50 protein-coding genes (2 of these 50 only partly in view) are annotated in these 57,000 nt (G+C 70.7%); 22 read left to right on the top strand and 28 right to left on the bottom strand.

Features of this window, described 5'->3' with window-relative positions:
- Both AB0M02_RS28555 and AB0M02_RS28550 read left to right on the top strand, forming a co-directional pair.
- A protein-coding gene (locus AB0M02_RS28555; RefSeq protein WP_364232126.1) for a GH92 family glycosyl hydrolase crosses the window boundary here: on the top strand, positions 1 to 498 show its end. Its footprint begins 1,818 nt before the window's first position; the window shows 498 of its 2,316 coding nt (coding positions 1,819-2,316); its start codon lies beyond the left edge, outside the window; its stop codon occupies positions 496 to 498.
- Positions 499 to 534: 36 nt separating this feature from the next.
- Complete coding sequence (locus AB0M02_RS28550) at positions 535 to 1,461, top strand: tachylectin-related carbohydrate-binding protein (protein WP_364232124.1); 927 nt, start codon at positions 535 to 537, stop codon at positions 1,459 to 1,461.
- Between the two features lie 29 nt (positions 1,462 to 1,490).
- Here the strand turns inward: AB0M02_RS28550 and AB0M02_RS28545 are convergent, their stop codons facing one another.
- Together AB0M02_RS28545 and AB0M02_RS28540 are read right to left on the bottom strand one after the other, a co-directional pair.
- Positions 1,491 to 2,054: a TetR family transcriptional regulator gene (locus tag AB0M02_RS28545; RefSeq protein ID WP_364232121.1), complete on the bottom strand. Its 564-nt coding sequence runs from the start codon at positions 2,052 to 2,054 to the stop codon at positions 1,491 to 1,493.
- A 13-nt stretch (positions 2,055 to 2,067) separates the two neighbouring features.
- A complete protein-coding gene (locus tag AB0M02_RS28540) occupies positions 2,068 to 4,455 on the bottom strand; it encodes a PEP/pyruvate-binding domain-containing protein (protein ID WP_364232119.1) in 2,388 nt (795 codons plus the stop codon).
- A 258-nt stretch (positions 4,456 to 4,713) separates the two neighbouring features.
- Here AB0M02_RS28540 and AB0M02_RS28535 point away from each other — a divergent pair, with 258 nt between their 5' ends.
- Positions 4,714 to 4,986 carry a hypothetical protein gene (locus AB0M02_RS28535; RefSeq protein WP_364232117.1) on the top strand — a complete coding sequence of 91 codons (273 nt, stop codon included), beginning with the start codon at positions 4,714 to 4,716 and terminating at the stop codon, positions 4,984 to 4,986.
- 126 nt (positions 4,987 to 5,112) lie between these two features.
- Positions 5,113 to 9,084: a fibronectin type III domain-containing protein gene (locus AB0M02_RS28530; protein ID WP_364232116.1), complete on the top strand. Its 3,972-nt coding sequence runs from the start codon at positions 5,113 to 5,115 to the stop codon at positions 9,082 to 9,084.
- Between the two features lie 6 nt (positions 9,085 to 9,090).
- Here the strand turns inward: AB0M02_RS28530 and AB0M02_RS28525 are convergent, their stop codons facing one another.
- Positions 9,091 to 9,369 (bottom strand): hypothetical protein, encoded by a 279-nt coding sequence (locus AB0M02_RS28525; RefSeq protein ID WP_364232115.1) that lies wholly within the window; start codon positions 9,367 to 9,369, stop codon positions 9,091 to 9,093.
- 187 nt (positions 9,370 to 9,556) lie between these two features.
- Here AB0M02_RS28525 and AB0M02_RS28520 point away from each other — a divergent pair, with 187 nt between their 5' ends.
- A complete protein-coding gene (locus tag AB0M02_RS28520) occupies positions 9,557 to 11,617 on the top strand; it encodes a PAS domain S-box protein (RefSeq protein WP_364232114.1) in 2,061 nt (686 codons plus the stop codon).
- Position 11,618: 1 nt separating this feature from the next.
- On the opposite strand, the gene AB0M02_RS28515 is transcribed toward AB0M02_RS28520, so the two are convergent.
- On the bottom strand, positions 11,619 to 17,078 hold the full coding sequence (locus AB0M02_RS28515) for a carboxyl transferase domain-containing protein (RefSeq protein WP_364232112.1): 5,460 nt from the start codon (positions 17,076 to 17,078) through the stop codon (positions 11,619 to 11,621).
- Positions 17,079 to 17,237: 159 nt separating this feature from the next.
- Positions 17,238 to 17,915, bottom strand: coding sequence for an FHA domain-containing protein (locus AB0M02_RS28510; protein ID WP_364232109.1), 678 nt, complete (start codon positions 17,913 to 17,915; stop codon positions 17,238 to 17,240).
- Positions 17,916 to 18,209: 294 nt separating this feature from the next.
- Here AB0M02_RS28510 and AB0M02_RS28505 point away from each other — a divergent pair, with 294 nt between their 5' ends.
- Positions 18,210 to 21,434: an NACHT domain-containing protein gene (locus AB0M02_RS28505; protein ID WP_364232108.1), complete on the top strand. Its 3,225-nt coding sequence runs from the start codon at positions 18,210 to 18,212 to the stop codon at positions 21,432 to 21,434.
- Positions 21,435 to 21,490: 56 nt separating this feature from the next.
- Here AB0M02_RS28505 and AB0M02_RS28500 read toward each other — a convergent pair whose 3' ends face one another.
- From AB0M02_RS28500 to AB0M02_RS28490, 3 genes are all read right to left on the bottom strand, one after another.
- Complete coding sequence (locus AB0M02_RS28500) at positions 21,491 to 22,369, bottom strand: GNAT family N-acetyltransferase (RefSeq protein WP_364232105.1); 879 nt, start codon at positions 22,367 to 22,369, stop codon at positions 21,491 to 21,493.
- Between the two features lie 100 nt (positions 22,370 to 22,469).
- Positions 22,470 to 23,003, bottom strand: coding sequence for an AAA family ATPase (locus AB0M02_RS28495; RefSeq protein WP_364232103.1), 534 nt, complete (start codon positions 23,001 to 23,003; stop codon positions 22,470 to 22,472).
- Between the two features lies 1 nt (position 23,004).
- Positions 23,005 to 23,490 carry a hypothetical protein gene (locus tag AB0M02_RS28490; protein ID WP_364232101.1) on the bottom strand — a complete coding sequence of 162 codons (486 nt, stop codon included), beginning with the start codon at positions 23,488 to 23,490 and terminating at the stop codon, positions 23,005 to 23,007.
- 99 nt (positions 23,491 to 23,589) lie between these two features.
- Here AB0M02_RS28490 and AB0M02_RS28485 point away from each other — a divergent pair, with 99 nt between their 5' ends.
- On the top strand, positions 23,590 to 24,087 hold the full coding sequence (locus AB0M02_RS28485) for a GtrA family protein (protein WP_364232099.1): 498 nt from the start codon (positions 23,590 to 23,592) through the stop codon (positions 24,085 to 24,087).
- Here AB0M02_RS28485 and AB0M02_RS28480 read toward each other — a convergent pair.
- The 5 genes from AB0M02_RS28480 to AB0M02_RS28460 are packed head-to-tail and all read right to left on the bottom strand — an operon-like array spanning position 24,084 to position 26,790.
- Positions 24,084 to 24,530: an SRPBCC domain-containing protein gene (locus AB0M02_RS28480; protein ID WP_364232098.1), complete on the bottom strand. Its 447-nt coding sequence runs from the start codon at positions 24,528 to 24,530 to the stop codon at positions 24,084 to 24,086. The genes AB0M02_RS28485 and AB0M02_RS28480 overlap by 4 nt on opposite strands.
- A gap of 2 nt (positions 24,531 to 24,532) precedes the next feature.
- Positions 24,533 to 24,874 (bottom strand): winged helix-turn-helix domain-containing protein, encoded by a 342-nt coding sequence (locus AB0M02_RS28475; protein WP_364232096.1) that lies wholly within the window; start codon positions 24,872 to 24,874, stop codon positions 24,533 to 24,535.
- Positions 24,871 to 25,317 carry an SRPBCC family protein gene (locus tag AB0M02_RS28470; RefSeq protein ID WP_364232094.1) on the bottom strand — a complete coding sequence of 149 codons (447 nt, stop codon included), beginning with the start codon at positions 25,315 to 25,317 and terminating at the stop codon, positions 24,871 to 24,873. The genes AB0M02_RS28475 and AB0M02_RS28470 overlap by 4 nt, the downstream gene beginning before the upstream one ends.
- A gap of 34 nt (positions 25,318 to 25,351) precedes the next feature.
- The gene (locus AB0M02_RS28465) at positions 25,352 to 26,245 is read right to left on the bottom strand and encodes a CPBP family intramembrane glutamic endopeptidase (RefSeq protein WP_364232091.1); all 894 of its coding nucleotides are present in this window, start codon (positions 26,243 to 26,245) and stop codon (positions 25,352 to 25,354) included.
- Entirely contained in the window at positions 26,242 to 26,790 is a 549-nt protein-coding gene (locus AB0M02_RS28460) for a PadR family transcriptional regulator (protein WP_364232089.1), read from the bottom strand. The genes AB0M02_RS28465 and AB0M02_RS28460 overlap by 4 nt, the downstream gene beginning before the upstream one ends.
- A gap of 136 nt (positions 26,791 to 26,926) precedes the next feature.
- Between AB0M02_RS28460 and AB0M02_RS28455 the strand changes: the two genes are divergently transcribed.
- Both AB0M02_RS28455 and AB0M02_RS28450 read left to right on the top strand, forming a co-directional pair.
- A complete protein-coding gene (locus AB0M02_RS28455) occupies positions 26,927 to 27,499 on the top strand; it encodes a sigma-70 family RNA polymerase sigma factor (protein ID WP_364232086.1) in 573 nt (190 codons plus the stop codon).
- A complete protein-coding gene (locus tag AB0M02_RS28450; RefSeq protein WP_364232084.1) occupies positions 27,496 to 28,164 on the top strand; it encodes a hypothetical protein in 669 nt (222 codons plus the stop codon). The genes AB0M02_RS28455 and AB0M02_RS28450 overlap by 4 nt, the downstream gene beginning before the upstream one ends.
- A 167-nt stretch (positions 28,165 to 28,331) precedes the next feature.
- Here AB0M02_RS28450 and AB0M02_RS28445 read toward each other — a convergent pair whose 3' ends face one another.
- Both AB0M02_RS28445 and AB0M02_RS28440 read right to left on the bottom strand, forming a co-directional pair.
- Positions 28,332 to 31,262 carry an Ig-like domain-containing protein gene (locus AB0M02_RS28445; RefSeq protein WP_364232082.1) on the bottom strand — a complete coding sequence of 977 codons (2,931 nt, stop codon included), beginning with the start codon at positions 31,260 to 31,262 and terminating at the stop codon, positions 28,332 to 28,334.
- Positions 31,263 to 31,306: 44 nt separating this feature from the next.
- Positions 31,307 to 32,416 carry an NACHT domain-containing protein gene (locus AB0M02_RS28440; RefSeq protein WP_364232080.1) on the bottom strand — a complete coding sequence of 370 codons (1,110 nt, stop codon included), beginning with the start codon at positions 32,414 to 32,416 and terminating at the stop codon, positions 31,307 to 31,309.
- A 103-nt stretch (positions 32,417 to 32,519) separates the two neighbouring features.
- On the opposite strand from AB0M02_RS28440, the gene AB0M02_RS28435 reads away from it, so the two are divergent.
- Entirely contained in the window at positions 32,520 to 33,347 is an 828-nt protein-coding gene (locus tag AB0M02_RS28435; RefSeq protein WP_364232077.1) for a YndJ family protein, read from the top strand.
- Positions 33,348 to 33,662: 315 nt separating this feature from the next.
- Here the strand turns inward: AB0M02_RS28435 and AB0M02_RS28430 are convergent, their stop codons facing one another.
- Positions 33,663 to 35,009 carry an FAD-dependent oxidoreductase gene (locus AB0M02_RS28430; RefSeq protein ID WP_364232075.1) on the bottom strand — a complete coding sequence of 449 codons (1,347 nt, stop codon included), beginning with the start codon at positions 35,007 to 35,009 and terminating at the stop codon, positions 33,663 to 33,665.
- A gap of 246 nt (positions 35,010 to 35,255) precedes the next feature.
- On the opposite strand from AB0M02_RS28430, the gene AB0M02_RS28425 reads away from it, so the two are divergent.
- Together AB0M02_RS28425 and AB0M02_RS28420 are read left to right on the top strand one after the other, a co-directional pair.
- The gene (locus tag AB0M02_RS28425; protein ID WP_364232072.1) at positions 35,256 to 36,167 is read left to right on the top strand and encodes an AEC family transporter; all 912 of its coding nucleotides are present in this window, start codon (positions 35,256 to 35,258) and stop codon (positions 36,165 to 36,167) included.
- A gap of 22 nt (positions 36,168 to 36,189) precedes the next feature.
- The gene (locus AB0M02_RS28420; protein WP_364232070.1) at positions 36,190 to 36,900 is read left to right on the top strand and encodes a helix-turn-helix domain-containing protein; all 711 of its coding nucleotides are present in this window, start codon (positions 36,190 to 36,192) and stop codon (positions 36,898 to 36,900) included.
- On the opposite strand, the gene AB0M02_RS28415 is transcribed toward AB0M02_RS28420, so the two are convergent.
- Entirely contained in the window at positions 36,882 to 37,457 is a 576-nt protein-coding gene (locus AB0M02_RS28415) for a dihydrofolate reductase family protein (protein WP_364232067.1), read from the bottom strand. The genes AB0M02_RS28420 and AB0M02_RS28415 overlap by 19 nt on opposite strands.
- Positions 37,458 to 37,968: 511 nt before the next feature.
- On the opposite strand from AB0M02_RS28415, the gene AB0M02_RS28410 reads away from it, so the two are divergent.
- Positions 37,969 to 38,877, top strand: a complete 909-nt coding sequence (locus AB0M02_RS28410) for a hypothetical protein (RefSeq protein WP_364232064.1) — start codon at positions 37,969 to 37,971, stop codon at positions 38,875 to 38,877.
- 11 nt (positions 38,878 to 38,888) lie between these two features.
- Here the strand turns inward: AB0M02_RS28410 and AB0M02_RS28405 are convergent, their stop codons facing one another.
- From AB0M02_RS28405 to AB0M02_RS28385, 5 genes are read right to left on the bottom strand one after another with little or no spacing between them, the layout of a single operon-like run.
- The gene (locus AB0M02_RS28405; protein ID WP_364232061.1) at positions 38,889 to 39,629 is read right to left on the bottom strand and encodes an alpha/beta hydrolase-fold protein; all 741 of its coding nucleotides are present in this window, start codon (positions 39,627 to 39,629) and stop codon (positions 38,889 to 38,891) included.
- A 4-nt stretch (positions 39,630 to 39,633) separates the two neighbouring features.
- Positions 39,634 to 40,242 carry a M23 family metallopeptidase gene (locus AB0M02_RS28400; protein WP_364232059.1) on the bottom strand — a complete coding sequence of 203 codons (609 nt, stop codon included), beginning with the start codon at positions 40,240 to 40,242 and terminating at the stop codon, positions 39,634 to 39,636.
- Positions 40,243 to 40,276: 34 nt separating this feature from the next.
- Complete coding sequence (locus AB0M02_RS28395) at positions 40,277 to 40,939, bottom strand: maleylpyruvate isomerase family mycothiol-dependent enzyme (RefSeq protein ID WP_364232056.1); 663 nt, start codon at positions 40,937 to 40,939, stop codon at positions 40,277 to 40,279.
- Positions 40,940 to 40,948: 9 nt separating this feature from the next.
- Positions 40,949 to 41,482 carry a cupin domain-containing protein gene (locus AB0M02_RS28390; RefSeq protein ID WP_364232053.1) on the bottom strand — a complete coding sequence of 178 codons (534 nt, stop codon included), beginning with the start codon at positions 41,480 to 41,482 and terminating at the stop codon, positions 40,949 to 40,951.
- On the bottom strand, positions 41,479 to 42,441 hold the full coding sequence (locus AB0M02_RS28385) for an MBL fold metallo-hydrolase (protein ID WP_364232050.1): 963 nt from the start codon (positions 42,439 to 42,441) through the stop codon (positions 41,479 to 41,481). Before AB0M02_RS28385 ends, AB0M02_RS28390 begins: the two co-directional genes overlap by 4 nt.
- A 100-nt stretch (positions 42,442 to 42,541) precedes the next feature.
- Here AB0M02_RS28385 and AB0M02_RS28380 point away from each other — a divergent pair, with 100 nt between their 5' ends.
- Complete coding sequence (locus tag AB0M02_RS28380; RefSeq protein ID WP_364232047.1) at positions 42,542 to 43,753, top strand: multidrug effflux MFS transporter; 1,212 nt, start codon at positions 42,542 to 42,544, stop codon at positions 43,751 to 43,753.
- Here the strand turns inward: AB0M02_RS28380 and AB0M02_RS28375 are convergent.
- Positions 43,717 to 44,649 carry a LysR family transcriptional regulator gene (locus AB0M02_RS28375; protein ID WP_364232045.1) on the bottom strand — a complete coding sequence of 311 codons (933 nt, stop codon included), beginning with the start codon at positions 44,647 to 44,649 and terminating at the stop codon, positions 43,717 to 43,719. The two genes, AB0M02_RS28380 and AB0M02_RS28375, sit on opposite strands and share 37 nt — an antisense overlap.
- A 32-nt stretch (positions 44,650 to 44,681) precedes the next feature.
- Here AB0M02_RS28375 and AB0M02_RS28370 point away from each other — a divergent pair, with 32 nt between their 5' ends.
- Positions 44,682 to 45,626, top strand: a complete 945-nt coding sequence (locus tag AB0M02_RS28370; RefSeq protein WP_364232042.1) for a LysR family transcriptional regulator — start codon at positions 44,682 to 44,684, stop codon at positions 45,624 to 45,626.
- Here the strand turns inward: AB0M02_RS28370 and AB0M02_RS28365 are convergent.
- Genes AB0M02_RS28365 through AB0M02_RS28350 form a run of 4 tightly spaced genes read right to left on the bottom strand, consistent with a single transcriptional unit; the run spans position 45,586 to position 49,527 of the window.
- Positions 45,586 to 46,701, bottom strand: coding sequence for an FAD-dependent monooxygenase (locus AB0M02_RS28365; RefSeq protein ID WP_364232039.1), 1,116 nt, complete (start codon positions 46,699 to 46,701; stop codon positions 45,586 to 45,588). The two genes, AB0M02_RS28370 and AB0M02_RS28365, sit on opposite strands and share 41 nt — an antisense overlap.
- Positions 46,702 to 46,704: 3 nt before the next feature.
- Positions 46,705 to 47,490 (bottom strand): ATP-binding cassette domain-containing protein, encoded by a 786-nt coding sequence (locus tag AB0M02_RS28360; RefSeq protein ID WP_364232036.1) that lies wholly within the window; start codon positions 47,488 to 47,490, stop codon positions 46,705 to 46,707.
- Between the two features lies 1 nt (position 47,491).
- Positions 47,492 to 48,538 carry an ABC transporter permease gene (locus AB0M02_RS28355; protein ID WP_364232034.1) on the bottom strand — a complete coding sequence of 349 codons (1,047 nt, stop codon included), beginning with the start codon at positions 48,536 to 48,538 and terminating at the stop codon, positions 47,492 to 47,494.
- Between the two features lie 2 nt (positions 48,539 to 48,540).
- Positions 48,541 to 49,527 carry a sugar ABC transporter substrate-binding protein gene (locus tag AB0M02_RS28350; RefSeq protein ID WP_364232031.1) on the bottom strand — a complete coding sequence of 329 codons (987 nt, stop codon included), beginning with the start codon at positions 49,525 to 49,527 and terminating at the stop codon, positions 48,541 to 48,543.
- Between the two features lie 180 nt (positions 49,528 to 49,707).
- On the opposite strand from AB0M02_RS28350, the gene AB0M02_RS28345 reads away from it, so the two are divergent.
- From AB0M02_RS28345 to AB0M02_RS28320, 6 genes are read left to right on the top strand one after another with little or no spacing between them, the layout of a single operon-like run.
- Complete coding sequence (locus tag AB0M02_RS28345; RefSeq protein ID WP_364232029.1) at positions 49,708 to 49,998, top strand: putative quinol monooxygenase; 291 nt, start codon at positions 49,708 to 49,710, stop codon at positions 49,996 to 49,998.
- Between the two features lie 5 nt (positions 49,999 to 50,003).
- Positions 50,004 to 50,984 (top strand): fumarylacetoacetate hydrolase family protein, encoded by a 981-nt coding sequence (locus tag AB0M02_RS28340; RefSeq protein ID WP_364232027.1) that lies wholly within the window; start codon positions 50,004 to 50,006, stop codon positions 50,982 to 50,984.
- Entirely contained in the window at positions 50,984 to 52,318 is a 1,335-nt protein-coding gene (locus AB0M02_RS28335; protein ID WP_364232024.1) for an aldehyde dehydrogenase family protein, read from the top strand. The genes AB0M02_RS28340 and AB0M02_RS28335 overlap by 1 nt, the downstream gene beginning before the upstream one ends.
- Positions 52,319 to 52,339: 21 nt before the next feature.
- The gene (locus AB0M02_RS28330; RefSeq protein WP_364232021.1) at positions 52,340 to 53,287 is read left to right on the top strand and encodes a VOC family protein; all 948 of its coding nucleotides are present in this window, start codon (positions 52,340 to 52,342) and stop codon (positions 53,285 to 53,287) included.
- 9 nt (positions 53,288 to 53,296) lie between these two features.
- Positions 53,297 to 54,451 carry an alpha/beta fold hydrolase gene (locus tag AB0M02_RS28325; RefSeq protein ID WP_364232018.1) on the top strand — a complete coding sequence of 385 codons (1,155 nt, stop codon included), beginning with the start codon at positions 53,297 to 53,299 and terminating at the stop codon, positions 54,449 to 54,451.
- Positions 54,438 to 55,688 carry a family 1 glycosylhydrolase gene (locus AB0M02_RS28320; RefSeq protein ID WP_364232015.1) on the top strand — a complete coding sequence of 417 codons (1,251 nt, stop codon included), beginning with the start codon at positions 54,438 to 54,440 and terminating at the stop codon, positions 55,686 to 55,688. The genes AB0M02_RS28325 and AB0M02_RS28320 overlap by 14 nt, the downstream gene beginning before the upstream one ends.
- Here AB0M02_RS28320 and AB0M02_RS28315 read toward each other — a convergent pair.
- On the bottom strand, positions 55,625 to 56,155 hold the full coding sequence (locus tag AB0M02_RS28315; protein WP_364232012.1) for a hypothetical protein: 531 nt from the start codon (positions 56,153 to 56,155) through the stop codon (positions 55,625 to 55,627). The genes AB0M02_RS28320 and AB0M02_RS28315 overlap by 64 nt on opposite strands.
- Positions 56,156 to 56,240: 85 nt before the next feature.
- On the opposite strand from AB0M02_RS28315, the gene AB0M02_RS28310 reads away from it, so the two are divergent.
- Positions 56,241 to 57,000: the 5' portion of a 5-methyltetrahydropteroyltriglutamate--homocysteine S-methyltransferase gene (locus AB0M02_RS28310; protein WP_364232009.1), read on the top strand. It continues 362 nt past the right edge of the window; 760 of the gene's 1,122 nt are visible here — the first part of the coding sequence; the start codon lies at positions 56,241 to 56,243; its stop codon lies off the right edge, out of view.

The following is a 57,000-nucleotide window of genomic DNA, read 5'->3' as shown; positions in this document are numbered from 1 at the left end:
GGCCGGGACGCCGCGGCCACCCGCCTGGACGGCTTCTTCACCAGCGGTTACGACCCGACCAACGAGCCGGGCATCCACGCGCCGTGGCTCTACAACGGACTCGGCAAGCCGTGGAAGACGCAGGAGACCGTGCGCCGGCTCGCCGACACCGTTTACGGCACCGGGCCGGGCGGCCTGCCCGGCAACGACGATCTGGGCACCATGAGCTCCTGGTACGTCTTCGCCGCGATGGGCATGTTCCCGCAGGTGCCGGGACGGGCCGAGATGCTGCTGGGAAGCCCGCTGTTCACCCGCGTCGAGCTGCGGCGCAGCAACGGCGTGACGCTCACGGTCACTTCGAACACCACTGAGACGTACGTCCAGAGCGCGCGTCTCGACGGTTCCGCGCTCTCCCGGTCGTGGCTGCCGGAGTCCTTCGTCCAGCGCGGCGGCACGGTGTCGTTCACACTGGGCGGCACACCGAACCAGTCGTGGGGGACCGCGCCCCGAGACCATTAATCACTGTCGATCATATTTCGGTCCTACTCTGAGGTCATGACTACCATGACGCGAAGATCGCTGCTCATGGCAGGAGCAGCGGGGGGCGTCGCACTGGCCGGCCTGGCACCATCGGGGCCGGCCCATGCGGCGCAGACGAAGAATCTGCTTCTGGCGGGGCAGCACGGCAATCTGACCCTGGTGACACCGACCGGTGCACTCAACATGTACTACCACCCTCGCTGGGCGGAGGGCCTGGCCACGGTGACCGGGCCGTTCCATCGCGGTGACGGGTTCGACGCGTTCGGCTGGATGGCGTCGGTGGGCGTGGGCAGCGACAACCTCTACATCGCTGTCAACGGCTCCGGCGTCTACGGCTACTACTGGAAGAACGACGTCGGGCGGTGGGCGAACGGCGGCTCGCGGGTGAACGTCGCCGACCCGAACGGCGCCGGCTGGGCGAACCTCGCCAACCTGATCAGCGGTGGCTGGACGTGGAACTCCAGCGGCACGCCCGGGAGCCTGTTCTACACCATCGACGGTGCCGGCCTGCTGTACTGGCATCTCTACATCGGTGTGCCCGGCGAGGGTGGCTACTGGGCTCCCAACAGCGGCGGCTGGATCGGCTCCGGCTGGAACAGCTTCCGCCGGGTGACCGCCTCGCCCAACGGCGTGCTGTACGGCATCGACAGCTCCGGTGTCATTCGCTGGTACCGCTACAACTGGCCGACCTTCGGCGGGTACCAGGACTGGCATCCGGGCTCCAGCGCGATCGTCGGCTCGGGCTGGTTCGGCGGGACGTACGGCTATCAGACCGTGCAGTCCACCGGAGCGAGCTCGATCGCGGGCTGGACCGGCGGGCTGTACATGGTCGACAAGAACGGGAACCTGCGCTGGAACCGGCACATCGGCTGGTACGACGGCTCGCCGTCCTGGGCGTACCCAACCGGCGGCGGCGCCGTCATCGGCACCGGCTGGATGTGACGACCGGCCGGCACTGACGCAGGTTCGACCTAGCTGAACAGCAGGTCGAGGTGGGCGTCGAGAGCGGAGAGTGCCTGCTCGGCGGTGTACTGGCCGCCGAGCAGGTACAACCCCAGGCCCTCCATCAGCGCCAGCAGGCCGGCCGCGCGTGCCGGGTCGGGTGCCGGGAGCAGGGCGGTGATGAAGCCGGCCATCTGGGCGGTGCCCTCGTTGAGTGACGGGTCGCCGGAGGGGCGGACCGCGGTGTAGGCGAGGAACGCGAGCGCCACCCGGCCGATCGCCCGGGACTCGTCGTCGAGGGGGAGCAGGGCGGTGAGCAGGGTGCGCAGGAGCGGGCGCGGGGCGGGGTCGGGGCCGAGGGCGGCGATCGCGGCGTTCACGCGGGCCTCGCTGCGGACGTGGACGGCCTCCAGCGCGAAGCGCATCATCTCATCTTTTGTCCGGAAATAGTGTTGCACCATCCCGGCCGAGACGCCGGCCTCGGCTGCCACGTGCCGGAGGCTGACCGCTTCCAGGCCCTGTTCCGCGGCGACCCGCATGAGCGCGTCGGCGATCTGGGTGCGCCGTTCCTGATGATCGACCTTCCTGGGCATGACGCCGATGCTTTCACGCCGCCGTCACGGTTCCGGAAGCACCGTCCACGGTGATCAGTTGTCCGGGTTCGATCACCGTTGTGGCGCCCGGGACGCTGATCACGGCCGGGATGCCGTACTCGCGGGCCACCGTCGGGCCGTGTGCCATGATCGCGCCGGTCTCGCTGACCAGGGCCGACGCGGTGAGGAACAGCGGCGTCCAGGCCGGGTCGGTGGTGGCGACCACGAGGACGTCGCCGGGTTCGATGTGGGCGGTCGCCGGGTCGTGGATGATCCGCGCGGGCCCGGTCGCCCGCCCGGCCGAGGCACCGACACCGCGCAGCCCGCCGTGCGGGCCGTCACCGCGCAGCCCGCCGTCGTGCAGGCCGTCACCGCGCGGGCCGGCGCCGGGGCTCGCGAGCAGCAGCGTCTCGACGTCGGTGCCGTCGGACAGCAGCGCGACCGGCACGTGCCGCCTGCGGAGCTCCCGCGCATGGACCGCCCGGCGCTGGGCAACGAGTTCCCGCTGGTCAGTGGGCTTCTCCAGGACGGCCGCGACCTCGTCGAGATCCAGGAACATGATGTCGTCAGCCCTGCCGAGGATGTCCTTGCCGGTCAGCTCGGCGCCGATCAGCAGGAGTTGCTCGCGCACGGCACGCAGGTGATACAGCCCGGCGAACTTGCCGGACTCGCGCAGCCCGAGCAGGGCGCGGGCGCGGCGCAGGAGGAAGACGGCCAGGGTGCCGCGGACCGGCCTGCGCCGGCGGACCCTTCGGGCGAGATCCAGGAGCATGGCTTCCGCTTTTTCTTGCGTACGGCGAAAGCGCTCCTCCGGTGACTGATCCGGATCGTCGACGCGCAGATAGTTCGCGATCGCGGCGAAGACCGGAGCCGGGTCCTCGTACCAGCGTGGCACGCCGAGATCGGCCTCGGCGGCGCCGCGGTGGCCGTACACGTCGAGAAACGCGGCCAGCCCGATGTCGGGGAGGTCGCCGTTCGCGAAACGGGCGGCCAGTTCGGACGGCGGCGTGCCGAGCAGCAGGTCACGATGCTGATCGGCGGAACGCGCCAGCCGCCACAGCGCCAGGTCCATCTCGATGGTGACGTTGTGCGGGAGGCCGCTGAGGACGGTGTGGATCTCGGAGGGCTCGGCGATGCCCTTGAGCAGCGGGCCAGGTGCGGCGGCGGCGAGGAGTCCCGCGACGATCGGCCAGGTGATGTCCTCGGAGGAGTCGCCGGTGTCGTTACTCCGTACCCATGCAAGTTTTTGCGAAAGATCCGCGGGAGCGGCGGCAGTGAGCTCGAGCCGGTCGACGGCCGCCTGAAGCCGCCGGCGGGCGGCGCCGGGACGCGCCAGAGCGCGAGTGATCCCGGAAAGCGCGCGCCCGGCGGTCCGGAGATCGGGCTTGACGCCCTCTGCGGTATCCGCCGGTGCGAAACGCGGATCGGTCAGCACGTGTTCCATCGCGGCCTGCGCGCGCGGCCCGAAGTCGACGGCCAGCAGCTTGACCAGGCGCTTGCGGGTGGTGCGGTGGCGGGCCGGACCGGTCAGATCGCCGTAGAGCCGCCCGCCGATGTCGACGATCTCGGCGCGCATGCCGAGCGAGGCGGTCATCGCGGCGATCACGCGCTTGAGGTTGGCCATGCCCATCGGTGTGGCCGGCTGGAGCATGCCCTGGACGTGCCCGAACTCCAGGTAGACCCGGGTGCCGGGCGCGGCCGGGGGCAGCGGGAAGAGCGTGGTGATCGGCCTCGCCTGCAGGATCCAGAGGGTGCCGTCGCCGTCCAGGGCCCACTCGATGTCCATCGGCTCCCGGTCGGCGATCCGCGTGCCCGCTCTTTTCAGCTCTTCCAGCCAGCCCTCCACGCCGCCCGCCTCGGTCAGGACGTGATGATCGGCGTCGGCCGTGCCGTCGACGACGCTGGTGCCCGAGCCGGCCTCGACCAGCATCTCGGTGCGATTGCCGGTGAGCGGGTTCGCGGTGAAGAGAACGCCCGTTCTTTCTGCCGCGACCATCCGCTGGACGATCACCGCCATCCCGACGTCGCCGGTGACGTCGTGGGCCGCCCGGTAGCTCACCGCACGCTCGCTGTGCAGCGACTCCCAGCACTTGACGATCGCTTCGTGGAGCGCCGGAACGCCGTCCACGTGCAGAAACGACGAGTGCTGGCCGGCGAAGCTCGCGTCCGGGAGGTCCTCGGCGGTGGCGCTGGAGCGCACCGCGACCGGCCCGCCCAGCTCCTCGTAGGCCGCGATGATCTCGGCCTCGGGCAGCGCGCCGGTGCGGTGCGCCTCGGTGGTGACCACGAAACCGGGCGGCACGCGCTCGCCGCGGCGGATCAGCTCGGCCAGGCCGGCCGCCTTGCCACCGGCCACTTCGACATCGGTTGCCTCGGACAGCGGGATGACGATGCTCTTCACAATGCAACTGTATTGCAAAAAGCTGTCGGGCACCAGGCAGCCCCGGGATCGGCGGAGCCCTATCTTCGGGGTGTGGACGTCTCGCCTCTGTCGCCGACGACGTCGTCGCATGACCGATCCGAAGGCACCGCCCGCGACGAATGCCTTGTGCCCGCTCTCGAAAAAGTGTCATACCCCGGGGCTAGCGTCAGCGATGAGAAAGCATCAGCCGGCTGGTCCTAACCATCGAGAGAGCGCCGCACGGAGGAGGAGATCACGATGACCACCATGCTTGCCGCGGCCCGCGCCGAGGCCCTGTTCACCAGCCACCTGTCCACCGGCAGCCACCCGTCCGGTGACATCGTCGCCGAGGCGATCCGCGACGCGGTGCGCGCCCACGGCGGCGTCCGCGGTTGCGCCGCGGATGTCGCCTTCGAGTACGGCGACCACCCCGAGATGGCCGCGCCGCGCATGCGGTGGGCCCTCGACCTCGTCCACACCCTCTACGGCGACCGCGGCCCGCGGTGCGTCGGCTGGGCCCTCGTGGCCTGACGTCGCCCTCGACCTCCGGGTTTTCGCCCGAAGCGGCGGATTTGCGTCGATAGTGAGACAAGGGCGCGCTTTCACGTTTCTGCCGCAAGGCGCTCTCGTCGAGCGGCCGCGGGGGAATGGAAGCGAATGTCGGGGGAACGGGTGCGCCGGGCCATGGCCCGGGTGCTGGTGGTCGGTCTCGCCGGTCTGTCGACGCTGATGGGGGTGAGCACTCCCGCCCGCGCGGCGACGGGCTCGCTCCCCGGGATCGCGACCTGGCTGGTCAACACGAACAGCGGGGTGGTCTGGCGGATTGCTCCCGACGGCACGGCGACCTACCAGGATCCGTCCTCGGGTTTCGCGGCCGGCGTCGCGGTCGGCGACGACGGCTACGTCTACGCCAGCCTCGTGGTGGACAACAAGGTGATCCGGTTCGCTCCCGACGGCACCTGGACCGACGTCCCCTTCAGCCCGCTGAACACTCCCGTCGGCCTCGCGATCGACAGCGCCGGCGCGCTCTACGTCGCCGACTCCGGTAACGGCCGGGTCCTGAAACGCACGGCCGGCGGTGTCGAGTCCGTCGTCGGCTTCTCCGGCATCGTGAACCCGCAGGCGGTGGCGATCGGGGCGGACGGCGCGATCTACACCGTGGACTTCCTCCAGAACGGCTCCGGCAAGCTGGTCAAGCTCCTCAACAACGTCCAGACCGTGATCACCACGACCGGCATCGACTACCCCGCCGACCTGGTCGTCGACGCGGCCGGCAACGCCTATGTTGCCGCACCCGGCCTGGGCGACTTCGTGAAGGTGGCGCCGAACGGCACCAGGACGGTCCTGGCCACCGCGGTCGGCTACCCGGGCGGAATCGAGGAGCACGACGGCACGGTCTACGGATCGAAGAACTCGTTCTTCGAGATCTTCGAGCTCGACGGCGCGACCAACCCCACGCGGATGACCGGGATCCAGTTCCCCGGGCCGCTGCGGATGCGCACCGTGCCGGAGCCGCCGAGCTCGGTGACCGCCGTCGCGGGCAACACCACGGCCACCGTGTCCTGGTCCGGTGCGACCGACAACGGCGGGGCCGCCATCGACTGGTACACGGTCACGTCCAGTCCGGGCGGCTTCACCTGCACCTCGCCGGGCGGGGCGTCGTGCACGGTCAACGGGCTGACGAACAGCACCCCGTACTCCTTCACGGTGAGCGCGTCGAACACCGGCAACAGGGTGGGGCGGTCGGTCGAGAGCGCACCCTCGAACACGGTGACCCCGTCGCTGGCCACCGCACCCGCCGCGCCCGTGATCACCCAGGTCATGGCCGGCAACGCGCAGGCCACGGTGCAGTTCCAGCCGGCAAGCGACGGCGGCAGCGCGGTCATCGGATGGCAGTACTCGCTCAACGGCGGCCTCAACTGGACGCCGCTCGCCGTCACCGACATCGGCGGCGGCACTCTGCAGGGTGTCCTCACCGGCCTGACCAACGACACGGTCAACACCTTCCTGCTGCACGCGTTCAACGGCGTGGGGACCGGCGCCGACGCGACCGACACGGCGTATCCCGTTCCGGACTTCCCGGGCGCGCCGAGCCAGCTCGTGATCGAACCCGGTGACCAGCAGGCCACCCTGGTGTTCGAGCCGGCGTCCACCGGGGGCGGGACGCTCACCTACCAGATGTCGGTCGACGGTGGCGGGTGGAACAACGTCGCGGTCACCCCGACCGGTGGCGGGGCCACGACCGTCGAGGCGGTGGCCGGGTCGCTGACCAACGGGACCACGTACACGATCGCGGTCCGGGCGACCAACAGCCGCGGCCCCGGGCCGGACGTCTCGGACACGGTCGTCCCGGCCGCGGTGCCGGACGCGCCCACCGCGCTGGCGGCGACCCGCGGGGACGGGTCCGCGCACCTGGTGTTCGAGCCGCCGGTCAACACCGGCGGAGTGGCGATCAGCGGGTACGAGTACTCGCTCGACGGCTCCAACTGGAACACCCTGAACACGACAGCGACCGGGGGCGGCGCGACCAGCCGCGAGTCAGACGTCGGGTCGCTGACCAACGGGACCGCGTACACGATCCACGTCCGCGCCCGGAACAGTGCGGGCCCCGGCGCTGACGTGACGGACACGGTGACACCGGCGCGCGCGCCGGACGCGCCGACCGCGCTGGCCGCCACCCGTGGAAACGCGCAGGCCACGCTGCGGTTCGAGCCGCCGGCCGGCGACGGAGGGGACACGATCAGCGGGTACGAGTACTCGCTCGACGGCACCAACTGGGCCATCCTGAACACCACGCCGACCGGTGGGGGCGCGACCACTCTCGACGCGACGGTGAGTTCGCTGACGAACGGTCAGGCGTACACGATCCGGGTCCGGGCGCGGAACTCCGCCGGGCCGGGCGCCGCGGACAGCGACACCGTCACGCCGGCCACCGTTCCGGGTGCGCCGACCGGACTGGACGCGACCGCGGGCAGCCAGTCCGCCGATCTGGTCTTCGTGCCGCCGGCCGGCGACGGCGGGGACGCGATTCTCTCGTACGAGGTGTCGATCGACGACGGAGCCAACTGGAGTCCGCTGGCCGTGACGCCGGTCGCCGGCTCGCTCAGCGCGCACGTCGGCTCGCTGGTGAACGGGCAGTCGTACCCGATCCGGGTCCGTGCCGTGAACAGCGTCGGCGGCGGAGCGCAGAGTGCCGCCGACACGGTCGTGCCCGCCACCGTGCCGGTCGCGCCGACCGGCCTCACCGCCGCGCCCGCCCCGAACAGCGCCGTGCTGGTGTTCGAGCCGCCGGCCGACCCCGCCGGTGCGCCGATCACCTCCTACCAGGTGTCCACCGACGACGGCGTGAACTGGAGCGCTCTGCCGACCACGGCGACCGGGGGCGGGGCGACGACCCGTACCGGCACGGCCACCTGGCTCACGAACGGCACCGCGTACACGGTCCGGGTGCGCGCCGTGAACAGCGCCGGCCCCGGGCCCGCCAGCGCTTCCGCATCCGTCACCCCGGCCACGCCGCCGGGCCCGCCGAGCTTCTTCTCGGCCGCGCCGGGCGACGGGTTCGCGTCGCTGACGTTCCGGGCCCCGGTCAGCACCGGGGGATCGCCGGTCACCTCCTACGAGGTGTCGGCCGACGGCGCCACCTGGACTGCCGTCGCTCCGACGGTCAGCGGAAACGTGCTGATCGGCACGTTTTCCGGCCTGACCAACGGGGTCGCGGTGACGCTGCAGCTGAGGGCGCGCAACGCCGTCGGCGCGGGTCCTGTCAGGTTGACGTCGGTCACCCCGATGGGCGTTCCCGGCGCGTCACCGAGTCCGTCCGTCGGTCCGTCCGTCAGCCCGTCGCCGACAGCCAGTCCCACCGCCAGTCCCACCGCCAGTCCTACGGCCAGTCCAACGGCCAGTCCTACGGCCAGTCCCACGCCGAGTCCGACTGCCGGGAGGCCGGCCGCGCCGCGGGGCGTCGTCGCGGAGGCGGGCACCTCGTCGATCACCGTTCGGTGGAACCCGCCGGCCGACGCCACGGGTGTCACCGGATACCGCGCGGTGGCGGACCCCGGCCCGGCCACCTGCGTCACCACCGGCACCAGCTGTGTGCTCGGCGCGCTCGCCGGCACCGCGTACACCGTCACGGTCGTCGCGGAGTCCGACCGGGGTGAGTCGGTGCCGTCCGGCTCGTCCGGTTCGGTCACGCCCGTCGCGCCGCCGGTCACCGGCACCCAGCCGGAGACGAGCGGCTCGCTCACCACCGACGAGGGTGACGTGGACGGCCTCGAACCGGGCCGGGAGCTGACGATCGTGGGTGAGGGCTTCGCGGCGTACTCGACGGTCACGGCCACTTTCTACTCGACGCCGGTCGCCCTGGGCACCGGGGTGGCGGACGCCGACGGGGCGGTCCGCATCACGGTCTCCGTCCCGGAGAACGCCGCGCCGGGCGACCACGCCATCATCGCCACCGGCGTGGACCCGTTCGGGCAGCCCCTGGCGCTGAAGCTCGACGTGACCATGAGCGAGCCCGGCACCGGCGAGCCCGATCTGCCGACCACCGGCGCGTCGATCCTCTGGCTCCTGGTCGCCGGTGCCGCCGTCACGCTGACCGGCGCGGCCCTGAGAACGACCATCCGGAAGTGAGGAGAGTCAGAGAACCGCGCGGAACTCCGGCCACGTACCCCAGAACCGCTCGACCTCTTCGATGATCGGCTGCATCGTGGTGACGATGTCGTGCGGCACCGGAGTGCCGTCGTCCCAGCGCGGTGTGTTCGGCAGGTAGTAGAGCCCGCCGCGAACGCCTGGTTCGACACCCAGCGTGAGCACGTGCCCGTCGACCTCGAACTGCCGGGCGAAGCGTCCGTGACTGCGCAGGATGGCGCCTGAGTGATGCTGTGCGACCTGGCGCTGCAGCTCCTGGACGGTCATGGTGTCCTCCTCTGTCGCGGGGGTGTGACCCCGGTAACAAGGGATACGCTGGGACACCGAGGCTGGTTCACTCCATTTCCCGCCTGAATGGGTCACGCAGAGTTGCGGGATGCGGATTCCGGCAACCCGGTCGATGCCCGACTTGCCATAGTATGGTGTGCGACTTTCGCGGCTCAGACGGACGACGGTGTGGCGCTTCGCGGCCGCCCCGATCGCGGTCTGGCTCGTGCTTACGCTCGCCGGGGTTACCGGCCTGATGCTGCTGGAGCGAAGCGGCCGCGACACCCTCGCCCAGCGCTTCGACCTGCGGGTGCAGCTGGTGTCCGACTTCGTGACGAGCTACGTCGCCGACCTCATCGACCGCGAGCGGGTGCAGGCCGAGGCGTTCCTGACCGAGCCGGTCGTCGACGAGCGGGACTTCTTCCGGTCGGTGAACGCGTTCGGGTACCCGGCCGCCGTGCTGCTCGACGATCAGGGCCGGGTGCTGCACATCGCGCCGCGCAACAAGTCCATGATCGGGCGGCGCCTGGCCGAGAACTACCCGCACCTGCGCGTGGCCAGCGTCGAGGGGCGGGCGGCGGTGTCGCCGGTCGTGCCGTCGGCCGCGAAGGGGCTGCCCGTGGTCGGGTTCGCCGTGCCGTTCGAGACCCCGTACGGCCGGCGGGTCTTCTCCGGCGCCGTGGAGATCCGGGCCAGCCCGCTCGGGTCCTACCTGGCGTCGGCGATCTCGATCACCGGCGTCAAGGTGCAACTGGTCGACGCGACCGGGGCAATCGTGGCGGCCAACCACGAGCTCACCGGCTCCATGCCGATGCTGTCGGCGCTGGAGCCGGACCTGGACCGCGCGCTGCAGCGGAGGAATCTGGGCCGGTTCCTGGTGGATGGCGACTACTGGCACTTCGCCTCGCAGACCATCGCGGGCACGCCGTGGCGGCTCTCCGCGACCGTCGCCGAGGACGTCCTGTACGCGCCCCTGGTCGGCAGCAAGTTCGGTGGCCGCGCCGCGCTCGTCGCGGCGGCCGTCGTGGGGCTGTTCGTGGTCGCCGCGGCCGGCCGGGCCCGGGGCAACCGCCGGCAACTGGAGTCGAGCGAGGAGCGGTTCCGCCGGGTGTTCGACAACTCCGGCAACGGCATGATGCTGGCCGACCCGGACGGCCGTCTGCTGCGAGTCAACCGGGCCCTGTGCCAGATGCTCGGCTGCGCCGAGGACCGGCTGCTGGGCCGTCCGTACACCGCGTTCACGCACCCGGACGACGTGGGCCCGTGCGCCGCCGAGATCCGCTCGTGTCTCGCCGGTCGCATCGACGGCTTCACGATCGAGAAGCGTTACGTGCACGCCGACGGCCACACCGTCGCGGTGTCGGTGAGCGCCACCCTGCTGCGCGACGAGCAGCAGCGCCCGCAGTACTTCACGGTCCAGGCCATCGACATCACCGCACGGCGGGCCCTGGAGCGGGCCCGGCGGCAGCACGAGGCCGAGCTCGCCGAGCGCGCCGACCAGCTCCAGCAGGCCAACAACCAGATGGGCGACTTCATCGCGATGCTCACCCACGACGTGCGGCAGCCGCTGAGCGGCGTGGTGAGCCGCGGCGAGATGCTGCTGGAGAGCTGGGCGGACATCGACGACGAGGTCAAGCAGCGCTACGTCAACCGGATGACCGCGGCCGGGCACCGGGCGGACCACATCGTCACCGAGATACTCACCCTGGCGCAGCTGGACGCGGGGGCGATCACCGCCCGGCCGGTGCGGGTCGACCTGCACGAGGCGGTACGCCAGGCCGTGAACGCCGCGGACGCCACGTTCACGGTGACCGCCCCCGACGAGGTCCCCGGGTTCGCCGACCCGATCCACCTGCAGCTCATGCTCGGCAACCTGCTGAGCAACGCGGTGAAGTACGGCAAACCGCCGTTCGAGGTGACGGTGACCCGCGCGCAGGAGGTCGTCGAGATCCGGGTCAGCGACCGCGGCGAGGGCGTGCCGGAGGAGTTCGTACCGCATCTGTTCGACCGGTTCGCCCGCGCCGGCACCGGCATCGCCACCGTGAAACCGGGCACCGGGCTGGGCCTGCATTTCGTCCGGCAGCTCGCCGAGACGAGCGGGGTGACCGTCGGATACCGCCCGCGGGTTCCGCACGGCGCGACCTTCGTGCTCACGCTGCCGGCCACACCGCCCGCGAACGGCGGGCGCCGTCCGGTCGCGATTCCCCGGAACACGGCGCCCGCCGCGGGCGGTCACTCCCGAACGTAGGTCACTGCCTGCCGAGGTACGCCTCGAGCGTCTCGATGATCCGGGGGCGCAGCTCGGCCGCCCTGATCACGGCGTCCACCGAACCGACCTGCACGGCTCGCTGGATGCTGTGCACCCGGTCGAACTCGGCCGCCACCGCACCGAGCTTCTCGGTACGCACCGACGCCCGCAGCTCGTCCAGCTCGGCCGCCAGGGCACCGCGGTCCGCGCCGGTCGCGGCGGCCACCCGGGCCTGCAGCTCCTTGACCCGCGGGTCGGCAGCGGTCCGCCCGTTGACCTCGCCGGCGAAGACCGCCGCCGCGGCCGGGGCGCCGCCGAGCACCGAGGCGAACGAGCCCTCGATGGCCAGGACGGTCATGTCCGGGTTCAGCGCCTTCGAGAAGACCACGAACGCGCCGCCGTGGTACCGGGAGATCACGCAGAACACGATCGGGCCCCGGAAGTTGACGATCGCGCGGCCGATCTCGGCGCCGTACTCCAGCTGCAGCTTGCGCATCGACTCCGGTGAACCGTCGAAGCCGGACAGGTTGGCCAGCACCACGAGGGGCCGGTTGCCGCTGGCCGAGTTGATCGCGCGGGCCGCCTTCTTCGACGACTGCGGGAACAGCGTGCCGGCCGTGTACGTGTCCGGGCCGTCGGTGGGCGGGAAGCCACGGCGCGGCACCGACTTCGACTCGATGCCGAGCAGGCAGACCGGGATGCCGTTGAGGTGGACGTCCTGCACCACAGCGGTGTCGGCGTCGGCCATGCCGGCCCACCGCTCCAGGACCGGGTGGTCCTGGTCGGCCACGGCGCGCATCACCGTACGGATGTCGAACGGCTTCTTGCGGTCCGGGTTCGCCGTCGGTGAGAAGATCTCGCCGACCGTGGTGAAGTCGCTGCCCTCGGCCTGGTGCGGGAACGCGGAGATGTCGCGGTTCGCCGGGTCGCCGGTCGTGGTCCGCCGCGGCGTCTTCTCACCCGGCACGACGTACGTGTGGTCGTAGTGCGACATCAGCACGTCCCGAGCCGCCGTCAGGTTCGGCGCCCAGTACTGCGCCTGCCCGTTCGGCCCCATCACCCGGTCGTAGCCGCCGATGCCGAAGTTGTCCTCGGCCGACACGCCGCCGGAGAAGTCGAGTGCCTGCTTGCCGGTCAGCACCATCGCCGAGTCCGGCGTCATCACGAGGATGCCCCGGGTGTGCATGAGCATCGTGGCTTCGGCGTTCCAGTACGGCTGGGCGCCCACGTTGATGCCCGCGACCACGATGTTGATCTCACCGCCGGCCTGGGTGAACTCGACGATCCGCTTGAGCGCCGCGGCCACCCAGTCCATGTTCTCGGTGCCCGACTCCATGGAGATCCGGGCGCCGGCCGACAGCGCGTACCACTCCAGCGGCACCCGCAGCGTCTCGGCCAGGTCCAGGGCGGCGATCACCCGGCGGCACTCCGGCTCGGAGAGCGCGCCCAGCGACTTGGTCGGGTCGCCGAGCAGCACCACCCGGACGATGCCCTCCGGGTTGCGCGCGGTCGGCGTGGTGATCAGGCCGGCGATCAGGGCGGCCGAGTTGCGGCCCTTCGGCCGGTCAACCGGCACCAGCACGTGGTTCTCGTCCATGTCGTACTCGGCGAACTCGCCGAGCAGACCGGTCAGTTCGTACGGGTAAACCGTGTTGCGCGCGGCCGCCCGCAGCACCTTCTGCCGGTAGCCGTCGATCGGCTCGATCGGCTCGGCGGACGGCTCGCCGATGTTCAGCGTCGTGCCGCCGGTGACGTCGAACGTGATCCGCACCGCGATCTTGACGAGCTCACCGGTCCGCGAGTCGGGCCGGCGCGCGATGAACTCGATCTCCTCGAGTCCCGCGCCGACCGTCGTGGGCGCGACCCGGCGGGCGATCATCTCCATCTCGGCGCGGGTCAGCTCGACCGGCGGCCACACGTAGAGCACGATCCGGTTGGTGCTGAACCGCTTGTCCGACGGCCGCTGCATCTGCGCCCGGCGGATCGAGTCGAGACACGTCGCGATGGTGTCCTCGGTGGTCGGCAGCGCGACGAGGCGCCCGTCGTGCTCGCGCAGCTCGGTCAGGTCTCGTACCTGGGCGAACGCGACGAGCCGGTCGTCGGCCGGGTTCTCCCGCGCCACGCACTGGAACAGGTAGATCTCCTCGTCCGCCGACGGCAGCCGGGTGAGGTCGAACTTGCGCAGCCGCTCCAGCTGCATGCGCTGAGCGATGTACGGGTGCAGCCCACGGATCAGCCGCTCCTCGGTCAGCCCGGTGCTGGCCGGCCGGAACGTGAAGTGGTGGTGCATGACCGCGCCGCTGCGCCCGGCCACCGTGGTGGTGACCCGGCGGACCTGCGGCGGCAGCGGGCGGGCGGTGACCACCTCGAGCAGCGCGGCGGCCATCTCGTCCGGGTCGGACGGCTGGCCCTCCCAGGCGAGGTAGACGTCCGCGTCGATCGCGCCGTCACCGGTGGCCAGCTCGGCCAGCCCGTCGAGCGCGCCGCGCAGGCCCTCGAAGCTCACCGCCGCCGACACCAGCTCGGAGCCGGGCCGCGCGGCGATCACGAAGGAGCAGCCGGCAGCCTCGGCCGAGCGCAGACCGGTCAGGTCCTTGTTGCCGTAGTAGCGCCGGGTCAGCACCTCCAGCAGTACCGAGTTGTCCCGGCTGTCACGGACCAGGCGCTGGCCGAGCAGGCGGACCAGCGGCTCGGTGCTGCGGACCATCTCGGCGATCCGCTCGTCGCGGTCCGCCGAGGCCGGGTTCTCGTCGAGGTGGCGGAGGTGCCGGCGGATGCCCGCGTACACCCGGGCCCGGTTGCGGCGCAGCAGCGGCTGGCCGAACCAGGTGAACACCACACCGCGGGCCAGGTCGGCGACCGCCGGGAAGCGGACCTGCGTGGCGGCGATCAGGCGCTCCAGCGCGAGACCGGCCGGCTCGTGCAGAGCCTCGTCCGGCGGTGGCTCGCGCAGCCACGTGCGCAGCAGCGTGGCGATCACCGAGGCGTCGCCGGAGGCCCGCTCCAGGGCCAGGAAGATCCGGAACACCGCGGCCTCCAGGGCCGGGGTCCGCTCCAGTTCGGTGACGCCGTAGTGGCCGAGCGCCTTGCCGAGCCGGGACTGGAACGTCGGCGGCAGGCCGGCCCGCTCGACGTCGAGGCTCTGCAGGTAGGTGTGGAAGTACTCGCGGGCGCTGTAGGCGTGCGCGCGCTCGCCGTCCTCGTTCGCCGGGCGGTTGCGGCTCAGCTCGGCCAGGTCGGCGAAGACCTCGACCAGCGTCACCTCACCGGCGAGCGGCCGCTGGCCCTCGTCGGCGGCGGTGGCGCGGGCGGACAGGTATTCCTGGAGGACCCGCTTCTCGTCGTGCGGATCGGCGTCGAAGCCGAGCAGCAGGCCACGCAGGTCCTCCTGGCCACGGACGGCGCGCTGCCGTGCCGAACCGGCGGGCGGCGCCGCGGGCAGGTCCAGCTGGGCGGTGCCGGCGTCGGCCTCCTGCGCCTCCTCCTCGCCGCCGAGCGGGTCGAGCCGCATCAGCGGGGCGCCGGCATCGACCTTCGCGCCGACCGAGACCAGGCATTCCTTCAGCCGGGCGCGGAAGGGCGCGCGCAGCACGGCCTCCATCTTCATCGCTTCGAGTACGAGAACCGGCGCACCGGCCTCGACCTCGGCACCCACCTCCAGGGGCGTGGCCACGACCAGCGCCGGCATCGGGGAGCGCAGCACGCCACCCTCGTCGCGGCTCACCCGGTGCGTGACACCGTCCACCTCGACCAGGTGGATCGCCCCGTGCGCGCCGGTGAGCAGCCGGTGCCGGGCGCCGTTCACCACGATCCGGCCGCTGTGCTCGTCGAAGCGCTCAAGCTCGACATCGGCCGTACGGACCTCGCCGCCGGCCTCGATGCCGACCCGGAACCGGTGCGCGCCGACCCGGGCCACCCGTACCCGGTAGCTCGCGCCACGCAGCTTCAGGTCGAGCGGGACACCGCTCTCGTGCCGCACCTGCGGGCGTCCGCCGAACGCGGTGGACATGAGCCGCTGCTGCTCGACGCGTTCCTCCTCCTCGTACGCCTCGATGGCGGCGGCGGCCAGCGCGACCGAGGAGTGCCGGTGCGACACCAGGCGGCCGGCGCCGCGGACCCGGTCGATCCAGCCGGTGTCGGCGCTGCCGTCGATCACCTCGGGCTGGTCGAGCAGGTCGAGGATGAAGCTCTTGTTGGTGGCACCACCCTCGATGACGACGGTCGTCTCGGAGACGGCCCGGCGGAGGCGGCTCAGGGCTTCGTCGCGGTCCTTCCCGTACGCAATGATCTTGGCAATCATCGAGTCGAAGTCGCCCGGAATGCTGTCGCCCTCGCTGACGCCGGTGTCCACCCGGATGCCGGGGCCGGCCGAGAAGTCGAGGCGCGCGATGCGGCCGGGGGAGGGGGCGAAGTCGCGGTCCGGGTCCTCGGCGTTGAGCCTGGCCTCGATGGCGTGCCCGCGCTCCACCGGCGGCTCACCCTGCAGCAGTCCGCCTGACGCCACGTGCAGCTGAGCCTTGACCAGGTCGAACCCGTTGGTCGACTCGGTGATCGGGTGCTCCACCTGCAGCCGGGTGTTGACCTCCAGGAAGGCCAGCAGGTCCTCGCCGGGGTGGTAGAGGAACTCGACGGTGGCCGCGCCCCGGTAGCCGACCTTGACGGCCAGCCGCTCCGCCGACGCCTTCAGTTCGAGGGCCCGCGCGGGCGGCAGCACCGGCGACGCCGACTCCTCGATCACCTTCTGGTTGCGGCGCTGCACCGAGCAGTCACGGACGCCGATCGCCCACGCGGTGCTGCCGTCCGAGATCACCTGGACCTCGACGTGCCGGGCACCGGTGACCAGGCGCTCCAGGAAGACCACGCCGCTGCCGAACGCCCGCGCCGCCTCCTGGCTGGTCCGCTCGTACGCGTCGGTCAGCTGGTCGCGGTCACGCACCAGGCGGATGCCGCGCCCGCCGCCGCCGGCCGTCGCCTTGAGCATCAGCGGGTAGCCGATCCGGTCGGCCGCTTCGAGGGCGGCCTCCAGGTTCTCCACCGGGCCGCGGCTCCACGGCGCGACCGGCACGCCGACCTCCTCGGCGATCAGCTTCGCGCCGATCTTGTCACCGAGCTTGCGCATCGCGTCCGCGCTGGGCCCGACGAACGTGACGCCGACCCGCTCGCACAGCTCGGCGAACGCCGGGTCCTCGGCCACGAAACCCCAGCCCACCCAGGCGGCGTCGGCACCGGTCTCGACCAGCGCGCGCTCCAGGACCTTCAGATCCAGGTACGGCCGGGCGGCGGCGGGGCCGAGCTCGTACGCGCTGTCCGCCTCGCGGACGAACGTCGCCGTGCGGTCCACGTCGGTGTAGAGAGCAACGGTCTCGATCCGCGCACCGGTCTCGGCGGCCAGCTCACGGACGGCGTGGATGAGCCGCATGGCGGCTTCACCACGGTTGACGATGGCGATACGACTGAACACCCGATCAAGCCCTTACCTCGGCAGAACCTACGTCCCTACGTCACGGAGACTACAGCCGCCGCCGCCCGCCGAACCGCCACGAAGGTACTCCCGAGTAACCTCCCACCTGCGGATACCTCTTTCGGTGCTCTCCTTCCCGCGCTGCTGGCCGGGTACGGGTCAGTCGAGATGCTCCAGGAATCTGACGAGTGACGTGCCGGCCGACATCTCGTCGCCGTGGGTGAGGACGACGTCCTCGTCCGGCACGAGGCGCCGGCCGTTGACGAATGTGCCGTTCGTACTGTGCAGATCGCGGATCAGATACGAGGTCCCCTGGCGCCGGATCCCGGCGTGCCGGCGGGACACCTCGGCTTCCGCCAGGCGAATGTCGCAGGCCTGGTCCCTGCCGATCAGCGTGAAATCGCTCCTCAGCAGCACACGGTTCCCGAGCTGGTCGCCGGAGATGAACTCGAGCCAGGCCTGGGTCGGTTTCGGGACCTGGTGCGCCCTGATCGCCCTCAGGACCTCGTCCCTGTCGATCTCGAGCGTGTTCAACATCTTCGCGAGGAACCAGAGTTTCTCGATCTCGTCGACGGCCTCTTCCGAATCGCTCCTGCGCGACCATTCCAGCAGGATACGCACCACGTATTCCAGACGCTTTTCCCAAGGGAGGAGGTCGGCTCCACGCAGCGCCGCGATGACGAATGGGGCATCCACGTCGGTCGCCGCACCCCATTTATCCACCACGGCCTGGCTGATGAACTCGGCGCTAGGGGTCCCGACGTCCTGGTGCAGATTCTGTAGAGCGTTGGTCAGGTTGCGAAGCGGGCCCCGAGGAAGATCATCCAGCCCCAGCATGTGGATCTCCGCCAACGAGTTCCTCCCGTCTCCCTCGTATTGATCAAGACCCTTGACCTCGGATTGGGCTGATCTGTGCGTGTTCGAGGCCTGGACGGCAGAGCGCGCCAGGCGTGTAGCGTACAGCGGGGCGGCTCGATGACGCTGCCGGGTGTCGCGACTGGAGGATCTTTGTCTTTGGAAACGGCATTGGCGGCGATCGGTAAGGTTGTCGTCAACAAAGCCGCGACTGAGTGGCTCCGACAGCGAGCGGCCGGGAAAGATCATGGCCAGGAGCTGTCCGATCTTGTGCAAATGCACTATCAGGACAGATTTCGGCGCCGCGAATTCGAGCGCCAGATGTCAGCGGTCGCCGACGAGATCGAGATGCGCCTCGCCACCACCATCGATCACGAATTCAGGTACATCGACGAGGGTGAGCGTCGCGCCGGCCTGGACGCGGTTGCCGGGTTGTTCGCCACCGCAAACCTGTCCGACCAGGCCATATTCGAAGTCGACGTGGACCCGATCGCGCTCGCCCAGATGCTCCGGGAGTCCGATGACCGACATCAGGCCATCGGTCTCAGCGAGGAGGGCGAGGCCTACTACAACCGCATCCTGTTCGAGTCGTGCGCCTGCCTGCTGGGGTTCGTGCGGCAATTGCCGGAGTTCGAACCGAGGGCGCACGTCGAGACACTTCGGCGGTTGTCGACGTTGTCGGAACAGGTCCGGCTGGGATTTCAACAGTTGCCCCGGCCGGCGCGCTCCGACGCGAGTTTCGATGAGGACAACTATTTTCTCCAGCGTTATCTGGCGTACGTAAGTCGCGCTTTCGACGAGATCGAACTCTTCGGGATCGACCCGAGGGACACGTCGAACTGGATTTCGCTCAGCATCGCTTATCTGAGCCTGACCGTGTCGCGGGGGACCAATCTCGCCATGGCCTCGCGTGCGGCTATACGTCGCGGTGACCAGGCCCCGCTCGGCGAGCCGAAATCGCGGCTGCGCGTCGAATCCGCGCTCGCCGACGGGCGGCTGACCATCGTGCGCGGCGAAGCCGGATCAGGAAAGACCACGCTTCTCAAATGGCTTGCCATTCAAGCCTCGCGAGCCTCTTTCAATTCGCCGCTGAAAAGCTGGAACAACCTCGTTCCCATCTTCCTTCCCTTGCGGAAGCTGCTGTCCTCCGAGCTTCCGCCCCCGTCGGAATGGCTGCGGTTCAGTGCGCCGTTGATGTTCGACGTCGAACCCGACAAGTGGACGCTGCGGCAGTTGCGGCTCGGGCGCGTCCTGCTGCTGGTCGACGGCGTCGACGAGCTCAGCCCCGCACAGCGACGTAACGTCGCGCACTGGCTCCGGCAGTTGCTGAGCCTGCACGAGCTGAGGATCGTGGTGACCAGCAGGCCGACCGCCGTGCCGGTCGACTGGCTCTCCGATGTCGGCTTCCGCGACGTCATGATCGAGCCGATGAACGCCGACGACATCGGCGCCTTCGTCCGTCACTGGCACGAGGCCATCTGGCAGGTGCTGAAACGCGACGAACCGTTGCGGATCAGCCGCGACCAGATCGACGAGCACGAGCGCGCGCTGTCCCGCCAGCTCGACGCGCAGCCGCACCTGCGCAACCTCGCCATCTCGCCGCTGCTCTGCGCGATGCTCTGCGCCCTGAACTTCGGCCGCCGCGGGTACCTGCCCCGAGACCGGATGGACCTCTACAACGCGGTTCTCGAGCTGCTGCTGGAGACGCGTGACACCGCCCGCGGAATTCCGAGCGCACAGGACTTTCCGCTGACCTATCGCCAGAAGCTCTACCTGCTGCAGGGCCTGGCGTGGCGGCTCGCGGAACGCACCAGATCGGAGCTGCCCGCGGACAAGGCGATCGCCTGGACAGACGCTCGCCTGCGCCCGCTGGGACTGTCCGGTACGAAGGTCAGCGGGCCGGAGGCCATCGACTTCCTGCTGCTGCGCAGCGGCGTCATCCGGGAACCGGCACCCGGGCGGATCGACTTCATCCACCGCTCCTTCCTCGAGTACCTGGCCGGCAAGGAGGCGGCCGACGAGGACCACGTGGACCTGCTCGTCGCCCGGGCGCACCTCGACCACTGGCGGGAGATCGTGGTCATGGCCGCGAGCCACGGACGGCCGCAGATCCAGGAAGAGCTGCTGAACGGCATCATCGAACGCTCGGACACCGATCACCGGCATGCCCGCGCGCTGCGCCTGGTGGCGATCGCCTGCCTGGACGCGGTCACCTCGCTCAGCGACCGGTTGCAGCAACGGCTGCTCGACTGTCTCGCCAGGTGCATCCCGCCGAGAAACGTGTCGGAGGCGAGATCGGTCGCCGCTGCCGGCAACGTCCTGCTCCGCCACCTGCCCGACTCGCTGGAGAACTACTCGGCACCGGCTGCCGCGGCGGTGGTCCGCACCGTGATCTACATCGGTGGTGCCGAGTCGCTCAAGATCCTCGCGCGGTACGGCGCCGACCAGCGCCGCCGCGTCATCGCGGAACTCGTCGACGGCTGGCCCTACTACGACGCCGACGAGTACGCCACGCGCGTGCTGGCGGACTCTCCCCTCCCCGGCGGTTCCCTGTCGGTGGTGGGCATGCGCACCCTCAAGGCCGCCGGCCATCTGCGACATCTGCGGAACCTCGACGTCCGCATCTCGGTGAACGACATCGACGAGCTGCACCACGTCGAGAAGCTGTCGACGCTGGTCGTGGACGGCCGGATCGCCGCCACGAGCACGCCACCGGACTTCCGCGTTCTGCGGGAGCTGCCGGACCTGCGGCGGCTCATGGTGGAGGCGGCGGTCCCGGCCGGCGCCGTCCGCCAGATGCGCGACCTGACCCGGCTGACGCACCTGCACCTGCGCTTCTCCAGTTCGCCGCCGGATCTGTCCTTCCTGAGTGAGCTCGGGCAACTCACGTCACTGCACCTGCGGCCACTCCACGACACGGTGGAGATCTCGTCGATCGGCGATCTCACGGCTCTCCGTGAGTTGTCGATCCGGGGTATGAGCCCCGCGGCGCGATTCGGCCCTGGCGTGCTGCCGGGCTCACTGGTCGATCTCACCCTGGCCGAGGTCTACGACCGGGAGCTCACGAGCCGCTTGGCGGAACTCCGCTCGCTGGAGCGGCTGCGGGTCTTCCAGACGGACCACCTCACCGACCTGTCCGTGCTCGGTGACCTCGACCTGACCGAGCTGTGGCTTCGGGACTGCAACGCCGTGGCGGAGTTGTCCACGATCTCGCGGTTCCAGCGCCTGCGCACGCTGGTGTTCATGGACTGCCCCGGTACGGACCTGGACTTCCTCAGCCGGCTCCCGCATCTGCGGCAGCTGTTCGTCAGGTCCGACGGACCGCTGGACCTGTCGCTGTTCAAGGGCCATCCCGGGCAGCTGGACGTGTTCCTGGGCCACGGCCAGGAGGTGACCGGCGACCCCGGCAGCCGGCTCTCCCTGCTGCGGCTCGACGCCCTGGAGCTCAAGTGGGTCAAAGGCGCGGGCTGGACACCCGGGCCGGCGCACAGCCGGCGTTGACGCGGTCGTGACGGGCCCACCCACCGCCGCGAACGGCAGTGGGTGGGCCGGGACGGTCAGCTCCAGGTCATGTCGACCTGGTGTTCGATGGTGATGTAGCCGGCGCGGGCGAAGGCCGCCGCCGTCGGCACGTTGCCGAGGTCGGTCGATGCCCGGATGCGCGGGACGTCCTGGGCAGCGAGCACCCGGGTGCCCTCGCCCAGCAGCTCGTCCACGTAGCCGTGACCCCGATGCTCCGGGACGACCCCGATGTAGGCGATGACGGGGTTGTATCCGTTATGGGCGGGAATGACGAAGCCCACCGGCGAGCCGTCGGGAGCGACACCCACCCGCCACCAGTCGTGCGGGCTGGCATAGCGGGTGAGCTCGGACCGGTACTGCTCCTCCGCCGCCTCCCGCGCCGACATGTGGCCCAGGTCGGCCCGGCTGTGTGCGTCGAGGGTGCCCTCCAGGACCTGGGTCATCAGGTCGACGAGTTCGGCTCCGTCGTGCGGCGGCCGGAAGGACAGCCGGCCCCGGGGCAGGGGCAGCGGGGTGCCGGGGCGCCATTCCAGGCGGAGGCGTTCGACGAAGAGGCGGGCGCCGGCCTTCGTCAGTGTGGTCATCCAGAGCGGATCGCCGCCGGAGCGCCAGTCCGGCGGGACGAAGCGGAGGTAGTCGGTGGTCATGCCGGCGGCGGCGAGCAGGGCCAGGCCGTCGTCGGCGGAGGTGACGTCGAAGACGTCCATGTGCATCGGTGACGGGTCGCCGGGGCGCGACCACCAGCCGGCCCGGGCCGTCACGCGACCCTCGCGCAGGGCCACCCACAGCCATGCTGGGTGCCTGCGCCCGGCGGTCAGGTCACTCTCGATCTCGTCATTCAGGATGTACGGGAAAGAGTCGTTGAACAGCGGAAGTTCGTCAGGCCCGTCGATCGGGCGCACGACAAGTGTCAAGGCGTTCTCCTGTAAAGGGGCGCCCATCTGAAGGTGTGGGCGCGATGTCGGTGCGGAACATGCGTGTGCCCTCCTTCCTTCCTGGGTCCGGCCGCCAGTTCTACCGGCCGCCGGACTCGCCCGGCAACCCATTTTCCAGCCACGCCTCGAACTCCCGCGGCGCCCGCAGCCGCACGACGCGCAGACGGGTCGAACGCCCCGTCCGCTCTGCCAGATATTTCCGGCGTTCCTGAAATGTTCGGACCGCGAACCACAGCGGGTGCGAGGGCTCCAACCAGCCCCGCCACCGCTCGACGTTTCCGCCGAAGAGCCGCTCCCGCCGCCACGTCCGCGACAACGACCGGCGCAGCAATCGCGGAAGCACCACCCGGCGCGGATAGTCCAGCCACACCACGGTGTCCGCCGCGGCCCACATCATGTCCCGGACCGGCGGATAGCCCCACGAGTCGAAGACCCATCCCGGTGCCCGCACGATCACATCCACCTCGTCGACCAGCGTGTCCCGGATCGACCAGCCGGGCCCGATCGCCAGCACATCCATCTCGTGGAACGGCAGACCCAGCCGCCGGGCCACCCGCCGGGCCGCGGTCGTCTTGCCGGAGCCCGACATCCCTACGATCAGAATCCGCCGCACGTCACCCAGGATTGCGGCAGGGCTGAGCCGTCTCGTCACCGGGGGCGCAGTAGTGCAGTCCCCACGGGAGGCGGAACTCATAGGGTGATCCGCCGGACGTGTAGTGCAGCGTGAACCCGTCAGCGACCGCCGATCCCTCGCCCACCGGATGTACCGTGAGCCTCAGGTGCTCCGGCTCCCCGCACTCGTGGTCCACGACGTGCGAGTCCCCGTCCGGCTGGTCCGCGGGCACGATCGCGAACCCGTCCACCTTCAGTTCGCCCACCACGTTCCACGGCTCGACCCGGTCGACTGTCACCGAGCCGCCGGAGTTTAGGCAGATCGAGACCATGCCGGCGCTGCTGACCTGTGATCCGGAATGTTCGGACAGCGGGAACCGCCCTCCGACGAACTCCCCGTCGACAACGATCCGCGGGTCGTCGCCCGGCAGGGAACAGCCACCGACCAGGGCGAGAAGCGCGAGTGCGGACATTCTCCGTCGAAACACCGGGGCATCCTCGCACTCCCCGCCCCACGGCCGGAGCCCGCATGGCCTAGGCTCGCGCGAATGTGGCTCAGCCGGCAGTTGCGAAAACACCACGAAGCGGTGAAGTTTCTCCTGGTCGGGGGCCTCTGCTTCACCGCGACCACGGTGATCAACTACGGGTTGAAGCTCACCGTGCTGCACGAGAAGCCGGTGACCGCACTCACGTTCGCCACGATCATCGGGACGATCCTGTCGTACGTGCTGAACCGCGAGTGGGCGTTCCAGAGCCGCGGCGGGCGCGAGCGCCGGCACGAGGCGGCCCTGTTCTTCGGGGTGAGCGCGATCGCCACGGTGCTCAACGTGGCGCCGCTCGGAGTGTCGCGTTACCTGCTGCACCTGCAGGTGCCGGAGGTGACCCGCCCGGTCCAGGAACTCGCCGACTTCGTGAGCGGCATGGTGATCGGCACGCTGATCGCCATGGTGTTCCGGCTGTGGGCGTTCAAGAGGGTCGTCTTCCCGCACAAGGACGTGCGGCCGCGCCGCACGAGCCGCCGTTCCGGCCCGCGCAGCGCGGTCGTGCACCACGAACCCCTGCGGGTCAGGCAGGACGATCTCTAGGCCTGGTCCCAGTCGTCGATGCGCACGTCGTGCGGGTGTGCGGCGCCCGTGCCGGTCTCGGCCAGCGACTTGAGGCTCATCAGGTAGCTGCCCCACTTGGTGGAGCAGTGGTGCATGAACTCCACCGGCTCGCGCCAGCCCTCGTGCTTGAACAGCACGACCGTCCAGTCGCCGTCCTGGCGCAGGTCCCAGTGGATGTTCGTGCCGATCCACTCGTCGGGGCCACCGACGACGTTCCAGGAGATCCGCGACGGCGCCGACTCGACGACCTCCATGTCGAAGCCGCCCGCCGCGAAGCGGAACTCCAGGGTGCCGCCGACCTCGGTGCTGCCTTTCGTGTCCTCGGTCCACCAGGCGGCCAGGCCGTCGACCGTGCTCAGTGCCTCGTGAACCTTCGACGGGTCCGGCGTCCGCACGCCGATCCGGTGCAGAATGTCGGGCATTCTCAACTCTCCTGTCGGGTCTGCTGGATCGCCTCGGCGATCCGCTTGATGCGCTGCAGTCGGGCATCCCAGGCCGAGCCGACCGAGGCCAGCTGGGCGGCGGCGCGGGCCAGTTGGGCGTCGTCGACCTGATATCGCCGCTCGCGCCCGGCCGGAGCGGACCGGACCAGCCCGGCCCGGTCGAGGACGGCGAGGTGCTTGGCCACCGCCTGCCGGGTCACGGTCATCTGCTGGCTCAGCGAGGTGGCGGTGCCGCCGTTGGACGACAGGAGCAGGTCGACCATGCGGCGGCGGGTCGGGTCACCGATCGCCGACCAGAGGTCGTCGTCGATCGCGGTGCTCATCCGCGTACCCCCAAAGTCGCGACGTAGGGCGCGATGCGCGGCAGGAAGAATGCCCACCCGCTCTCGTGCGCCCGGTACTGCTCCTCCAGGACCGCGACCTCCCAGCCCAGCTCGCGGAAGCCGGTTTCGGTCATCCGCAGCAGCGTCCCGTCGCCCTTAGCGGTCAGCTCGAACGTGACGAGCAGCGAGTTGTCCTCGGCGGCCGGCTGGTCGGCCGGGTGGATCCACCGGAACGAGAACAGCCGCGGCGGCTGGACGTCGACGACCGTGAAGGCCTCGGCCGTGTCGCCGAACGAGATCTGCCCGACCGAACCCGGCGTGGGGTCGTAGTCGGCCTCGTCCGGCCACCAGTTCCGGACGTGCTCCGGGCGGCTGACGACGTCGAAGACGACCTCCGGTGACGCGTCGACGTAGATCTCGCGCTCGATGACACCGAACTCCATGACACCCTCCTGCAACCTTTGGTTGCACGTAACGCTAGTCCGAGGTCAGCCGATGCGCAACCATTGGTTGCGTGAATTTCGGACACCGGAGGTGAGGACCAGACCGGCAATTCCGGTCAGCACCATCACGATGACCGCCGACGGCACCGGTGAGAAGATCACGTCGCTGTGCCCCGTGAACGTCACGTGCCCGTTGAGCAGCAGCGGCGTGGTGACCGCGTTGGCGACGCGTGTGCATGACCACTCCCGGCCAGATGGAGCCGGTCCGCATGCGCACCTCGCCGTACAGGACGGCCGCCACCATCAGCCCGGCGAACAGTAGTGGCAGGAAGAGCGCGGTCGGCAGCGACGTCACCAGGCGCATGTCGGACGCCGAGGTCCAGACCAGGTAGAGCGGTAGGTGCCAGGCCGCCCAAACCGCTCCGGCCAGCAGATGTGGGGTGAGGCGGCCGGGCAGGCCGAGCGCCGCCGCGGTCCGCGTGCCGTAACCGCGGAAGATGAACTCCTCGATCGGATTCTTGATCAACTGGACGGCGAGGACGGAGATCGTCGCGGCGATCAGTGTCGGTCGTCCGGTTGCCGGCTCCGCGCTCCAGGCCACCGCGCCCGCGGCGACGCCCGAGCCGACCGCGACGAGGCTCACGGCCGGATAGAAGGCCGCGGTCAGAGCAAACCATTTCGTACGCGACGCGAAGCGCAACGTCAGCCCGAGCCGCCCGGCGCCGTCCCGGGAGAGGAGGTACAACCCGAGTGCCGCGATCGCCGGCCCCAGGATGAAGACGAGTTGCCCGAGGGTGCCCTGGCTCTCGCTGAAGGCGACACCGTTCGAGCCGTCCTCACCGGTGAACCGGTCGAGGGCGAGCCCGAGCCAGCCGGCACCGATCGCGGCGGCGGCGAACAGGACGAAGTTCACGCGAGCACGGGTCATGGCTGTTCCGGTCCTCCGGGAAGGGCGGCGAGAGCCTCGTCGGCCCACGCGATCGTCGAACGGGAGTGGTGGATGCCGGCGCGGATGGTGATCCGGATGTACGGCCAGTCGGGCGTGTGCCCCTCCTCCGCACCGAGGCGAGCGAGCAGATCCTCGTACGCTGAAAGCTTTTGCATTGCCGTTTCGCGCGCTGTCCGCAGCAGCACCGCACAGCGCTCGCGTCCCAGCGTCCGCCCGAAGAAGAGCCGCAGCAGCAGCCCGTCGCGCGCGGGTGTCGCCTGCGCCGGCTCGCAGAGCAGCTCGACAAGCCGCGCGGTCCCGGTCCCGGTGATCTCGAAGACCGACGAGCGAGCCCGAACCCCGCCGCGGCGCCGCACGTGGCCCTCCTCCTCGAGGGCGTTCAGCGTGGGATAGATCTGCCCGAAGCTCTCGCTCCAGAAGTGACCGAGCACGTCACGGATGGACTCGCGCAGCGCGTATGCCGTCATCGGCTCGATGCTGAGCGCACCGAGCACCGCCATCTGGGTCTGACTGGATCGGGCCATGACCACCTCCCATGTATCTGCCAGATATTTCTAACAGATACATGCAAGCGTCCCCCGTGCGGGTGACCGGCTTCACGCGGGCGCCCGCCGGCTGCTCTTGTGCTGTGAGACCACCCGACGGCAGAGAGGTCCCGGGGTGACCAACGACCAGATGGCCCCGACGGGCGCCGGACCCGACACCGTGCCGGACTCCGCCTGGCAGGACTTCTTCGCCGCCAACTACCACCGCCTCCGGGTGATGGGCACGGCGCTGTGCGGCAGCCCGGAGACCGCCGAGGACGCCGTCGTCGAGGCGATGGTGGAGGTACGGCGGCGCTGGTCCACGATCGACGATCCGTTCCGCTACGCCTATCGCGTGGTCGTCAACCGCGTGCGCCGCAGCCGGGTTCGGCAGCGTGCGGAATTCGACCGCGCTGTGAAGGGCGGCCATTACACCGACGGCCGCTACCACGATCCCGGTTTCGTCGAGATCGAGGACGAGGAGTTCGTGCTCCAGCTGCTGGAAAGTCTTCCGGACCGGCAGCGCGCGGTGATGGAGGGCGCCTACCAGGGCCTCGGCCCGGGTGAGATCGCCCGGGAACTCGGCCGTGACCCGGCCACGGTGCGCAAGACGTTGCAGCACGCCCGCGAACGGCTGGTGGCGGAACTGAGCCGCCAGCAACAGCAGGACGCGGCGGCCGACACCGCCGCGAGGAAGGCGACGCGATGAACGACGACTGGCGCGACCCGGAGACTCACGAGGATCTCGGCTTCCTGCTCCTGCACGTGCTGCGCCTCTCCGAGGAGGTGCTCGGCGGCGAGCCCGGGCCGGCATCACTGGAACGGCGGCGCCTCGCGATCGAGGCCGAGGCGGCGTCGCGGGACGCGCACCGGGCGGCGGTCCAGTGGTGGGAGATCACCGACGGCCGGAGCAGCGCGCCGGCGGCCGAACTCACCGACGGCCGGACGAGTGTGCCGGCGGCTGAACTCACCGACGCGGCACACCGGGAGGCGCGGCAGATCGTCCACGACGCGACGGAGGAGGCCAGGCGGATCATCGCCAAGGCACACGCTTCCGCCGACGAGATCATCGACCGGGCGCTGCGGCACGAGCGTCACATCCCACGCGGGGACGGGCGGCCGGTGGAGGTCACGGCGTCGGAGGGCACGCACGAGGTGGTCACGTGGGCCCGCACCCGCCCCGACCCGGTCCCCTCACCGATCCACGCGCCGGTCTCCGGGCCGGTCTCCTCGCCGGTCCCGGAGCCGGACGAGAGCGCCAGCTCGGAACCTCGCGGCCTCCCCGCGGCGCTCACGGACGGCCGGCGGGTACCCGCTCCCGCCGGCGCCGATCCGGCCGGCGCCCTTCCACCCCACGCCGGCCACGAGGGGTGAGCCAGTGCCAGCCGTGGCGGCCCGGCTGGCGGTCACGCATCCCACTTCATTCTGCGTGAGTGGTTGCGCCCAACCCCACCCGCGTGTGGATTTCGGCTCCCCACCGCACCCCAACTCCACACAACGGGTGGAGGGGTGTGTGAGTGCCAGCCGGTGGGAGCGGCGCCTCACGGGCGGGGCTTCATTAGCGTGATCCGGCTGGCGCCCAGTTCGGTCACGTAGAGGTTTCCCGTTGTCAGGTCCTCGGTCACGTCCAAGGGCTGGCTGAAGCCCGTCAACCCGGGCAGCCCCGTCGTCCGGTTGGACAGAGCGCCCGAAGCCGCCACGTCGAACGTCTGGATGTCCTGTCCCGACGAGTAACGGACCACCAGCAGCTTGCCGTCCAGGGCGCCCCCGAACGCCGAGCCCTGATACTCGATGACCCCGTTCGCCGAGGCGTGCAGGCCGGCGTCGAAAGTGCCCGCCAGGTCGAAGTTGGGGTCGGGCTGGGTGCCCACCGGGTACGCCGGCACCTCGAACGGGTTGACCGCGGACGTCGGGTTGCCGCCGGCCAGTACCCATTCGCAGCGGAGCGGGTTCGGGTGGCCGTAGTAACGCCCCGGCTTCACGTCGAAGACGTAATCCGTCTCCGCGGTCGGGACGCTGGTCAACCCGGGCACCGCCGGCCCCGTGTACCCCCGCCGGGCACACGCCGCGGGCAGCGGAGACGGCGTCGCCGGCGTGTTGCCACCGGCCGCGGAGCCGTTGGTCGGCGCGTAGAGGTGCCCGTTGCGGTGCCACACCAGGTCGTAGGCGTTGCGGACCCCGGTGGCGTGCAGGGTCAGCGGGGCGGCAGCGGCGTACGGGTCGTAGGCGAACCCGTCCGAGGTCTGGACGTTGAGCGGGAGCGACGACGGAAGGCGCGCGAGGTCCAGGCGCAGGATCGCGGCCGACAGGAGGCGTTCCGGGCGGTTGCCCCACGTCGAGTCCGGGGCGCCCATCGCGTTGTTGGCGCCCTGGCTGAGATAGAGCGCGCCGTCGGGGCCGAAAGCGAGCGAGTTGGTCTCGTGGTCCTTCACCGAGCGGGGCAGGCCCACCACGACGGGGGTGTAGGTGCCCAGGTCGGTGCCGGTGAGGCGGCCGATGCGGCCGGACCAGTCGGGCACGTTCAGGGGACCGGTGTACTCGTAGTTGTCGGTGACCCACAGGGTCGTCGGTGAGGCAGGGTCGAAGGCCATGCCGATCACCGTGCGGGCGGGTGCGCCGGGCAGGCCCAGGGCGGCGGCGTTGTCGCGGACCGCGGTGATCACCAGAGGGGTGCCCAGGGTGCCGTCCGCGTTGATCGGGAAGCGGAAGACGCGGCCGTCGAGGGTGCCGGCGTAGAGGCGGCCGTCGGGACCCTTCAGGACGGTGGTGAAGGAGGCCCCGGTCGCCACGCCGACGACCTTGTCGAACGCGATCGGGCCGCCGGTTCCGCCACCCGAGCCGGTGGTGAAGACGATCGAGAACGGTGCGAACGGCTTACCGGTCACGTCGGTGACGCCGCTGGTGAGGGTGAAGCGGTGGAGCGTGTTCGCGGCCAGCGCGGCCGTGGGGGAGAGGTTGACGACATCACCGCCGCCGCTGGTGATCGTGGTGGCGGGCACCTGCGCGCCGTCGGAGAGCCTGGTCAGCGTCACCGTGGAGGCGGTCAGCGAGGACGCGGCCACACCGCCGTTGGGCAGCACGAGGTCCTCGACGACACTCGTGGTCGTGGAGACGGCTGTCGCGCCGTTTGACGGTGTGCTCACGCGTACCGTAGGAAAAGCTCCCCAAGCGGGCACCGACGCGATGTCGATGTAGTTGAACTTGGTGTTGGTCCCGCCCGACGGTGTCAGGGTGAGCTTGCCGTCGGTCACCCGGACCGTGCGCGTCGCGACGGCGTGCCGTGTCGTGGCCGTCGGCACGAAGCCGGCGACGGCGTTCTGATCCTCCACGTTGGCCCAGTGCACGCTGTTCACCGCGGTTCCGGCATCGCCCACCGCGACGGTGACCGTGTAGAGACCGGCCGGGACCGCGGCCTCCCAGGCGCCGGGCGTGGGGACACCGGCCGAGCCGGCCGGGAGCTGGGCGTGCATCAGCGTGGCGAGACGGACATCGGGTTGTCCCGCTGCGGGATTCCGGTTGCGGCCGTTTCCGGACAGCGATGCGGGCGTACGCTCCCCGAGGTCAAGCCACCCGTAACCGCGAGTGGCCGTGTAGGCGTCACCCGAGTCCCGCACGTAGCCGGCCGGCGGTGCCGTCGCCGCGTCCGAGAAGTTGACCTTCAGCGTGAACGCCGCCGGTGTCACCGTCACGGTGTTCGTCTGCCCCGACGCGTCGGTGACCCGGTAGGTGTAGGCCGTCCCGTTGACGACCGTTGTGTCCAGGTAGGACGTCCGTGTCGAAGTCGCCAGCGGTGTGCCGTTGCGCAGGATCTGGAAGTTCCCGGAGCTCCCGGTCCAGCTCAGCGCGACCTGGCCGTCTGAGGCGGTGGCGGCCAGCGCGGCCGGCGGCTCCTCGGTGACCCGCCCGATCTCGATGAGGTTCAGCTTCGTGTTCGTCCCGCCCACCGCGTCGACCGTGAGCCCCCCGTCGGTGACCGAGACGGTGACCGTTGCCTGCCGGAACTCGGCCGCGGCCGTGGACACGAACCCGCTGATCGCTGACACGCCCTCGACGCGCACGGTGTGGCTGCTGTCGTACGCCGGCTGATCACCCGCGGACACGGTGACCTGGTACTGGCCGGCGGGGAGCGTGTACTCCCAGGCGCCGGGCGTGTGCACCCCGGCGGACGCGGCCGGGAGTTGCAGGTGGATCAGCGTGTTGAGCCGCGCGTCGATGCCGGTGCGCGCGCGGTCGCGGGTGTTGCCGGTCAGATCGAGCGGCGCACGATTGTCCTGCCGCACCCAGCCCGAGCCACGGGCGGCGTCGAACGCGGCACCGGTGTCGGCCGTGTACCCGGCGGGGACGGCGGAGGCGGCCGGCTGGAAGTTCACCTTCGCGACCGGGGTGACGGCGGCGCGGGCCGGGCTCGCCGGAACGAGCGCGCCGAGTGGCAGGAGCAGGGCAACGACGACTGTCCGAACACGACGGTGCATGACGACAACGTGACACATCGCGACGGCGGCCGGGCTGTCGGATTTCAGCGACCGGGGCTCGCGCGCAGTGCCAGCAGCATGGCGTCGCGCCAGCGCAGGTCGGTGAGGTACGGGCTGAGTTCGAGTCCCGGATGGTTCGTGGCGAGCCAGCGGGCGGCGAAGAAGTCCCGGAAGCTGCGGTGCGCGAACGAGATCGACCGCGGGCGGGCGGCGACGACCAGATTCGCGTTCTCCAGGCACCGGACCGTATCGGCCACCTCCTTCTCGGTGAAGCTGGTCGAGCGGCACACGATCGCCATGACGTCGGCGCGCGGCGTGCGGATCGCCGGCCCCTGCCATCGGGTGAGCACCGCAGCGACCTCGGCGGCGATCGCCTGCACCTTCCGGCTCGTCCTCGGTACCGGCACGACGCTCCCGAGCCTGGCGGCGACCGTCGTGCCCAGCAGGTCGTACATCTCGACCGGCGCGACCGGCCGCCGGTCCATGTTCTCCTGCCACAGCCGCAGCGAGAGCGGCCGGGCCGCGACGTCGGGCGCCCCGGCCCGCAGATGCCTGAGCGCTCTGCGGTGGGCGAGGGTCGTCACGAGCCGCCGCTGCTGGCGGTACGACAGCGGCGCGACGGCCGTCGCGGGAACCTCGGGCGGCATCGGGAAGGTGTCGCGGACGGCGATCACGGCCCGGAACCGGGGGCCGCCGGGACTCAGGAACCGCCGGATCTCCTCGACGAGCCGCCGCAGATTGCCCACCACGTGGCCGGGTGGCCACGCGACGGACATCTCGTCGATCGAGTCGAACAGGAACAAGCAGGAGGTCTCGCCGCCCAGGACGGTTTCCAGCTTCGCGCGGGCGCCGGCCACCGCGTCGAGAACGTGCTCCCGGATCTGATCCGCGGTGGGTATGCCCGCGGGCGCCATGGTGGCGAGGTCGACGTAAACCGCGATCCGGTTCGGCGCGCGATGGTTGAGCGCGTCCTCGCAGATCCGGGCGGCAAGGGTCTGCAGCGTCGTGGTCTTGCCGGCCCCCGCGGGACCGGTGACCGCGACCACCTGTTCCGATGTTCTGTCGAGGAGGCGGACGGAGGGCAGGGAGAGGGAGGGCGGCCGGAGGGTGCGGTGTACCTCGGCGGCCACGGTTCGCAACGGAGTGGGGTTCAAGCGGCGAACCCTAGGGGAACCGGCCCGGACGGCACTGTCCATGATTCGACCCCGCAAGAGTGACAGGATATAGTTGAACGCGTTCAAGAAACGGGGTGCGGGCGTGTGGATCCTGGTGAACCTGCTGGTCATGGTGGGGATGTTGTTCGTCGTCCCGGGCGGGATGGACCTGCTCGGCACGCGGGTGACGAAGTTCTGGTACGCCGGGGCGGCGGCCGGCTCGGTGAGCCTCTGGTTGCCGCGGGGCGGGTGGGCGGCCGGGCTCGCGGTGATCTATGCGCTGAGTGTGGGAGTGCTTTTCGCGTACCGTAGAAGGCTGCCTTTGATCTTGCTGGGGATCGCCGCGGTGGCGTTGATCGCCGAGCGTGCCGGGCACGAACTCTTCGGCTTCGAGACCGGTGTGCTGGCGCTGACCGTCGCACACTTCCACTTCGCCGGATTCGCCGCGGCGCTGATCGCCGGGCTGCACCGGCGGATCTCGCCGGGCCGCCTCGCCGACGCCGCCGCGCTGACCGTGCCCGCCGGGACGCTGCTGGTGCTGATCGGCTACTTCACCGGTGAGTTCGTCGAGCTGGCCGGCGCGGTCGTGCTGACCGCCGGCATGTGGGCCGTCGGCTGGCTGACCTGGCGGCATGCGCGCGGCGGGCGGTACGACCGGCTGACGGCGGTGCTGCTCGGGATCTCGGCCGTGGTGCTGGCGGCGTCGATGGTGCTCGCCCTGAGCTGGGCGCTGGGTGAGGCGACCGGCCTGCCGCATCCGTCGCTGGGCTGGATGGCGGCGACGCACGGGGTGGCGAACGCGCTGGGGTTCGCGGTGTGCGGGATCGTGGGATGGCGCCGCACCCCGTTCCGGTCCGGCGCCATCCCCCTGCGAGCGGTCGTGCCGAGCTTCCGCGAAGGCCCGGCGCACCCCACGCCGGGCCCGAGATGACCCGGCGGCACCCTGTCGCCGGTGTCCGCGGAAGCTCAGCACTACCAACCAGGCGCTGGTCCGGCGACCGCCCGGCGCCCCATACGCCGAGCCGGACGCGAGCCGGCACCCCTCTCGTGCGCCGGGCCAGGAACGGCCCGGTCTCTCACCCTTTGCCGGGCCCCGAGTTGGCCCGGCATCTCAACGCGCGCGGCCTGGCGGTGGCCACGCGCGCGAGCCCAGTTCCGGAAGTATCGACTCGACCCCGTAAACGCGTCAACCGTCAGACCGCAAGATGGCAGTAAATGCAGATGGGCGACTCCGAAACTATCGGAGTCAGCCGTGGCTGATGGCGGTCATCTCCTCGCGCGGCACGACCTTGATCCGCTTGCGGCCGTGGGGCTCGCCGAGCGCGATCTCGTGCTGGTCGAGCAGCTGCCAGCCGGCCCACGTGGTCAGCGGCAGTCCACGGCCCCGGAGGTAGGTGACAACCTCGTCCGGCTCCGGGCTGGTCGCCGCCGGCAGCCGGTCCCGGTCGCCGAGGAGGCTCGTGACGGTCTCGCCCGAGCAGCCCTTGGTGTGGCCGATCAGGCCGACCGGGCCGCGCTTGATCCAGCCGGCCACGTACATGCCGGGGATGTGCTCGCCGTCGAGGTCGAGGACCCGGCCGGCGGCGTGCGGGATGGTGCCGGTCGTGGTGTCGAACGGCAGGTCCGGCAGGGCGGTGCTGAGGTATCCGACGGCGCGGTAGACAGCCTGCACGGGCCAGTCCGTGAACTCGCCGGTGCCACGGACCCAGCCGTCGCCGGTCAGCTCCTGCGTCTCGGTGCGCAGCCCGGCCACCCTGCCGTCCGAGCCGAGCACCTCGACCGGGGCCTGCAGGAAGTACAGGTGCAGGCGGCGCGGCCGGTCCCGCGGGTCGCGGACGGCCCAGTTCTGCAGGATGTCCACGCACATCTTGATGTGCCGGGTCTTGCGCATCGCCTCGAGGCTGCCCTCGTCGAACTCGATGCCCTCCGGGTGGACGATCACCTCGACGTTCGGCGAGTGGTCGAGTTCGCGCAGCTCCTGCGGGGTGAACTTGACCTGGCCCGGGCCGCGCCGGGAGAAGAGGTGCACGTCGGTGACCGGGCTGGCGTTCAGGCCCTGGTGGACGTTGTCCGGGATCTCGGTCTCGAGCAGTTCGTCGGCGGTCTTGGCGAGGATCCGGGCCACGTCGATCGCCACGTTGCCGGCGCCGATCACGGCGACCTCACGCGCGTCGAGGGGCCACTCGCGCGGCACGTCCGGGTGCCCGTTGTACCAGGAGGCGAAGTCCGCGGCGCCGAAGCTGCCCTGCAGGTCGATCCCGGGGATGTCCAGGGAACGGTCCTTCTCGGCGCCGGTGGCGATCACCGTGGCGTCGTAGAAGCGGGCCAGCTCCTCCGGCTTGACGTCGATGCCGTAGGCGACGTTGCCGAGGAAGCGGATGCGCGGGTTCTCCATCACCCGGTGCAGCGCGTTGATGATCTCCTTGATCCGCGGGTGGTCGGGCGCGACGCCGTACCGGATCAGGCCGTAAGGGGTGGGAAGCTTGTCGAGGATGTCGACGGTGACCGTCGGGTCGGCCTTGATGAGGTGGTCGGCGGCGTAGATGCCGGCCGGACCGGCGCCGATGACGGCAACCCGCAGGGGGCGATCCATGGTTGTGCTTCCCTTTGCTTCCGGCGGTCAAGTTAGGCCGCCCTAACTTAGGTGGCCGACACGCACTGTAAAACCTGAACCTAGGTTGAGATCAATGCGGCGATCTTGGTCACACCGGACACCCTGCGGCCCGTCACGGCCGCATTTTCCCAGGTCAAAGCTTGTTTCGTACGCGTAAAGCGATCTTGGTCACGTCGAGCGGTGTGTGTGGCACCACACCCCGCGTCCCGAACTACGGTCGGGGGCATGCTCTCGGCGCTGTCCGGATTCGTCCTCATCGGCGCCATCGTGGCCGTCGGGTGGGCCCTGCGCCGGTGGGCCGGGCTCCCCGCCGAGACGAGCGGGCTCCTCGGCCGCGTGGTCTATCTCGTCCTCGCGCCGTGCCTGCTCTTCACCGGGGTCGCCGAGGCGGATCTCGGTGTCCTGTTCACCCGGCCGCTGCTCGTCTCCACACTCGCCGCCGTGCTCTGCTTCGCGATCTTCGCCGTCGCGTTCCGCCGCCGTGACCCCGGAACCCGGGTCCTCGGCGCCCTCGCCGGCGGCTACACGAACGCCAACTACATCGGCCTGCCGGTCGCCACGTACGTGCTCGGCGACGCCACCCTGGTCGTGCCGATCGTGATGCTGCAGCTGCTGATCATCACGCCGCTGGCGCTGCTCCTGCTGGAGGTCGTCACGACCGGCCGGGCGTCGTGGCGCTCGGTCCTGGGCCGCCCGGCACGCAACCTGCTGATCATCTCGGTGCTGCTCGGCGCGGTCGTCGCCCTGACCGGCGCGCGCGTACCGGCGGTGCTGCTGGACCCGGTCAGCACGCTCGGGCAGGCCGCGGTACCGATGATCCTGCTCGCGTTCGGCATGTCGCTCTCCGGCCGCCTGCTGCTCGAAGCGGGACCGGAACGCGCGCCCACGATCACCGCTGTCGCTCTGAAGGTGGCCGTCATGCCGGCGATCGCCTTCCTGCTGGCGCTGGCGGCGGGCCTGTCCCGGGAGGCGACGTACGCGGTGACGGTCCTCGCCGCCCTCCCGACAGCGCAGAACGTCTTCCTCTACGCGCAGACGTTCCGTACCGGGGTGGTGCTCATCCGGGACGCGATCTTCCTGTCCACGGTGGGGTGCGTGCCGGTGATGCTGGTGATCGCGTTCCTGTTCAGCCTCTGAGCTTGCCCGTATCCTGTCGCGCGTGGGACTGCGGTTCGAGACACGCGAATCCGGCTCGCCGTGGGTCGACAACGTGTGGACGTGCACGAGTTCGCGGGTGACCACGATGACGTCCGTCGCCGGGGTGCGCTGGGGCCTGGTGTTCTGGGAGCAGCACGGCAGGGCGTACGCGAGTGTCACCGGCCCCGAGACCCGATCCGGCACGGCGCCGGTTCCGGAGGGCGCCACCTTCACCGGCATCGACTTCGCCGTGGGCACCTCGCTGCGGGTCGTGCCGACGGCGGCGCTGGTCGACGGCGGCATCGAGCTGCCCGACACCACCGCCCGGACGTTCCGCCTCGACGGCTCCCGCTGGGAGACGCCCGGCCCCGACGACGCCGAGGCCCTGGTCGACCGGCTCGTCCGCGCAGGCATCGTGGTCCGCGACCCGCTCGTCGCCGCGGTGCTGCGCGGCCACCGGCCGTCCGCCTCCGGGCGCACCGTCGAACGTCGCTTCCGCGCCGCGACCGGGCTCACCCAGGGTGCGGTCCGGCAGATCTCGCGGGCCCGCACCGCGGCCGAACTCCTCGCGGGCGGTGACACGGCCGCCGACGTGGTGGCCAAGCTCGACTACTTCGACGAGCCGCACCTGGCCCGCGCGCTGCGCTCCTACGTCGGGCGCACCGCCCGGCAGCTGCGGTCGGGCGCCGGCGGAGCGATCGGCCTGGACCTCGATCAGCGCCGGACGTCGTAGATCAGCTTCAGGATCCCGTTCGAGTAGCTCTCCGACTCCCGCAGCGCCAGCATGTGCTTGTCCCGGTCGGCCCGGCCGAACACGCTCTTGCCGGCACCGAGCAGCACCGGGAAGACGAGCAGGTTGTACTGGTCGATCAGGCCCGCGTCCGCCAGCCGCCGGGCCAGCTCCGCACTGCCGTGAATGAAGATCGCACCGCCGTCGCCCGCCCTCAGCTTCGCGACGTCCTCGGTCGAGCGCAGAATCGTCGTCGGCCCCCACCCGTCGACCAGGGCGTCGTCGGACAATGAGGACGACACGACGTACTTGGGCAGGTCTTTGTAGGCGGCGTGGTCCTCCGAGCCGGGCCAGAACGGGGCAAAAGCCTCATAGCTGCGGCGGCCGAACATCAGCGCGGTCGTGTCGGCGAGCTCCTCGCCCTTCAGCGACCAGGCCTCCGGGACGAACTCGAGGTCCTTGACCACCCACCCGCCGCTGCGGTGCCCCTCCTCAGGCCCGCCGGGCGAGTCGACGACGCCGTCGAGCGACATGAATCCGGTGTAGACCAGCTTGCGCATCGTCCTTCTCCTCCTGCTCGGTTTGCTGCGCCCACGCTAGATCGGGGTGGCAGCACCCGTCTTGGACGGAAACGACACCCCGCGCGCGTGGTGCCCGGGTCAAAACGTTGCGTGTGGAGTTGAGGTGTGGAGCGGGGCCGATTTCCACACGCGGAGCGGCGCGCGGGTCGAGACGTTGTGTGTGGAGTTGGGGTGTGGAGCGGGGCTGATTTCCACACGCGGAGTGGGGGCGGGGCGAGGCGTTGCGTGTGGAGTTGGAGTGAGGAGCGGGGCTGAAGTTCACACGTGGAGTGGGGGCGGGGCGAGACGTTGTGTGTGGAGTTGGGGTGTGGAGCGGGGCTGATTTCCACACGCGGAGCGGGGGCGGGGTGGGAGGTTGTGTGTGGAGTTGGGGTGAGGAGCGGGGCTGAAGTTCACACGGGGTGGGGTCGCGGGGTGAGTGGTTTTCGGATATTCATGGTGATCACGTGCTGCGCGTCCGATGCGTGGCAGTTGAGCACACGGGGACTGAATGTTCGAGTTCAATCGCATCACCAGGGTCGCCGGTGGCATCGCCACGGTGACCGCCGCCGGTCTCGCGTTCACCGCGCTGCCGGCACAGGCCGCCGCGACCGCGACCGCCACCGTGGTCGCCCCGGGCAGCGTCCGCTTCGACGCCGCGCCGGGGCAGGTCAACAACCTGAGCATCTTCGCGCAGGGGCTGGTCGTGACGTTCGACGACGACGTCGCCATCACCGCCGGGGCGGGCTGCGCGCCGGTCGACGGCGACGCCACCCAGGTCACCTGTGACCTCGGCGGACCGGCCACCGCGTCGGCCCTGGTCGTCAACCTCCGCGACGGCGCGGACTCGGTCGGCAACGGCACCGGCTTCGCGCTCTCCGCATCCGGCGGGGCGGGCAACGACCAGCTCTTCGGCGGCCCGGGCGCCGACCTGCTCGACGGCGGCGCCGGCGACGACGTGCTGTACGGCAACGACGGCGACGACCTGCTGCTGGCCGGCGGTGGCGACGACGACCTGATCGGCGGGCTCGGCGCGGACGTGCACGACGGTGGTGCCGGGCGCGACGAGGCCTTCTACTCCGAGCGGTCGACCGGCATCGTCGTGGACCTCGACAACGCTCGCGGGGACGACGGCGAGCCGGGCGAGGGCGACTCGCTGCTGCGCGTCGAGGACGTCACCGGCACCATCGCCGACGACGTGCTGACCGGCAACAACAGCGACAACTCGCTGATCGGCAGCAGCGGCCAGGACACCATCGCGGGTCTCGGCGGCGACGACTACCTCGAGGGTGGCCAGAGCGAGTTCGACGGCCCGGACGCGCTGAACGGCGGCGCGAACCGGACCACTGCCGGTGACACCTGCCGGCTGAGCCTGGCCGGCGGCACTACCGCCGACTGCGAGACCGTCACCGAGGGCTGATCCCGAAAGGATCAGCAGAACCGGGGTAGGTGGTGGGCGAGTTGCGCGCGCCACGACTGCCAGTCATGCGGAACGTCGTGACCCCAGAGGTCGAGTTCATGGCGTACGCCCCTGGCAGTCAGCAACTCGCCCATCCGCCGCGTCGACTCCAGCGCGCCGGTGGTGTCCTCCCACTGCCCCTGCCCGCACACGAGCAGGATCGACAGCCGCGCCCGCAGCCACTCGAGGTGGTCGCCGTGCAGGTTGGCGACGTACGCCGCGGGGTTGTTGAAGTAGACCGCGTCCCCCGGCTCACCCCATCCGCCCCACGTCGTCGGGTCGTAGTTGCCCGAGAAGCAGAGCGCCAGCGGGAACAGGTCAGCCCGCTTGAACGCGAAGTTCAGCGCGTGGAACGCCCCCAGCGAGCACCCGGCGGTCACGATCTCAGCAGCACCGCCGCAGTCCGCCCGGATGTGCGGAACGACAGCGTCGACGACCCACGACTCGTACGCCGCGTGCCGCCGCGCGCGTTCCTCCAGCGGCAGGCCGGCCGCCGACCAGGTCCCCCCGTCGAACGAGTCGGCGCAGTAGAACTTGACGCGCCCCGCCTCGACCAGGTCCCCGACCGCCGCCACCATGCCGCGATCAGCGAACTCGCGCGCATATCCGCCCTCGCTCGGAAAGACCAGCACCGGCCGTCCGTAGTGCCCGTACGCGGCGAGCGTGCCGCGGGTGCCGTCCGGTGACTCCAGATCCGCCGTGTAGTGCCGCATGCCGTCATTCTGACGCGGCGGGACCCGCGCAGTTGCGGGACTTGCGGCGCACCGAGTACTCCCGGTCGTCGGTGGTGATCCCGGCGGCCTCGCCGTCGAAGTGTGCCTCCACCTTCCGCCGCGCGGCCCGCTGCTCGTAGTGCAGGTGCGGCGCCCCCGACTTGCCGGTCGAGCCCACCCGCCCCAGCTGCTGTCCCGTCACCACCTCATCGCCGACCTCGACCAGCGGCGGCTCGAGCATGTGCAGGTACTGCGTGTCCCACCGCCCACCATGATCGATCTTCACCCAGTAACCCGCCCCGCTGCCGCGCCGCCCCTTCGGGTTCTGCGGGGTCCGTTCGCCCAGCGTGCCGTTGACCCCCGCCTCGATCACCGTCCCGCCGAACGACGCCAGAATCGGCCGTCCCCACGCCGAACCCTTCGCCGGGAAGAAGTCGATGTCGTAGTCGTCGTGCCCCGGATACGTCCCGAGGATCCACGTCTCCCCGCAGGCCACCGGCAGCTGGAAGGCGGGCCGCGGCCCCGGCGGCAGCACCCGCGGAATCACCACGAACGCCCCGACGGCCAGGACGGCGACAGCGAGGACGATGGCGAGGGTGGCGCGGCGGGTCACCGTGCGATGGTGACAAGCCGGGGCAACCGCCGCCTCATGGCACCAGCGGACCGCGCACGACGTCCCGGGCCGCGTCGTGGTCACCGGAGAGCGCGCTCCAGGGCGCACGCCCCCACAGGGCCAGGAAGATCTCCGGCGCCGTCCCGGTCAGCGTGGCGACCGGCTCGCCGGGGCCGAGCAACCAGGAGACGCCCAGGTCGGACGCGGTGAAGCGGACAGCCGCCGGCAGCGGCGCGCACCGGCCCTTGCGGACCTGGCGCGGCACGAACATCTCGATCACCTCGGCGACGCCGTCGGCACTCTGCGCGGGGTCCAGCTGAGCGGGCAGCCCCAGCGCGTTCTCCGCGTCCCAGCGATGGATCACGGTCTCCAGCCAGCGCCTGCGCCGCCAGAAAGCGACGGTCCGCGGCTCCGCGAAGGTCCAGGCAGGGGAGGCGGCGTCGGCTTCGAGCGCTTTCACGAGGGTACGAGAGGAGCTGTCGAACCAAGCGCCGAGCTCTTCCGGCGGTGGCGCCGGCCGGTGGTCACCCCGCATCTCGGTCACCGCCGTCGCGGCCCAGAGGTTCCCCTCACCCAGATGCACGACCAGGTCCCTCAATGTCCAGCCTTCGCAATGCTCGACCGGGACACTCAGGTCCCGGTCGACGTAACCCGCGAACGTCGAGAGTTCCTGCCGCAGCAGCGCGAGATGGTCCACGGAAGGACCCTAATCCCGTGGCCCTCCGTGCATAAGGCCGTCCAGCCCGTCCGGCAGGGTGGCCGCCAGTGCCGGGTCGAACTCGCCGTCCACGAGGACGAAGACGACACGCGCGGTGACCTCGCCCCGATTCGCCCAGGCGTGGTCGGTGCCGCGCTGGACCACGACGTCGCCGGCGCGCAGGGTCACCTCGGAGTCGTCCAGGATCAGCGTGATCTCGCCCTCCAGGACGATGCCGTAGTCGATCGAGGCGGTGCGGTGGACCGGCGACTGGAGGCCGCGGGAGTCGAGGTGGCCGGGCCGGAACTCGTTGATGCGGATTTTGGTGCCGTGCGGTGGGGGAGGGACGGCGAGGGTGTGCTCGGTGGGTTCTGCGGGCTCGGTGGCGAGGATGCGTGCCGGGGCGCCCGACGTGTTCCAGATCTCGTGGAAGGTGACGCCGTCGGCGGGCAGTTCGCGGCTGACCGGCACCGGGCCGTCGGAGACGACGACCGAGACGCCGCCGGGCGTGTGACCGGTGACGACCCGGCGCGGGGTGCTCACGCGTGGCACGCGATCGGCCCGCCGTGGAACTTCACCATGTCGGGCCAGACGGACGGCACGGTGAGGCGGGTGTCGATCGGGTTGCCGGCCAGCTCGGAGTACGCGCGATGCAGGTTGCCGACGAACCGCTCGGTCTCCGCCCAGCCCTGGTACGGGTTGTCCCGGTGCTTGACCGCCGCCTCCAGGGGTTCGAGACCCTCCTGGTAGGAGACCGCCGCCACCTCGGCCACGTACGCGACATAGCCGTCCAGGTCGTCGAGCAGCGTGCCCACCTCGTCGCCGCGGCAGACCGGGCCGTGACCGGGCGCCAGCACCTCGGGCGCGAGCGCTCGCATGTGGGCGATGGCCCTGCGGAAACCGGCGACCGACCCCTCGAGGAGGAACGGCTGACCGCCCGCGAAGGCCAGGTCGCCCGCGAACAGCACGCGCTGTTCGGGAAGCCAGACCACGACGTCGTTGGAGGTGTGCGCCCGGCCGACGTGCTGCAGCTCGACCGGGAAGCCGTCCAGGTGCATCGTCATCCGGTCGGAGAACGTGATGTTCGGCGGGCGCAGGACCAGGTCGCCGTAGTCCGGCGCGGTGATCACCTTGGTGGCCTCCAGACCGGCGGCCAGAACCTCGTCGCGGCACCTGTCGTGTCCGATGACCAGGGTCTCCGCGGGCAGAAAGCCATTACCGTACGTGTGATCAGGGTGGTGGTGCGTGTTGACCACCGCCCGCGGCGCCCCGGTGCTGACCTTGGCGACCTCGGCGAGCACGGCACGGTTGCGCCGCTCGGTGGACGTGGTGTCCACCAGCACCGCGGCGCCACCGCCGTCGACGATCACGCCGCAGTTGTTCACCATCCAGCCGCCGTCGGGCTGCACGTACGCGTGGATGCCGTCCGCGAGGCGGTCCACGTAGGGGGTGCCGTCGTCCCAGGTCACGTCGGAAGTCTCCTTCGGCTCGTCTGTGTCCATTGGGTCATCCGCGGGTGCGCCGCACAACCGGTTCCACCATCGCCGTCGGCGATCGCTGGCATGCGCAGATCGGCCGTTCCGGTTTCCGCATGATCAACGATTGACTGCGACGGTGACGTGGCCGCTGTTGATCGTGCTGGCGTCGCTGACGGCGGTGGCGCCGGTGGCGACCGACCTCTACCTGCCCGGATTCCCCGCGATCGGCGCCGAACTGGGCGCGAACGCGAGCGGCGTCCAGCTGACGCTGACCACCTTCCTGGTGGGGCTTGCGCTGGGCCAGCTGGCGATGGGCCCCCTCTCTGATCGGTACGGCAGACGCGCGCCACTGATCGCCGGCACCGCTCTGTGTGCGCTGGCGGGAGTGGTGTGCGCCGTGGCGCCGTCGCTGAGCGTGCTGGTGGGAGCCCGGTTCGTCCAGGGATTCGCCGGCGCGGCGGGGATGGTGATCGGCCGCGCGGTGATCTCGGACCTCGTCGAGGGCCGGGCCGCCGCCCGCGCGTTCACGCTGCTGGTCACCGTCGGCGGCGTGGCCCCGGTCCTGGCGCCGCTGGTGGGCGGCCTGCTCTCGGGACCGGTCGGATGGCGGGGGATGCTGTGGGTCGTCGCGCTCCTCTGCGCCCTGATGGTCGTCGGCGTCGTCCTCGTGGTGCCCGAAACCCGACTGGGCGACATTTCCGAAAAATCCCCGCCAGGGGTTACGGGCGACATTTCCGAAATGTCGCCGGCCCGAGCTGTCGCCTCCGCGCGTGGCTTCTGGCCGCCGGTGGCCGTGTTCGCTCTCTCGTTCGGGGTGATGATGGCCTACATTGCGGCGTCGCCCTTCCTCTACCAGGACGTCATGGGGTTGTCGGAGATCGAGTACGGCCTGGCCTTCGGGGTGAACGCGGCCGGCCTGATCACCGCCGGCGCGGTCGCCGGTCGCCTGGTCAGCCGCTTCCACCCGGCGCTCATGATCCTGTGGTGCGTGGCCGTCCAGGTCGCCTCGACCGTCCTGTTCCTGGCGCTGGCCGTATCCGGAGCGCCCCCGTGGACCTTCGCCGTCGTCATCTTCGCAGCGGTGACCTGCAACGGCGGGATCATGGGCAACTCGGCGGCGCTGGCCATGGAACCGGTGCGCGCGGTGGCCGGCACCGGCAGCGCGATCCTGGGCTTCTGCCAGTTCGCCGTCGGCGCCCTGGTGTCGCCGCTGGTGGGCCTCGGCGGTTCGGGCTCGGCGACGGTCCCGGCGCTGGTCATGGCGCTCTGTTCCCTCGGCGGTGGTCTGGCCGCGTCACGTCAGTCCTCGTCCTCGACCGCCACGGCCACGTCGTAGAGCAGCTTGCGCAGCCACGCCACCCCGGAGTCCTTGTCCCGCCCGGCCTGCCAGTGCGCCGCCTCGATGATGCCGACCGGCGTCAGCGGCGTCTCCGCGATCACCAGATCCAGGATCGCGAGGCAGCGGCGGGCCAGCCGGGACGGCACGAACGCGCACATCTCGGTGCCGCCGACCGCGAACGGCAGCGTCAGCAGGCTGGTGACCTGGACCAGGACGGTACGGTCGCCGAGACCACGCTGTTCCAGCTCGATCTCCAGGGGGCGCTTCTGCTCACCCGCGGCGGTGAACGCGGCGACCGCGTGCGGCATGGCGGCCAGATCGTCCAGGCTCAGCGCGCCACCGGAGAGCCGGGGGTTGCCGCGGGCGACGATGCAGACCAGGTGATCGGTGAAGATCGGCTGGGTCTGGCCGGGGAAGTCGTAGCCGAGCGGGCCGATGATCAGGTCACGGCGCAGGAGCTGTGTCTCCAGCTGCGCGCCGTGGGCGTCGAGGGTGTCCAGGGCGACCGAGCATCCCGGCGCCCGCTCGGCCATCAGGCGGATCAGGGGCTCGGCGAGGACGGTCATCGCGTACTCGGACATGCTCACGCCGAACCGGCGGGTGCTGGACGCCGCGTCGAACTCCCGCTGCGTGCCGAGCAGCGCCTCGGCCGCGTCCACCGCCTCGGCAACCGCCGGGCGCAGCCGCTCGGCGAGCGGGCTCAGGTCGAAGCCGCGCCCGGAGCGGACCAGCAGTTCGTCGCCGAAGTGCCGGCGCAGCCGGGTGAGCGCGCTGCTCATCGCGGACTGGCTCATCGTCATCCGCTCGCCGGCGTGGGTGAGGTTGCGCTCCTCCAGCAGCGCGTGCAGCGACAGCAGCAGGTTCGCGTCGACCTCGCGCAGGCGTTCCTTCACTGCTTTAGTGTCCGGTACGAGGAGGCGCGCTGATGACGCTCGGCGGTACCGATCTCAACCTGCTGCTCTTTCTGCGCGTCCTGCTGGAGGAGGGCAACGTGACCCGCGCCGGCGCCCGCCTCGAGGTGGGCCAGCCGGCGATGAGCGCCGCCCTGGCCAAGCTGCGCCGCCGCTTCGACGACGAGCTGCTGGTCCGCGCGGGCCGCGACTACGAGCTGACGCCGTTCGCCCGCGATCTGCTTCCCGAGGTGCAGCGGTCGGTACGCCTGATGGCCCGCGCCCTCGACCTGGAGAACCGGTTCGACCCCGCCACCAGCGAGCGCACGTTCCGCCTGGCGATGAGCGACTACGCGGTGGCCGTCCTGCACGAGCCGCTGGTCCGGTTGCTGCGCGCCGCGGCGCCCGGTGTCCGGCTCGTCATCGACCGGATCGGCCCGAAGGCGCGTACCTCCGAGCGCACCCTGCTGGAGCACGACGCGCTGATCGCACCGCTCGGGTTCGGCTTCCCCGGCGAGAGCCGGCCGCTGTGGCGCGACCGGATGGTGCTGATCGCCGACCGCCACCATCCACGGCTGGCCGCCGGTGGACTCACCCTCGACGACCTCGCCGAGCTGCCGCACGCCGCCGCCACGTTCGGTCCCGGCATCCTGACACCGGTGGACCGGGTCCTCGGCGAGTTCAGCATCCACCCGCACATCGCCCTCCAGGTGACCGGGTTCCTGCCGCTCGCGTTCGTCATCGAGGGCACCACCATGGTGGCCGTGGTGCCCGAGCGCCTGGCCCGCCTGCACATGTCGGCGGACGGGCCGGTCACCATGATCGAGCCGCCGTTCGGCGAGGTGGTGCTGGCCGAGGGCTACTGGTACGCGCGGGACCGGCTCGGTGATCCCGCGCACCGCTGGCTCTTCGCCCGCCTCGACGAGCTGGCGGGGATGCTCACGCCGGAGCGCACAGAGCCCCCAGCGTCTGGCCCATGATGCGGCCCGGGTCCGCGCCGGGAGTGTCCGGGTGGATCTCCCACTCGGCCAGTTGAAGGCTGTTGTCGAGGACCATCTTGACGCGGGGGATGCGCCGGGCGTGGAACGCCGGCAGCACCGCGTCGACCGGGGCGCCCGAGGTCAGCATCTCGGCCAGGACCACCGCGTCCTCGGCGCACATGGCCGCGCCCTGAGCGATCAGCGGCGGGCACGCGTGCGCGGCGTCGCCGATCACGACGGTCCGGCCGCGGTGCCACGGCCCCTCGATCAGGATCGCCTCGATGTACTGGTAGTTGACGATCGCGTCGTCGGCGAGGCTGTCGCGGACCTCGCCCCAGACTCCTCCGTACCCTTGCCCGTGCTCTTTGAGGATCTTGCCGTTGGGGTGCTCGCCGACGTAGGCGCGGTCGAGGTTCTCCTCCAGCAGGAACGCGTAGCAGAGCTCGTCGGAGATCGGGGTGTAGCCGGCCTTGAACTTCGGGCCGCCGTAGTAGACGCCGGAGCTGTCCATCGCCGCCGGCCGCCGCGCGACCACCCGCCAGATGCCCATGCCGACCGGCTTCGGCTGCACGTCGATGCCGATCATCGAGCGGACCGCCGAGCGGATGCCGTCGGCGCCGACCACCAGGTCGACGGTCTCGGTGGAGCCGTCGGAGAGGGTGGCCACGACCTCGTCGCCGCGGTCGTCGATCGCCGTGACCGTGGTGCCCAGGCGCACGTCGACGCCCGCCTCGCGGACCCGCCGCGCCAGGATGCCGGCGAGGTCGGCGCGGAGCGCGCCCATGGTCGGCGGCACCGCGTCGCCGCCCATCGGCGGTGCGGGCATCTCCATGAGCTGGACGCCGTCGGCCCGGAACATGCGCAGCTTGTCGAAGGCGAAGCCGTGCTCGGCGAGCTCGTCGTAGACGCCGACCGCGTGGAACGCCTTGAGCGCGTTGCCCTGCAGCGTGATGCCGTGGCCCACCCCGCCGAGGGTCTCCCTGAGTTCGGCGACGACGACCTCGACGTTGTTCTGTGCCAGCGCGAGGGCGAGGACGCCGCCGGTGATGCCGCCGCCGACAACGAGGACTCTCATGGACTACTCCTTAGCAGCTGTGGCGAACTGGGAGGGGCGGGCGCCGGTGATCCACCCGACGATGTGGTCCGGCTCGGTGCCGGCCACGGCCACATCGGCGACCTTGCTGCCACGGTTGAGGACGACGACCCGGTCGGCGACCTCGTAGCACAGTGGCAGGTTGTGGGTGACCAGCACGATGGCGACGCCCTGGCCGGCCATCCGCCGGATCAGCGCCTCCACCTGCTTGGTCTGCTCGTACCCGAGGGCCGCGGTCGGCTCGTCCAGCAGCAGCACCCCGTTGGCGTCGCCGGTGACCCGGATGGCGCCGCGGGCCAGCGCGACCACCTGCCGCTGACCGCCGGAGAGCATCTCGACCGGCCGGGTCATCGGCGCGGTCCGTACGCCAAGCCGGTCCAGCTCCGCCTCGGACCGCTTGCGCATCGCCTTGCGATCGACGAACCCGAGCCAGCCCAGCGGGCCGCGCCGCAGGATCTCCCGCCCGATGTTGAGGTTGGTGGCGATGTCCTGCGGGTCGACGAGGGCCAGGTCCTGGTACACCATCTGGATCCCGGCGCCCGCCGAGTCGCTGGGCGAGTGGAACTGCACCTCCCGGCCGTGCACCCGGATCGTTCCGCCGCTGGGCCGGTGCGCCCCGGACATCACCTTCAGCAGCGTCGACTTGCCGGCGCCGTTGTCACCGAGCAGGCCCACCACCTCACCGGCGTCGACGTGGAAGTCGATGCCGGAGAGGGCACGGACGTATCCGTAGTGCATGTCGATGCCGCTCAGTTCGAGCGCGGGTGCCATGTCAGACCTGCTTTCTGTGCACCGAGAGGTTGGCGCTGGCCATCAGCCGGTTCGAGACGCTGACCTGCACGACCCGCTCCAGCAGCAGGGAGCCGAGCAGCAGCAGGCCGGTGGTGACGGTGGCCCAGTACGGCTGGATGCCGCGGATGGTGAGGCCGTTGGAGATGGTGGCCAGGATCAGGGCGCCGACCAGCACGCGGGGGAGACTGCCGCGCCCGCCGGTCAGCGCGACGCCGGCCAGGGCGACGGCGGTCAGCGCGTTGAAGATGATGCTCGGGCTCGCCTCGGGCGTCGCCTCGGTGGTGATCGCCGTGGTGACCAGGCCGCCGAGCGCCGCGCAGAGGCCGGAGATGACGAAGCCGAGCACCTTGTAGCGGTCGCTGTGGATGCCGGAGCGGCGGACCGCCTCGGCGTTGCCGCCGACGGCCATCAGCCGGATGCCGTCGCGGGTGCGGGTCAGGAAGACCGTGCCGACTCCGAACAGCAGGCCGACGATGTAGACCGGGGCGGGCACGCCCAGGTAGCGGTGGGTGCCCATGAACTCCAGGCCGGTCAGGCCGGGGAAGGTGTAGCCGCCGGCGATCACGGCGGCCAGGCCGGAGAGCGCGGAGAGCGTACCGATGGTGACGATGATGGGGTTGAAGCCGCGCAGCGCGATCAGCCCGTTGACCAGGCCGACGAGTACGCCGCAGGCCAGTCCGGCGATCAGGCCCAGCCAGACCGGCTGACCGTTGGTGATCAGCCAGCCGGTGACGCAGGCGGCGAACGCGGCGGTGCCCGGCAGCGACAGGTCGAGCACGCCGGTCATCACGCCGAAGCCGACACCGGCCGCGAAGATCGCGGTGAGCGCCGCGGCGTTCGCGATCAGCAGCGCGTTGTCCAGGGTCGCGAAGTAGGGCGCGCACCAGAACGAGAACGCCAGGATGATCAGGCCCCACAGCACGAAGATGCCTCGGTCGCGGACGAAGACCAGCGCGGCGACACCGCGCGGCATGTCATGGCCGGTGGGTACCGGTGTTTCCGCCTTCTCCAGAGGGGACGCGGTCACCGTCACTGCCCACTTCCCGCGGTCATCACCTTCTGGGGCACGACGATCTGCTTACCGGGCTGCGTCGGGTCCGCCATCATCGCGGTCAGGTTGTCGAACGACTGGACCATGTCGGCCTCGAACTGCAGCACGACCGAGGCGTAGATCTTGCCGTCCTTGACCGCCTTGAGCACCTCGTCGTTGCCGCCCGCCTCGGTCACGCAGGTCAGCTCCTTGCCGGCCGCCGCGTACGCGCCGAGCGAACCGAGCGCGGCCTCGTCGTTGACCGCGAGCACCGCCTTGGCGTTCGGGTTGCCCTGCAGCGCGCTGCTGACGTCGGTCTGCGCCTTGGCCCGGTCGGTGGTGATCACCTCGGTGACGATTCTGGCGCCCGGCGCGGTGGCCGCGAGGGCCTCCTTCTGCGCCTTCTCCAGCTCCTCCTTACCGGCGGTGCCGGCCTGCGACACCATGAAGATGACCTCGGCGGTGCCGCCCAGCTTCTCGTTGACGCACTTGCCCAGCTGCTCGCCGACGGCCTTCCCCTGCTCGGCGTAATCGATCTTGTCGAACGTGACGCCCGGCTGCATGCCGGACAGGCCGTAGTCCTCAGGAACGCCGTTGAGCAGCAGCGGGACCTTCTTCTCCTGGGCGGTCTTCACCAGGTCGGAGAGCGCCGCCGGCTGGACCGCGATCACCCAAGCGCCGCCGGCGCGGCCGGACTCGATGACGCTCTTCAGGTCGGTGAGCTGCTTCTGCGGGTCGAGGTTGGGGTCCTGGACGAGGACCTCGTACCCCTTGCTGCCGCCGTAGCCCTTCACACCCTCGGAGAGGTTCTTCATGGCGGGGATCTTGAGGCCGAGCGGGGAGAAAACGATGGTCTTGGAGGACTCACCGGAGCCGGCGGCGGCGCTGCCGTCGGCGGGCTGGGTGCCGCCGGAGCTGCACGCGGTGACGAGAAGAAGGCTGCCGACTGTCAGGGCGGCGGCACGACCGTATTTTTTCGAATCCATGTCAACTCCTGGGGCCTTGAGCGACAGCCGTTAACAAACGTGTGCTGGGTCACAGGGAACACGGGACTCCGTGGCGGCGGAACCCTCGTCGCGGTGATGCCAGGCATCGCCGTCCGGGCTTTCCCCGGTCAGCCGGTGCGCACCTAGCGTGAGGTCGTCACTAACAAGGAGGACATTTCCATGGCTTACGTCGTCAGCGCCACGTGGACCGCCGAGCCCGGCCAGGAGGCGGTCGTCCTCGACGCGATCGAGAAGCTGACCCCGCCGTCGCGTGAGGAGCCGGGCAACGTCTTCTACCAGGCGTACCAGGACCCCGCCGAGCCGAGCGTCTTCCGCCTGTTCGAGATCTACCACGACGAGGAGGCGTATGCCGCGCACGGCGCGTCCGAGCACTTCGCCAAGTGGGCGCTCGGCCAGGCCATCCCGGTCCTCGCCAAGCGTGAGCGCGCCTTCTACACCACGATCGGCTGACGTCGATGAGACTGGCGGCTTTTCGCCTGATCGGCGAACCGGAGGGGACGCGCCGGGTCGGCCTGGTCGTGGGGGACGGGCCGAACTGGTGGCTGCACCCCTTCCCGGCCGGCACCGATCTGGTCGAGCTGCTCGCCGCGGACCGCGACGAACGGGAGGCGGCGGCCGACGGTGCCGCCCGCGGCGACGGGCTGCGGCCCGAGCAGGTCCGGCTGCTGCCCCCGGTCTACCCGGTGGCGATGCGCGACTTCCTCACCTTCGAGGCGCACGTGGACGGCATGGAGCGCGGGCACGGCAACCCGGGCCCGCCGCCGGAGTGGTACGCCGCGCCGTCGTTCCTGTTCATGGCGCCGCACGCGGTCACCGGACCGTTCGACGACGTGGCGATCGCGCCGGACACCGAGCGGTTCGACTACGAGCTGGAGATGGCCGCGATCATCTGCCGCGACGTGCGCAACGTCGACCCGGCGAAGGCCCGCTCGGCGATCGGCGGGTACTGCGTGATGAACGACTGGTCCGCCCGCGACGTGCAGGGCCGGGAGATGAAGCTGAAGCTCGGCCCGTCCAAGGGCAAGGACTTCGCCACCACGATCGGGCCCTGGGTGGTCACCGCGGACGAGCTGGACTCGTGCCGCGACGGCGACGGTTTCCTGGACCTCAAGATGACCGTGAGGGTCAACGGCGAGGTCACCGGGTCGGACCGGTCCGGGCACATGGGCTGGTCGTTCGAGCATCTGGTCTCGTACGCGTCCCGCGCCTCCTGGGTCAAACGCGGCGAGGTGCTCGCGTCCGGCACCTGCGGGTCCGGCTCGCTCGCGGAGGCGTGGGGCCGCAACGGCTCGCTGACCCCGCGGCCGCTGCGGGCCGGCGACGTCGTGGAGATGACCATCGAGCGGCTCGGGACGATCCGCAACCGCGTCGTCGCCGGTACCGAGACCGTGCCGGAGATCGTGCCGGCCCGCCGCCGGATCCGGGAGGAGGTGTGATGTCGTTCGTCTCCACCCGGGATCCGTCCACCGGCCGGGAACTCAGCCGCTATCCGGCCCACACGGCCGCCGAGATCGAGCAGGCGCTGGCCGCGGCCGCAAAGGTCGGCCCGGTTCCTCTGGAGGATCGCCTGGCGCTGCTTCGCGCGGCCGGGAAGCTGCTGACCGAGCGCCGCGACGAGTACGCGGCCCTGATCACCGCCGAGATGGGCAAGCCGCTCGCGGAGTCGCTCGCCGAGATCGACAAGTGCGCCTGGAACTGCGAGGTCGTCGCCGACCTGGCACCCGGATGGCTCGCCGACCGGCCGATCGAGGCCGGCGCCTCGCGCTCCTGGGTGTCCTACGAGCCCCTCGGCGTGATCTTCGCGGTGATGCCGTGGAACTTCCCGTTCTGGCAGGTGCTCCGGTTCGCCTGCGCGGCCCTGGCCGGCGGCAACGCCGCGCTGCTCAAGCACAGTCCCGACGTCACCGGCTGCGCCCTGGCGATCGAGCGCCTGTTCACCGACGCGGGCGCGCCCGCCGGACTGTTCCGCTCGCTGGTGATCCCCGCCGGCGAGGTTGCCGAGACGGCTCGGCGAATCGTCGCCGACCCGCGGATCGCCGCGGTCACGCTGACCGGCAGCGAGCGTGCCGGTGCGGCGGTCGCCCGGGTCGCGGGGGAGTCGCTGAAGAAGACCGTCCTGGAACTGGGCGGCTCCGACCCGTTCGTCGTGCTCGGTGACGCCGACGTGCCCGCCGCCGCGGCGGCCGCCGCCCGGTCCCGGTACGGCAACGCCGGCCAGAGCTGCGTCTCCGCCAAGCGCTTCATCGTCGTCGACGCGGTCGCCGAGCAGTTCGTCGCCGCGCTGCTCGGCGAGGTCGGGCGGCTGGAGATCGGCCCGCTGGCCCGCGCCGACCTGCGCGACACCCTGATCCGGCAGATCGGCGACAGCGTCGCCGCCGGAGCCCGGCTGCTCACCGGCGGCCGGGCCGTGGACGGGCCCGGTTTCCACGTCGAGCCGGCCGTCCTCGACCATGTCACCCCCGGCATGGCCGTGTTCACCGAGGAGACCTTCGGCCCGGTCGCGGCCGTCGTCCGCGCCCGCGACGACGAGCACGCCGTCGGCCTGGCCAACGACACCGCGTACGGGCTCGGCTGCTCGGTCTGGGGCGAGCCGGAGCACGCGCTCGCCGTCGGGCGGCGGATCCGCTCCGGGGCGCTGTTCGTCAACGCGCCGGTCGCCTCCGACCCGCGGCTGCCGTTCGGCGGCGTCGGCCGCAGCGGTCACGGCCGCGAGCTGTCGGCCGAGGGCGTACGCGAGTTCACCAACGTGCGGACCGTCGCGGTCTCCTAGGAACTTCGGAAAGGAAAGGTAATGGACCACCTCAACGTCCACGGGATCACCCATCTGCGGCACGTCGACCTGGCCGTGCCCGACTACGGGACACAGCGGGCCTTCTACCGCGACACCTGGGGGCTGACCGAGGTCGGCACCGACGGCGACCTGTCCTACCTGGCCGCCGAGGGCTCGCCGGAGCAGTACATCATCCGGCTGCGCAAGGCAGGCGAGAAGCGCCTCGACCTGATCGCGTTCGGCGCAACCGACCCGGCGGCCGTCGACGCGCTCGCCGCGAAGCTCGGCTCCGAGGGCGTCCAGCTGGTCGGCCAGCCGGGCAGGCTGCAGACCGCCGGCGGTGGTTACGGCTTCCGGTTCTTCGACGTCGACGGGCGCACGATCGAGGTCTCCACCGGTGTCGAGACCCGGCAGCACCGGGCCATCGAGGAGGGCGAGGCGATCCCGGTACGCATCTCGCACGCCGTGATGAACTCCAACGACCCCACGGCCACCAAGGACTGGTACGAGAAGTACCTCGGCTTCAAGCTGTCCGACACGCTGTGGAGCGCGCACATGGGCGAGATGATGCACTTCATGCGGTGCAACGACTGGCACCACAGCCTGGCGATCGCCCGCGGCCCGCACACCTCGGTGCACCACGTCTCGTTCGAGATGCGCGGCCTCGACGAGTACATGCGCGGCACCGGCCGGGTCATGCGCGCCGGCATCAAGAAGATCTGGGGCCCGGGCCGCCACCTCGCCGGCAACAACACCTTCACGTACTTCCTCGACCCGAGCGGCAACACGATGGAGTACACCACCGAGCTGGAGCGGCTCGAGACCGACCAGTGGCACCCGACGCTCTACGACATCGCCGACCCCAACACGCAGGACCAGTGGGGCACCGCCGACCCGATGAGCGAGATCATCGCCAAGGACAGCTTCAACGAGCCGGACCGCGGCCTCTTCGTCGCGCCGCCGGTCTAGGGGCCGGCGATGTTCGAGTACTTTCCCGGCAACTACATCTGGAACCTCGGCGTGGTGGCGACGCTCAACTCGGGCGGGACCATCGACGAGGTCGACCGCGCCTGCCGCCCGATCCGCGAGCTCGCCCAGCAGGGCTCGGACGTCGGCACCGGCGAGTTCATGGCGTCGTGGCGGCGGGTCGCCGACCAGATCGAGCAGCAGGCGATCGAGGCGGAGAAGGCGGGACACCGGCGCACCGCTGGGCAGAGGTACTTCCGGGCGGCCGCGTACCTGTGCCAGGCCGAGCGGATGCTGAGCAACTCCTCTCCGGAGCGCATTCCCACTTACCGCCACCTGCTCGAACTGATGGAGAAGTCCTTTGAGCTGATCGACCCGGCGACCACCCGGGTGGAGGTCCCGTTCGAAGGGACGACGCTTCCGGCGTACCTCACCAACGCCTCGCCGGATGGTTCGCCGGTCCCCACGATGATCATGTGGAACGGCCTGGACTCCACCAAGGAGCACATGTATACCTCGGGCTGGCCCAAGGAGATGGCCGCCCGTGGCATCTCGGTGCTGCAGATGGACTGCCCGGGCTCGGGGGAGGCGTTGCGGCTGCAGGGGCTGACCAGCCGGGTGGAGACCGAGGACTGGGCGCGGGCCGCCGTCGATTACCTCTCCGCCCGCGACGACGTGCGCTCTGACCGGATCGGACTGGTCGGCTGGTCGCTCGGCGGTTACTACGTGCCGCGCGCCGCCGCGTTCGAGAAACGCCTGGCGCTGGCCGTGGCGTGGGGCGCCAACCACAACTGGGGCGAGGTGCAGATCAAGCGCCTCGAGCGTGAGGGCGAGAACCCGGTGCCGCACTACTGGGAGCACGTCCTGTGGGTCTGGGGCGAGTCCGATCTCGACACGTTCATCGCCAAGGCCTCGCGGGTCAACCTCAACGGCATCGTCGAGCAGATCACCTGTCCGCTGCTGATCACCCACGGCACCAATGACCGGCAGATCAGCGTGGCGTACGCACACCAGTCCTTCGAGCAGGCCGTGAACGCGCCGAAGAAGGACCTCCGCCTGTTCACCCCCGACGAGGGCGCCACCGAGCACTGCGGGCTGGACCACCTGCCGCACGTGGCCGCCTACACCGCGGACTGGATCGAGGACACCCTTCGTGAGCTTTCCTGAGCACTTCCTCTGGGGCGTCTCCGGCGCCGGGCATCAGACCGAGGGCGACAACGTCAACAGCGACACGTGGTTCCTGGAGAACGTCACCCCGACCGTCTTCAAGGAGCCGTCCGGGCCGGCGTGCGACAGCTACAACCGCTGGCGGGAGGACGTCGACCTCGCGGCCGGGATGGGACTCAACGCGTACCGCTTCTCCGTGGAGTGGGCCCGCGTCGAGCCGCAACCGGGCGTGTTCGACTCGTCGGAGCTGGACCACTACGAGGCGATCGCCGACTACTGCCTCTCGCTGGGACTCGCGCCAGTCGTCACCTACAACCACTTCACGTCGCCGCACTGGTTCGCGAGCCGCGGCGGGTGGCTGGATCCGGGTGCGCCGGACGTGTTCGCCCGCTACTGCGACCGGGTCACGGCCAGGTTCGGGGACCGGATCACCGCCGCGATCACGTTCAACGAGCCCAATCTGGCGCGGCTCCTGACCTGGATGGAACTGCCTTCTTTCGTACGCGATCTGGAACGTGCCACGCTCGAAGCCGCCGGCGCCGCAGCCGGAGTGACCCGCTACCGCGCCGCGAACGTCATGCTCCCGGAGGAGATGGACGCGATGGCCGACGGCATGGAGGCCGGCCACCGCGCCGCACGTGCCGCGATCAAGGCCCGCCGCCCCGGCCTGCCGGTGGGGCTCTCCCTGGCCGTCGCCGACGACGTCGTGGTCGGCGACGACGCGAGCGTGCGGGACCGCAAAAGATCAGAGGTGTACGAGCGGTGGCTGCGCCTGGCCCGCGAGGACGACTTCGTGGGCGTCCAGAACTACGAGAGGCTGCACTACGACGGTGACGGCGCCGTCCCGCCCCCGCCCGGCGTGCCGCGCAACCAGATGGGCAGCGGGGTCGAACCGCTCTCGCTCGCCGGTGCCGTCCGCTACGTGCACGCCGAGACCGGTGTGCCGGTGCTGGTCACCGAGCACGGCATCTCCACGCCCGACGACCGCATCCGCGCCGAGTTCCTGCCGCCGGCCCTGGACGCCCTCCGCGAGGTGGACGTCCCGGTCCTCGGATATCTGCACTGGACGCTTCTCGACAACTTCGAATGGATCTTCGGGTACGGGCACCAGCTCGGCCTGCACACCGTGGACCGGGAGACGTTCGCCCGCACTCCGAAGCCCAGCGCCGGCGTCTACCGTTCGCAGGTGATCTCGGGGTTCAGGTCCGCCAGCTCACCGTCTTCGTTGTCCTCGTAGATCCACACGTGCAGGTCGTAGTGCACCGGCATCGGTGGCACGCCGGCCGGGACCGGGTGACCCTCCATCGGGCCGTCGAAGCCGTGCCCGAACAGGGTCGGCCGGTCCTGGTCGGTCTTCACGTTCTGGTCGGCGTCCGCCCGGAAGTACTCCAGCGCCACGAGCTGCGGCTTCTTGCCCTTGCCCGGTGGCGCGTACACCAGGATCTCCGGCAGCACCGGATCGATGTCCCGGTCCGCCGCCAGCATCGGGTGCACGTAGTGGAGTCCCATGCCGGGCACGCAGTCCTCGGTCGGCACGTACCCCGCCTTGATCGCCTTCTTCACGTCACGGAACTTCGTCGTCGCCTCCAGCAGCACCTCGCGCTGGGCGTCGGTGAGCGGATCAGGCTTTCCAGCGGCCCGCGCGGGAGCCGCGCTCCCGGCCAGCACACACACGGCGGCCAGGGCCGCCCGCAGAATTTTCACCCGATGACTCAACCACGCTGGACGGCCCCGGAAAGGGATAATCGGCAACAGTCGATCTGTTTGATCCGAAGGGGGCCAACCAGCAATGACGCTCCGCGACCTTCCTCCGTTCCGCGCCGACCACGTCGGCAGCCTGCTGCGCCCGGCGGCCCTGCTCGAGGCCCGCGCGGGCTTCGCCGCCGGCGACATCACCGCCTCGCAGCTGCGCGCCGCCGAGGACTCGGCCATCCGCGACGTGGTCCGGATGCAGCGCGACGTCGGCCTGCGTTCTGCCACCGACGGTGAGTTCCGCCGTACCTCATGGCACATGGACTTCATCTACCGCCTCGGCGGCATTCATCCCACCGACGAGAAGATCCAGGTCCACTTCCGCAACGCCGGCGGCGAACTCGACTTCGAATCGGCCGCTCTCGCCATCGACGAACCGGTCCGGCTCACGGAGACCATCTTCGGTGACGACTTCAGCTATCTCGCCGGCCTGGTCGACGCGGACGTGACCGCGAAACTCACCATCCCGTCGCCGAGCATGGTCCACTACCGGGGCGGGCGCGCGGCCATCGACCCTGCTGTCTATCCGGACGAGGAGGAGTTCTGGGCCGACCTGAGTGCCGCGTACGCCGAGCAGGCCCGCCGGGTCTATGACCTGGGCTGCCGGTATCTGCAGCTCGACGACACGAGTCTCGCGTACCTGAACGACCCGGCGCAGCGGGCGCTGCTCACCTCGCGCGGCGACGACGCGGAACATCAGCACCTGCGCTACATCAGGCAGATCAACGCGGCCATCGGCGACCGGCCGGCCGGGCTGAGCGTCACGACGCACATGTGCCGGGGCAACTTCCGCTCGT

It is taken from the genome of Actinoplanes sp. NPDC051861, assembly GCF_040681145.1.
Classification (GTDB): Bacteria; Actinomycetota; Actinomycetes; order Mycobacteriales; family Micromonosporaceae; genus Actinoplanes.
The sequence above is the reverse complement of the archived record's forward strand: the minus strand, read 5'-3'. Positions and strand labels throughout refer to the sequence as shown.

Bases quoted from the DNA above. Each gene is read 5' to 3' on its own strand.
- AB0M02_RS28330 (WP_364232021.1), top strand. From the start codon at position 52,340: ATGGACCACCTCAACGTCCACGGGATCACCCATCTGCGGCACGTCGAC.
- AB0M02_RS28360 (WP_364232036.1), bottom strand. From the start codon at position 47,490: ATGGCACCCGCGCTCGAACTGAGCGGCATCGACATGCACTACGGATAC.
- AB0M02_RS28550 (WP_364232124.1), top strand. From the start codon at position 535: ATGACTACCATGACGCGAAGATCGCTGCTCATGGCAGGAGCAGCGGGG.
- AB0M02_RS28465 (WP_364232091.1), bottom strand. From the start codon at position 26,245: ATGACCCGTGCTCGCGTGAACTTCGTCCTGTTCGCCGCCGCCGCGATC.
- AB0M02_RS28370 (WP_364232042.1), top strand. From the start codon at position 44,682: ATGACGCTCGGCGGTACCGATCTCAACCTGCTGCTCTTTCTGCGCGTC.
- AB0M02_RS28470 (WP_364232094.1), bottom strand. From the start codon at position 25,317: ATGGAGTTCGGTGTCATCGAGCGCGAGATCTACGTCGACGCGTCACCG.
- AB0M02_RS28345 (WP_364232029.1), top strand. From the start codon at position 49,708: ATGGCTTACGTCGTCAGCGCCACGTGGACCGCCGAGCCCGGCCAGGAG.
- AB0M02_RS28365 (WP_364232039.1), bottom strand. From the start codon at position 46,701: ATGAGAGTCCTCGTTGTCGGCGGCGGCATCACCGGCGGCGTCCTCGCC.
- AB0M02_RS28450 (WP_364232084.1), top strand. From the start codon at position 27,496: ATGAACGACGACTGGCGCGACCCGGAGACTCACGAGGATCTCGGCTTC.
- AB0M02_RS28460 (WP_364232089.1), bottom strand. From the start codon at position 26,790: ATGGCCCGATCCAGTCAGACCCAGATGGCGGTGCTCGGTGCGCTCAGC.
- AB0M02_RS28415 (WP_364232067.1), bottom strand. From the start codon at position 37,457: ATGCGCAAGCTGGTCTACACCGGATTCATGTCGCTCGACGGCGTCGTC.
- AB0M02_RS28410 (WP_364232064.1), top strand. From the start codon at position 37,969: ATGTTCGAGTTCAATCGCATCACCAGGGTCGCCGGTGGCATCGCCACG.
- AB0M02_RS28505 (WP_364232108.1), top strand. From the start codon at position 18,210: ATGCACTATCAGGACAGATTTCGGCGCCGCGAATTCGAGCGCCAGATG.
- AB0M02_RS28405 (WP_364232061.1), bottom strand. From the start codon at position 39,629: ATGCGGCACTACACGGCGGATCTGGAGTCACCGGACGGCACCCGCGGC.
- AB0M02_RS28475 (WP_364232096.1), bottom strand. From the start codon at position 24,874: ATGAGCACCGCGATCGACGACGACCTCTGGTCGGCGATCGGTGACCCG.
- AB0M02_RS28425 (WP_364232072.1), top strand. From the start codon at position 35,256: ATGCTCTCGGCGCTGTCCGGATTCGTCCTCATCGGCGCCATCGTGGCC.
- AB0M02_RS28535 (WP_364232117.1), top strand. From the start codon at position 4,714: ATGACCACCATGCTTGCCGCGGCCCGCGCCGAGGCCCTGTTCACCAGC.
- AB0M02_RS28530 (WP_364232116.1), top strand. From the start codon at position 5,113: ATGTCGGGGGAACGGGTGCGCCGGGCCATGGCCCGGGTGCTGGTGGTC.
- AB0M02_RS28445 (WP_364232082.1), bottom strand. From the start codon at position 31,262: ATGCACCGTCGTGTTCGGACAGTCGTCGTTGCCCTGCTCCTGCCACTC.
- AB0M02_RS28340 (WP_364232027.1), top strand. From the start codon at position 50,004: ATGAGACTGGCGGCTTTTCGCCTGATCGGCGAACCGGAGGGGACGCGC.
- AB0M02_RS28385 (WP_364232050.1), bottom strand. From the start codon at position 42,441: ATGGACACAGACGAGCCGAAGGAGACTTCCGACGTGACCTGGGACGAC.
- AB0M02_RS28480 (WP_364232098.1), bottom strand. From the start codon at position 24,530: ATGCCCGACATTCTGCACCGGATCGGCGTGCGGACGCCGGACCCGTCG.
- AB0M02_RS28325 (WP_364232018.1), top strand. From the start codon at position 53,297: ATGTTCGAGTACTTTCCCGGCAACTACATCTGGAACCTCGGCGTGGTG.
- AB0M02_RS28510 (WP_364232109.1), bottom strand. From the start codon at position 17,915: ATGCTGGGGCTGGATGATCTTCCTCGGGGCCCGCTTCGCAACCTGACC.
- AB0M02_RS28545 (WP_364232121.1), bottom strand. From the start codon at position 2,054: ATGCCCAGGAAGGTCGATCATCAGGAACGGCGCACCCAGATCGCCGAC.
- AB0M02_RS28525 (WP_364232115.1), bottom strand. From the start codon at position 9,369: ATGACCGTCCAGGAGCTGCAGCGCCAGGTCGCACAGCATCACTCAGGC.
- AB0M02_RS28430 (WP_364232075.1), bottom strand. From the start codon at position 35,009: ATGGATCGCCCCCTGCGGGTTGCCGTCATCGGCGCCGGTCCGGCCGGC.
- AB0M02_RS28350 (WP_364232031.1), bottom strand. From the start codon at position 49,527: ATGGATTCGAAAAAATACGGTCGTGCCGCCGCCCTGACAGTCGGCAGC.
- AB0M02_RS28335 (WP_364232024.1), top strand. From the start codon at position 50,984: ATGTCGTTCGTCTCCACCCGGGATCCGTCCACCGGCCGGGAACTCAGC.